This is a genomic window from Stenotrophomonas sp. WED208, assembly GCF_040984485.1.
Classification (GTDB): domain Bacteria; phylum Pseudomonadota; class Gammaproteobacteria; order Xanthomonadales; family Xanthomonadaceae; genus Stenotrophomonas; species Stenotrophomonas riyadhensis.
In genome coordinates this window covers 2,541,172-2,598,842 of the sequence record NZ_JAZARB010000001.1, presented here as the reverse complement: position 1 = coordinate 2,598,842, position 57,671 = coordinate 2,541,172, and the positions used below count along the sequence as shown (strand labels likewise).

48 protein-coding genes (2 of these 48 only partly in view) are annotated in these 57,671 nt (G+C 66.5%); 31 read left to right on the top strand and 17 right to left on the bottom strand.

Translation table 11 applies throughout. From position 1 onward, the window contains the following. The 14 genes from hisC to cueR all read left to right on the top strand — a co-directional run. Positions 1–88: the 3' end of a histidinol-phosphate transaminase gene (gene hisC, locus VPH47_RS11555; protein ID WP_368850840.1), read on the top strand. 1,007 nt of this gene lie to the left of the window's left edge; the window shows 88 of its 1,095 coding nt (coding positions 1,008–1,095); its start codon lies off the left edge, out of view; the stop codon is at positions 86–88. Continuing rightward, positions 85–1,158 (top strand): bifunctional histidinol-phosphatase/imidazoleglycerol-phosphate dehydratase HisB, encoded by a 1,074-nt coding sequence (gene hisB, locus VPH47_RS11550; protein WP_119006173.1) that lies wholly within the window; start codon positions 85–87, stop codon positions 1,156–1,158. Before hisC ends, hisB begins: the two co-directional genes overlap by 4 nt. Continuing rightward, positions 1,155–1,757: an imidazole glycerol phosphate synthase subunit HisH gene (gene hisH / locus VPH47_RS11545; protein ID WP_368850838.1), complete on the top strand. Its 603-nt coding sequence runs from the start codon at positions 1,155–1,157 to the stop codon at positions 1,755–1,757. The genes hisB and hisH overlap by 4 nt, the downstream gene beginning before the upstream one ends. Further along, positions 1,754–2,488, top strand: a complete 735-nt coding sequence (gene hisA / locus VPH47_RS11540; RefSeq protein ID WP_368850837.1) for a 1-(5-phosphoribosyl)-5-[(5-phosphoribosylamino)methylideneamino]imidazole-4-carboxamide isomerase — start codon at positions 1,754–1,756, stop codon at positions 2,486–2,488. The genes hisH and hisA overlap by 4 nt, the downstream gene beginning before the upstream one ends. Beyond that, a complete protein-coding gene (hisF, locus tag VPH47_RS11535) occupies positions 2,482–3,258 on the top strand; it encodes an imidazole glycerol phosphate synthase subunit HisF (protein ID WP_180847200.1) in 777 nt (258 codons plus the stop codon). The genes hisA and hisF overlap by 7 nt, the downstream gene beginning before the upstream one ends. Next, a complete protein-coding gene (hisIE, locus tag VPH47_RS11530) occupies positions 3,248–3,868 on the top strand; it encodes a bifunctional phosphoribosyl-AMP cyclohydrolase/phosphoribosyl-ATP diphosphatase HisIE (RefSeq protein WP_110712132.1) in 621 nt (206 codons plus the stop codon). The genes hisF and hisIE overlap by 11 nt, the downstream gene beginning before the upstream one ends. 154 nt (positions 3,869–4,022) lie before the next feature. Further along, the gene (locus VPH47_RS11525) at positions 4,023–5,612 is read left to right on the top strand and encodes a calcineurin-like phosphoesterase C-terminal domain-containing protein (RefSeq protein WP_368850836.1); all 1,590 of its coding nucleotides are present in this window, start codon (positions 4,023–4,025) and stop codon (positions 5,610–5,612) included. A 34-nt stretch (positions 5,613–5,646) separates the two neighbouring features. Continuing rightward, entirely contained in the window at positions 5,647–5,931 is a 285-nt protein-coding gene (locus VPH47_RS11520) for a hypothetical protein (protein ID WP_153854920.1), read from the top strand. Between the two features lie 84 nt (positions 5,932–6,015). Next, the gene (locus VPH47_RS11515) at positions 6,016–7,038 is read left to right on the top strand and encodes a glucokinase (RefSeq protein ID WP_368850835.1); all 1,023 of its coding nucleotides are present in this window, start codon (positions 6,016–6,018) and stop codon (positions 7,036–7,038) included. Positions 7,039–7,089: 51 nt separating this feature from the next. After that, complete coding sequence (locus tag VPH47_RS11510) at positions 7,090–8,088, top strand: N(4)-(beta-N-acetylglucosaminyl)-L-asparaginase (RefSeq protein ID WP_368850834.1); 999 nt, start codon at positions 7,090–7,092, stop codon at positions 8,086–8,088. After that, entirely contained in the window at positions 8,085–8,816 is a 732-nt protein-coding gene (locus VPH47_RS11505; protein WP_368850833.1) for a copper homeostasis protein CutC, read from the top strand. The genes VPH47_RS11510 and VPH47_RS11505 overlap by 4 nt, the downstream gene beginning before the upstream one ends. 417 nt (positions 8,817–9,233) lie before the next feature. Next, positions 9,234–12,191, top strand: coding sequence for a TonB-dependent receptor plug domain-containing protein (locus tag VPH47_RS11500; protein ID WP_368850832.1), 2,958 nt, complete (start codon positions 9,234–9,236; stop codon positions 12,189–12,191). Between the two features lie 172 nt (positions 12,192–12,363). Then, positions 12,364–14,865, top strand: coding sequence for a heavy metal translocating P-type ATPase (locus tag VPH47_RS11495; protein WP_368850831.1), 2,502 nt, complete (start codon positions 12,364–12,366; stop codon positions 14,863–14,865). A gap of 11 nt (positions 14,866–14,876) precedes the next feature. Next, complete coding sequence (gene cueR, locus VPH47_RS11490; RefSeq protein WP_368850830.1) at positions 14,877–15,332, top strand: Cu(I)-responsive transcriptional regulator; 456 nt, start codon at positions 14,877–14,879, stop codon at positions 15,330–15,332. Between the two features lie 130 nt (positions 15,333–15,462). On the opposite strand, the gene VPH47_RS11485 is transcribed toward cueR, so the two are convergent. From VPH47_RS11485 to VPH47_RS11475, 3 genes are all read right to left on the bottom strand, one after another. Continuing rightward, positions 15,463–17,040: an RNA-directed DNA polymerase gene (locus tag VPH47_RS11485; RefSeq protein WP_368850829.1), complete on the bottom strand. Its 1,578-nt coding sequence runs from the start codon at positions 17,038–17,040 to the stop codon at positions 15,463–15,465. 766 nt (positions 17,041–17,806) lie between these two features. Further along, positions 17,807–18,001 (bottom strand): heavy-metal-associated domain-containing protein, encoded by a 195-nt coding sequence (locus VPH47_RS11480; protein WP_008267227.1) that lies wholly within the window; start codon positions 17,999–18,001, stop codon positions 17,807–17,809. A gap of 225 nt (positions 18,002–18,226) precedes the next feature. Further along, positions 18,227–21,304: a TonB-dependent receptor gene (locus VPH47_RS11475; RefSeq protein WP_368850828.1), complete on the bottom strand. Its 3,078-nt coding sequence runs from the start codon at positions 21,302–21,304 to the stop codon at positions 18,227–18,229. A gap of 1,044 nt (positions 21,305–22,348) precedes the next feature. On the opposite strand from VPH47_RS11475, the gene VPH47_RS11470 reads away from it, so the two are divergent. The 6 genes from VPH47_RS11470 to VPH47_RS11445 all read left to right on the top strand — a co-directional run bounded on the left by VPH47_RS11470 (position 22,349) and on the right by VPH47_RS11445 (position 32,259). Further along, a complete protein-coding gene (locus VPH47_RS11470; protein WP_368850827.1) occupies positions 22,349–24,814 on the top strand; it encodes a GH92 family glycosyl hydrolase in 2,466 nt (821 codons plus the stop codon). 96 nt (positions 24,815–24,910) lie between these two features. Beyond that, positions 24,911–25,960 (top strand): LacI family DNA-binding transcriptional regulator, encoded by a 1,050-nt coding sequence (locus VPH47_RS11465; RefSeq protein WP_014037023.1) that lies wholly within the window; start codon positions 24,911–24,913, stop codon positions 25,958–25,960. A gap of 60 nt (positions 25,961–26,020) precedes the next feature. Further along, on the top strand, positions 26,021–27,334 hold the full coding sequence (gene fucP / locus VPH47_RS11460; RefSeq protein WP_008265126.1) for an L-fucose:H+ symporter permease: 1,314 nt from the start codon (positions 26,021–26,023) through the stop codon (positions 27,332–27,334). A gap of 7 nt (positions 27,335–27,341) precedes the next feature. Beyond that, a complete protein-coding gene (locus tag VPH47_RS11455) occupies positions 27,342–28,337 on the top strand; it encodes a carbohydrate kinase (RefSeq protein ID WP_180855115.1) in 996 nt (331 codons plus the stop codon). Continuing rightward, positions 28,334–29,560: an AGE family epimerase/isomerase gene (locus VPH47_RS11450; RefSeq protein ID WP_153854913.1), complete on the top strand. Its 1,227-nt coding sequence runs from the start codon at positions 28,334–28,336 to the stop codon at positions 29,558–29,560. The genes VPH47_RS11455 and VPH47_RS11450 overlap by 4 nt, the downstream gene beginning before the upstream one ends. A gap of 77 nt (positions 29,561–29,637) precedes the next feature. After that, on the top strand, positions 29,638–32,259 hold the full coding sequence (locus tag VPH47_RS11445) for a glycoside hydrolase family 2 protein (RefSeq protein WP_368850826.1): 2,622 nt from the start codon (positions 29,638–29,640) through the stop codon (positions 32,257–32,259). A 129-nt stretch (positions 32,260–32,388) separates the two neighbouring features. Here VPH47_RS11445 and mtnC read toward each other — a convergent pair whose 3' ends face one another. The 5 genes from mtnC to VPH47_RS11420 all read right to left on the bottom strand — a co-directional run bounded on the left by mtnC (position 32,389) and on the right by VPH47_RS11420 (position 38,013). Further along, positions 32,389–33,084 (bottom strand): acireductone synthase, encoded by a 696-nt coding sequence (mtnC, locus tag VPH47_RS11440; protein WP_019336325.1) that lies wholly within the window; start codon positions 33,082–33,084, stop codon positions 32,389–32,391. A gap of 3 nt (positions 33,085–33,087) precedes the next feature. Beyond that, positions 33,088–33,645: an acireductone dioxygenase gene (locus VPH47_RS11435; RefSeq protein ID WP_014037028.1), complete on the bottom strand. Its 558-nt coding sequence runs from the start codon at positions 33,643–33,645 to the stop codon at positions 33,088–33,090. Positions 33,646–33,737: 92 nt separating this feature from the next. Continuing rightward, on the bottom strand, positions 33,738–34,379 hold the full coding sequence (locus VPH47_RS11430; protein WP_368850825.1) for a methylthioribulose 1-phosphate dehydratase: 642 nt from the start codon (positions 34,377–34,379) through the stop codon (positions 33,738–33,740). Positions 34,380–35,027: 648 nt separating this feature from the next. After that, positions 35,028–36,455 (bottom strand): amino acid permease, encoded by a 1,428-nt coding sequence (locus tag VPH47_RS11425; RefSeq protein WP_164162660.1) that lies wholly within the window; start codon positions 36,453–36,455, stop codon positions 35,028–35,030. 82 nt (positions 36,456–36,537) lie between these two features. Beyond that, positions 36,538–38,013, bottom strand: coding sequence for an amino acid permease (locus VPH47_RS11420; protein WP_110712147.1), 1,476 nt, complete (start codon positions 38,011–38,013; stop codon positions 36,538–36,540). Positions 38,014–38,146: 133 nt separating this feature from the next. Between VPH47_RS11420 and VPH47_RS11415 the strand changes: the two genes are divergently transcribed. Continuing rightward, a complete protein-coding gene (locus VPH47_RS11415; protein ID WP_164162659.1) occupies positions 38,147–38,761 on the top strand; it encodes an NUDIX hydrolase in 615 nt (204 codons plus the stop codon). Between the two features lie 82 nt (positions 38,762–38,843). Here the strand turns inward: VPH47_RS11415 and serA are convergent, their stop codons facing one another. Continuing rightward, positions 38,844–40,085 carry a phosphoglycerate dehydrogenase gene (gene serA / locus VPH47_RS11410; protein WP_368850824.1) on the bottom strand — a complete coding sequence of 414 codons (1,242 nt, stop codon included), beginning with the start codon at positions 40,083–40,085 and terminating at the stop codon, positions 38,844–38,846. A gap of 169 nt (positions 40,086–40,254) precedes the next feature. Here serA and VPH47_RS11405 point away from each other — a divergent pair, with 169 nt between their 5' ends. The 3 genes from VPH47_RS11405 (at position 40,255) to VPH47_RS11395 (ending at position 43,842) form a co-directional block, all read left to right on the top strand. Beyond that, a complete protein-coding gene (locus tag VPH47_RS11405) occupies positions 40,255–41,643 on the top strand; it encodes an FAD-binding oxidoreductase (protein WP_368850823.1) in 1,389 nt (462 codons plus the stop codon). A gap of 62 nt (positions 41,644–41,705) precedes the next feature. After that, a complete protein-coding gene (locus VPH47_RS11400) occupies positions 41,706–42,005 on the top strand; it encodes a DUF2388 domain-containing protein (protein ID WP_014037036.1) in 300 nt (99 codons plus the stop codon). 40 nt (positions 42,006–42,045) lie between these two features. After that, positions 42,046–43,842: a DUF4105 domain-containing protein gene (locus tag VPH47_RS11395; protein WP_368850822.1), complete on the top strand. Its 1,797-nt coding sequence runs from the start codon at positions 42,046–42,048 to the stop codon at positions 43,840–43,842. Here VPH47_RS11395 and VPH47_RS11390 read toward each other — a convergent pair. Both VPH47_RS11390 and VPH47_RS11385 read right to left on the bottom strand, forming a co-directional pair. After that, positions 43,820–44,896 carry an ATP-binding protein gene (locus VPH47_RS11390; RefSeq protein WP_110712152.1) on the bottom strand — a complete coding sequence of 359 codons (1,077 nt, stop codon included), beginning with the start codon at positions 44,894–44,896 and terminating at the stop codon, positions 43,820–43,822. The two genes, VPH47_RS11395 and VPH47_RS11390, sit on opposite strands and share 23 nt — an antisense overlap. Further along, positions 44,896–45,612: a response regulator gene (locus VPH47_RS11385; RefSeq protein WP_180847781.1), complete on the bottom strand. Its 717-nt coding sequence runs from the start codon at positions 45,610–45,612 to the stop codon at positions 44,896–44,898. Before VPH47_RS11385 ends, VPH47_RS11390 begins: the two co-directional genes overlap by 1 nt. Before the next feature lie 129 nt (positions 45,613–45,741). On the opposite strand from VPH47_RS11385, the gene VPH47_RS11380 reads away from it, so the two are divergent. The 4 genes from VPH47_RS11380 to VPH47_RS11365 all read left to right on the top strand — a co-directional run bounded on the left by VPH47_RS11380 (position 45,742) and on the right by VPH47_RS11365 (position 51,234). Further along, positions 45,742–46,890: an efflux RND transporter periplasmic adaptor subunit gene (locus VPH47_RS11380; RefSeq protein WP_368850821.1), complete on the top strand. Its 1,149-nt coding sequence runs from the start codon at positions 45,742–45,744 to the stop codon at positions 46,888–46,890. A gap of 36 nt (positions 46,891–46,926) precedes the next feature. Continuing rightward, complete coding sequence (locus VPH47_RS11375) at positions 46,927–50,076, top strand: multidrug efflux RND transporter permease subunit (protein ID WP_153854904.1); 3,150 nt, start codon at positions 46,927–46,929, stop codon at positions 50,074–50,076. Beyond that, complete coding sequence (locus tag VPH47_RS11370) at positions 50,057–50,449, top strand: nuclear transport factor 2 family protein (protein ID WP_368850820.1); 393 nt, start codon at positions 50,057–50,059, stop codon at positions 50,447–50,449. The genes VPH47_RS11375 and VPH47_RS11370 overlap by 20 nt, the downstream gene beginning before the upstream one ends. An 83-nt stretch (positions 50,450–50,532) precedes the next feature. After that, on the top strand, positions 50,533–51,234 hold the full coding sequence (locus VPH47_RS11365) for a COG3650 family protein (RefSeq protein ID WP_368850819.1): 702 nt from the start codon (positions 50,533–50,535) through the stop codon (positions 51,232–51,234). 164 nt (positions 51,235–51,398) lie between these two features. Here the strand turns inward: VPH47_RS11365 and yeiP are convergent, their stop codons facing one another. The 5 genes from yeiP to VPH47_RS11340 form a co-directional block, all read right to left on the bottom strand. After that, positions 51,399–51,965 (bottom strand): elongation factor P-like protein YeiP, encoded by a 567-nt coding sequence (gene yeiP / locus VPH47_RS11360; RefSeq protein WP_005409468.1) that lies wholly within the window; start codon positions 51,963–51,965, stop codon positions 51,399–51,401. 48 nt (positions 51,966–52,013) lie between these two features. Beyond that, positions 52,014–52,784 carry an SDR family NAD(P)-dependent oxidoreductase gene (locus VPH47_RS11355; protein ID WP_049400131.1) on the bottom strand — a complete coding sequence of 257 codons (771 nt, stop codon included), beginning with the start codon at positions 52,782–52,784 and terminating at the stop codon, positions 52,014–52,016. Between the two features lie 100 nt (positions 52,785–52,884). After that, positions 52,885–53,781: a hydroxymethylglutaryl-CoA lyase gene (locus VPH47_RS11350; RefSeq protein ID WP_057501497.1), complete on the bottom strand. Its 897-nt coding sequence runs from the start codon at positions 53,779–53,781 to the stop codon at positions 52,885–52,887. After that, positions 53,778–54,179: a VOC family protein gene (locus VPH47_RS11345; RefSeq protein ID WP_197610693.1), complete on the bottom strand. Its 402-nt coding sequence runs from the start codon at positions 54,177–54,179 to the stop codon at positions 53,778–53,780. Before VPH47_RS11345 ends, VPH47_RS11350 begins: the two co-directional genes overlap by 4 nt. Positions 54,180–54,181: 2 nt before the next feature. Next, positions 54,182–54,970, bottom strand: a complete 789-nt coding sequence (locus VPH47_RS11340) for an enoyl-CoA hydratase/isomerase family protein (RefSeq protein ID WP_368850818.1) — start codon at positions 54,968–54,970, stop codon at positions 54,182–54,184. Between the two features lie 119 nt (positions 54,971–55,089). Between VPH47_RS11340 and VPH47_RS11335 the strand changes: the two genes are divergently transcribed. The 3 genes from VPH47_RS11335 to VPH47_RS11325 are packed head-to-tail and all read left to right on the top strand — an operon-like array spanning position 55,090 to position 57,451. After that, positions 55,090–55,344, top strand: a complete 255-nt coding sequence (locus VPH47_RS11335; RefSeq protein ID WP_368850817.1) for a ferrous iron transport protein A — start codon at positions 55,090–55,092, stop codon at positions 55,342–55,344. Continuing rightward, a complete protein-coding gene (gene feoB / locus VPH47_RS11330) occupies positions 55,341–57,206 on the top strand; it encodes a ferrous iron transport protein B (RefSeq protein ID WP_110712160.1) in 1,866 nt (621 codons plus the stop codon). Before VPH47_RS11335 ends, feoB begins: the two co-directional genes overlap by 4 nt. Further along, positions 57,206–57,451, top strand: coding sequence for a DUF6587 family protein (locus VPH47_RS11325; RefSeq protein ID WP_368850816.1), 246 nt, complete (start codon positions 57,206–57,208; stop codon positions 57,449–57,451). The genes feoB and VPH47_RS11325 overlap by 1 nt, the downstream gene beginning before the upstream one ends. A 107-nt stretch (positions 57,452–57,558) precedes the next feature. On the opposite strand, the gene VPH47_RS11320 is transcribed toward VPH47_RS11325, so the two are convergent. Then, a protein-coding gene (locus tag VPH47_RS11320; protein WP_097048035.1) for a DUF4304 domain-containing protein crosses the window boundary here: on the bottom strand, positions 57,559–57,671 show its end. Its footprint extends 349 nt past the window's final position; only the last 113 of its 462 coding nucleotides appear in the window; its start codon lies off the right edge, out of view; the stop codon is at positions 57,559–57,561.

Sequence of the window (57,671 nt, the reverse complement as noted above, 5' to 3'; positions counted from 1 at the left end):
GGGTGATGCGCTGCGTATCAGCATCGGCAACCCCGAAGAGAATGACCGCGTGCTTGCGGCCCTGTCGGCGCGGAGGGCCGCAGCATGACCCCGATCCTGTTCATCGACCGCGACGGCACCCTCATCGAGGAGCCGTCCGATTTCCAGATTGACGCCTACGAGAAGCTGCGCTTCGTGCCGCAGGTGATCCCGGCGCTGTTGAAGCTGCGGGATGCCGGCTACCAGTTCGTGATCGTCACCAATCAGGATGGCCTCGGCAGCGACCGCTACCCGCGCGCCAGCTTCGATGGCCCCAACGATCTGATGCTGCAGATCTTCGAGAGCCAGGGGATCACCTTCCGTGACGTGCTGATCGATTGCAGCTGGCCGCAGGACAATGCGCCAACCCGCAAGCCGGGCATCGGCCTGATGACCGCCTACCTGCAGGACCGCAGCATCGACTGGGCGCGCTCGGGCATGGTTGGTGACCGCATCACCGACCTGCAGTTCGCCGACAACCTCAACATCCGTGGCTTCCAGCTGCGCACCGAACAGTTCGGTGGCGAGTGGGACTGGCCGGGCATCGCCCATGCGCTGGCCGATGCGCCGCGTACCGCCGTGGTCCAACGCAACACCAAGGAGACGAAGATCCGCGTTGAACTGGATCTGGACCGTGCCGGTGATGCGCGCATCGCCACCGGACTGCCGTTCTTCGACCACATGCTGGAACAGATCGGCAAGCACGGCGGGTTCGCGCTGGACATCCAGGCTGAGGGCGACCTGCACATCGACGAGCACCACACCATCGAGGACACCGGGCTGGCGCTGGGTCAGGCCCTGCGCGAGGCGCTGGGCGACAAGCGCGGCATCGGCCGCTACGGCTTCACCCTGCCGATGGACGAGACCCTGGCCAGCGCTGCGCTGGACTTCAGCGGCCGCCCCTATTTCGTGTTCGAGGGCGAGTTCAAGCGCGAGCGGGTGGGTGACATGCCGACCGAGCTGGTGCCGCACTTCTTCCGTTCGCTGTGCGATGCCAGCGGCCTGAACCTCAACCTGCAGGTGCGCGGCGACAACGACCACCACAAGGTCGAGGCCTGCTTCAAGGCACTGGCGCGCGCACTGCGCCCGGCATTGGCCCGCCAGGGCACGGCACTGCCGAGTACCAAGGGGGCACTGTGAGCGACGTTGCGCTGATCGATGCCGGCGGTGCCAACCTGGGCTCGGTGCGCTACGCATTGGAGCGCCTGGGCGCGACGGTGCGGCTGGTGCGCGATGTCGACGGTCTGGTCGGTGCGCAGCGGGTGATCCTGCCCGGCGTCGGCGCCGCCGGTCCCGGCATGCAGCGCCTGCACGCGCAGGGCCTGGTGGAACCGCTGCAGCGACTGGAGGTGCCGCTGATGGGCATCTGCCTGGGCATGCAGCTGCTGTTCGAACGCTCCGAAGAGGCCGGCGTAGAAGCGCTGGGACTGATTCCCGGCGTGGTGCGCAAGCTGGTGCCGGCCTGCGGCATACGCGTGCCGCACATGGGCTGGAACCGCCTGCTCCCGCTGCGCGAATCGCTGCTGCTTCGCGGTGTGCCGGAGCGCGCCAGCGCCTACTTCGTGCACAGCTATGCGGCGCCGCTCAATACCCACACCGTCGCTGCCTGCGACCACGGGGGTCTGTTCACTGCGGTGGTGGAGCAGGGGCGCTACTACGGCGCACAGTTCCATCCCGAGCGCTCCGGCGAGACCGGCTCGCTGATGCTGCGCAACTTCCTCGAGGGCACTGCTGCATGAGTTTCATCGTCTATCCCGCGCTGGATATCCGCGACGGCCGCGTGGTGCGGCTGCGCCAGGGCGACTACGCGCAGGAAACCTCGTATGGCGATGATCCGCTGCCGCGCGCACAGGCATGCGCCGCACAGGGCGCGCAATGGATGCATCTGGTCGACCTGGACGCTGCGCGTGCCGGTGGCTACACCCTTGCGCCGCTGCTGGCGTCGATCCGTGCGCAGACGCCGCTGCAGGTGCAGACCGGCGGTGGCGTGCGCGGACGCGACGACGTGGCGCGCATCCTCGATGCCGGCGCCGGCCGCGTGGTGGTGGGTTCGCTGGCAGTACGCCGCCCCGACGAAGTGGTCGGCTGGCTGGAGGAGTTCGGCGCCGAGCGCATCACCATCGCGCTGGATGCCCGCCAGGATGCCCAGGGCCAATGGCAGTTGCCGGTGCACGGCTGGACCGAGAACGCCGGCGTGACCCTGGATGACCTGGCCCTGCGTTATGCGCGTGCCGGCATGCGCCACCTGCTGTGCACCGACATCGCCCGCGATGGCATGCTGGCCGGGCCCAACATCAGCCTCTACCAGCACCTGTCGGCGCTGCTGCCGGGCGTGGCGGTGCAGGCCTCCGGTGGCATCCGTGACGTGGCCGATGTGGCCGAGGCGCGTGCTGCCGGCTGCGGCGGTGCCATCCTCGGCAAGGCCCTGCTGGAGCAGCGCATGGACCTCGCGGAGGCGCTGGCATGTTGAGCCGCCGCATCATTCCGTGCCTGGACGTGCGCGATGGCCGCGTGGTCAAGGGCGTGCGCTTCCGCGATCACGTCGACATGGGCGACATCGCCGAGCTGGCGCAGCGCTACCGCGACCAGGGTGCCGACGAGCTGGTGTTCTATGACATCGGCGCCAGTCCCGAAGCACGGTCGGTCGACGTCGCCTGGATCGAGCGCATCGCACGCCTGATCGACATTCCGTTCTGCGTGGCCGGTGGCATCGACAGCGTGGAAACCGCGCGTCGCGTGCTGTTCGCCGGTGCCGACAAGGTGTCGATCAACTCGCCTGCGCTGGGCCGCCCGGAGCTGATCACCGAGCTGGCAGATGAGTTCGGCGTGCAGTGCGTGGTGGTGGGTGTGGACTCGGTACGCGAAGCGGACGGCCAGTGGCGGGTACGCCGTTTCAGTGGCGACCCGGAAAGGACCCAGGCGGTACCGCTGCGGACCCTGGACTGGATCGTCGAAGCGCAACGGCGTGGCGCTGGCGAAATCGTGTTGAACTGCATGGACAGCGATGGCGTGCGCCGTGGCTACGATGTCGTGCAGCTGCAGCAGGCGCGGGCCCTGTGCCAGGTGCCGCTGATCGCCTCGGGTGGTGCCGGTGCGATGGAGCACTTCGCCGAAGCCTTCGACCAGGCCGACGTCGACGGCGCGTTGGCGGCCAGCGTGTTCCACAGCGGCGCCATCGCCATTCCGGAATTGAAGCGCTACCTGCGCGGACAGCAGATCGAGGTGCGGGATGTCTATTGAAGTGAGGCCATCGCTGGATGCGCTGCAGGCGCTGGACTGGGGCAAGGGCGACGGCCTGCTGCCGGCGGTGGTGCAGGATGCCGATACCCTGCAGGTGCTGATGCTCGGCTATGTCAGCGCCGAGTCGCTGGCGGCCACGCTGGCCATCGGCCACATGACCTTCTTCAGCCGCAGCAAGCAGCGGTTGTGGACCAAGGGCGAGCAGTCCGGCAACGTGCTGGTGGTGCAGTCAATCAGCATCGACTGCGATGCCGACACGCTGCTGGTGATGGCACGCCCGGCCGGGCCAACCTGCCATACCGGTGCCGAGAGTTGTTTCGACCAGGCACCGAAGGACTTCCTGGGCGGGCTGGGCCAGCTGGTGGCGATGCGCGAGGCGCAGCGCCCGCCGGGCAGCTACACCACCAGCCTGTTCGAGGGCGGCATCCGCCGCATCGCGCAGAAGGTGGGCGAGGAGGGCGTGGAGACCGCATTGGCCGCCGTGGCGCAGGATGATGAGGCGCTGCTCGGCGAGGCTTCGGACCTGCTGTACCACCTGCTGGTGCTGCTGCGCGCGCGCGGGCTGTCGCTGGATGATGCGCGGGCGGTACTGGAAAAACGCCATCGTTGAAGAGCGGTAGTGCCGGCCGCTGGCCGGCAACCTCATGATCGTCGGGCATCGGCTGGTTGCCGGCCAGCGGCCGGCACTACCGGCAATGCGCCATCACGTGCGCGATGTCATCAACGGAATCTACAATAGGCGGTCTTTCTTTCCCGGACCGCCCATGAAACTGCCTGCCACCTGGCTGTGCTGCCTGTTGCTGACCTCGCCGGCCTGGGCCGCGGATACCGTGGTCAGCGGCAAGGTCTATCTGGAGCGTGACGGCCGGCCGGGGCGCGGCGCGACTGATCCGGGCCTGGCCGGGGTGCAGGTCTCCAATGGCGAGGCCATCGTCAAGACCGCCGCCGACGGCAGCTACAGCCTGCCGGTGCGCGACGGCCAGACCGTGTTCGTGATCAAGCCCGATGCCTACGCCTTCCCGAAGGCGACCGACGGCCTGCCGTCGTTCTGGCGCCACTACCGCCCGAGCGGCTCGCCGGCGCTGAAGTACGGTGGCATCGCCGCCACCAGCGATATCACCCGCAACTGGGATTTCGCGCTGCAGGCGGATCGCCATGACAGCCGCCGTGGTTTCCAGATGCTGGTGTTCACCGATTCGCAGACCGCCAGCCTGAAGGACATCGGCTACTACCAGCAGTCGATCGTGGCGCCGCTGGTCGGCCAGACCAAGGCGCGCATGGGCACCACCCTGGGCGACATCGTCAACGATGACCTGGCCCTGTACCCGGCGATCAACAAGGTCACCACCGAGCTCGGTGTGCCGTGGTTCCACGTGCCGGGCAACCACGATCTCGATTTCGATGCGGCCAGCGACGAGCACTCACTGGACAGCTGGCGCAACATCTACGGCCCGGACACCTACGCGGTGGAAGAGGGCGGCGCCAGCTTCGTGTTCCTGGACGACGTGGTGTACGACCCCAAGGCGAGGCCGAAGTACATCGGCGGCCTGCGCGAAGACCAGTTCGCCTTCCTTGCCGGCTACCTGAAGGGCCTGCACAAGGATCGCCTGCTGGTGCTGGGCATGCACATCCCGCTGTTCGACGCCGCGCCGGGGCGCGAGACCTTCCGCCATGCAGACCGCCAGCGCCTGTTCGACCTGCTGAAGGACTTCCGCAACGTGCTGGTGCTCAGCGGCCACAGCCACACCCAGCAGCACGTCTACCACGGCAAGGCCGAGGGTTGGAATGGCGAAAAGCCGCTGCACGAGTACAACGTGGGCGCCAACTGCGGTGCGTTCTGGTCGGGGGTGAAGGACGCCGTTGGCGTGCCGGACAGCACCATGAGCGATGGCACACCGAAGGGCTATGCGTTGCTCGACGTGGCCGGCAATGGCAGCTACAAACTGCAGTACCGCGTGGCCGGCCAGCCGGCCAGCGAGCAGATCGGCCTGCATGCACCCAAGGTGCTGCGCCAGGGCGCCTACCCGGCGTGGGGCATCTATGCCAACGTCTACATGGGTGAGGACGCCAGCGTGGTCGAGTACCGCGTCGATGGCGGCGCCTGGCAGCCGATGAAACAGGTCAGCCAGCCCGATCCGCGCCTGATGGTGGAGAACGTGGCCGACGATCTTGCCAACAACCTGCGCGGTTACGACCGCTCGCCGGAGGCTACCGCGTCGCCGCACCTGTGGCGTGGTGCGCTGCCGACCGATCTGGCGGTGGGCAGCCACAAGGTCGAGGTACGCTCCACCCAGCCCGATGGCGCGGTGTTCACCGCCAACACCAGCTACAGCCTGCAGACTGCCCAGCCCTGACCTCCGAACCATCGCTCCAGCGAAAGGACCCCGCATGGATATCCGCTTCATGGTCGGCACCACGCCGGTGACCCTCAGCCGCCACTGGTTCACCGGCGCGATGCTGCTGCAGAGCGCCACCGAGAAGGTCTGGGTGCAGCACCCGCTGCATCCGGGCACCCACTTCTCGTTCTCGCTGGTACAGTCGTGGCTGCGTCACATCGCCGGCCACGAGGTGCTGGTCGAACGCACCCGGCCGCTGTTGTTCGCCGGCTTCCGTCCGCAGCGCCTGCGCGTGCTGGTGGACGGCGTGCAGGTGGCCGAACAGGAAGGCATGTAGGCCAACCTGAACCATCGGCGCGCTAGGCAAAGCCGCCCCGATGCCTGAGAATCGGGGCGATTCAATCGATCCAAGCAGGCCAGCGTGACCATCGCAGCAGCGTCCCCGGTTTCCTCCGACTCCGCCCGCGGCGGTCTTCCGCGCCATCTGGTCGTTGCCGATGTCGGCGGCACCTTCGCCCGCCTGGCCTTGGCTGAGACCCAACCCGGGCACGCGCCGCTGCTGGGCAGCCATCGCACCTATGCCTGTGCCGAGCATTCCAGCCTGGCCGCGATCCTGGCCGATTTCACTGCCGGCCTCGGCCAGCCGGTGCAGACCGCGGTGGTCGCCATCGCCGGCCTGCTCGATGGCGATGTGCTGATCAATTCCAACCTGCCGTGGACGGTGTCGCTGTCGGCCACCCGCGCGCAGTCCGGGCTGCTCGAACTGCAGCTGATCAATGATTTCGAAGCGGTGGCGCTGGCCATCCCGTACCTGCAGCCGGAAACCCTGGTGCCACTGAATGGCGACGCCGATCCGGCGCAGGCCTTCCCGGCGCTGGTGCTGGGTGCAGGTACCGGCCTGGGTGCCGCGCTGCGTTTCGCCGATGGCGAGCGCCCGGTGCTGGCCAGCGAGATCGGCCATGCCGCGCTCGGCGCCGGCAACGGGCTGGAACTGCAGGTGCTGGGCAAACTGCTGCAGCGCTGGGCGCACGTGGACAACGAACGGGTGCTGTCCGGCAGCGGCCTGATGAACCTGTATCCGTGCCTGTGCGAGCTGCGCGGAGCCACCCCGGTGTGGACCAGTACCGAGGCGCTGATCGGCGCGGCGCGCAGCGGCGAGGATGCACTGGCGGTGGAAACGCTGCAGGTCTTCTGTGCCTGGCTGGGCAGCCTGGCCGGCGACGCGGCGATCGCCGTCGGCGCGCGTTCGGTGTACCTGGCCGGGGGCATTTCCGCGCATGTGCAGGATTTCCTGGCCGATGGCCGCTTCCGTGAGCGCTTCCTCAACAAGGGCGTGCTGACCGAGGTGCTGCGCCAGGTGCCGGTGTGGCGCGCGGAGCATGGCCAGCTGGGCGTACTCGGTGCTGCGGTCTGGCACGCCGCACGACAGCCCACGCACGACTGATCGGCAGGGCCGGCATCGGGCCGGCCGTGCATTGCAGACTGGGAGGGGAAGATGGTGGATCGCAGGCAGTTCCTGCAGGCCGGTGCACTGGCCGCAGGCATGGCGGCTTTGCCAGGCGTGCAGGCGCGCACGCAGGGTGGGGCCAGGGTGGTCTCCACCTGGGACTTCGGCGTACCGGCCAACCAGGCCGCATGGAAAGTACTGGCGCAGGGTGGCAGCGCACTGGATGCAGTCGAAGCCGGTGCACGCTGGGCCGAGAGCGAGCTGTGCAACCCCACCGTCGGCCATTGCGGCAACCCGGATCGCGACGGCGTGCTGAGCCTGGACGCGAGCATCATGGACGGCGATGGCCGTTGTGGTGCAGTGGCCGCGCTGGTCGACATCCTGCATCCGGTGTCGGTGGCCCGCAAAGTGATGGAGAACAGCCCGCACGTGCTGCTGGTGGGCGAGGGCGCGCAGCAGTTCGCGGTGCAGCAGGGTTTTGAGCGCAAGCACCTGCTGACGCCGCAGGCCGAAGCCGCCTGGCGCGAGTGGTTGAAGACCGAGAAGTACCAGCCGCAGATCAATGCCGAGCGCCGTGGTATTCCCGGCAACAGCGACAACCACGACACCATCGGCATGCTGGCACTGGATGCCAAGGGCCATCTGGCCGGTGCCTGCACCACCAGCGGCATGGCCTGGAAACTGCACGGCCGCGTCGGCGACAGCCCTATCATCGGTGCCGGCCTGTACGTCGACAACGACGTGGGTGCGGCCACTGCTTCGGGCGTGGGTGAAGAGATGATCCGCAACGCGGCCTCGTTCCTGGTGGTCGAGCTGATGCGCCAGGGGCGCTCGCCGGCGCAGGCCTGCCGCGAAGCGATCGACCGCGTGGTGCGCAAGCGCCCCGAAGCGAGCAAGACACTGCAGGTGTGCTTCCTGGCCATGAACAAGCAGGGCGAGGTGGGCGCCTACGCGCTGCATCGCGGCTTCGTCTACGCGGTGTGCGATGCACAGCGCCAGGATGACCTGCGTGATTCGCCGTCGATCTACACGAGCACTCAGACGTGAGCACGCGGCTCACACTGGAGATCGCCAGCAACTCGCTGGCTTCGGCGCTGGCGGCACAGGCCGGCGGCGCCGACCGCATCGAGCTGTTCGACAACCTGGCCGAGGGCGGCACCACGCCGTCGTTTGCCAGCATCGCGATCGCCCGCGAACGCCTGTCGATTCCGCTGTTCGTGCTGGTGCGGCCGCGCCCGGGCGACTTCCACTACGACGCGCTGGAAACCGAACTGATGCTGCGTGACATCGCGCAGTGCCGCGCGCTGGGCTGCGATGGCGTGGTGATCGGCGCGCTGGATGTGCAGGGCGGCATCGACGTGGCGCTGTGCTGCGAGCTGGTTCAGGCTGCCGGGCCGTTGCAGGTGACCTTCCATCGCGCCTTCGACGCTGCCCGCGATCTGCCGGCGGCGCTGGAGCAGGTGATCGGGCTGGGTTGCCAGCGCGTGCTGACCTCGGGCGGCGAGGTCAGCGCCGAGGCCGGTGCCGATGTGCTGGCAGGCCTCGTTACCCAGGCAGCGAGCCGCATTACGGTGATGGCCGGCGCCGGATTGGCCCCGGGCAACATCGCAACCGTCGCACGGCAGACCGGCTGTACCGAACTGCACGCCTCGGCCAAGGGCCTGCGGCGCTCGGCCATGCAGTTCCAGAACCCGGCTTTGCGAGGGCTGGACCCGGACTGGAGCCAGACCGCCACTGCCACTGTGGCCGCGCTGCGGCAGGCGCTGGACGCCTGATCGCAAGCCCGGGGTCGGATTCCTTCGCAGAAGGGCTCTGACCCCATCTGGATGCGCACGCGTCGACGCAATCGGGTCAGAGCCCCTCTGCGAGGGGATCCGACCCCGGATGCAGACACTCGACGGACAAAACCGTTCCGCGCGCGTCTGTCGCAATCGTGTCATCACTTCGTGCACCGTTCTCTCAGCGATGTTTCGCAACCCTTTGATTGTTCTGGATACCTGCAGCCGATAACGGCATTACGCCACGTGTTGCTGCGTCGCCGCATGCCCGGCGTGGTTCAGCTGTGCTTTAGTTTGGATCGATCCACAGGGGAGGGCGTCGGGACGGTCTTGAACCGATCCAGGTGCCCGGATCAGCCGTAGTGCCGCGCCACCACCCGTCCGTGCGTCCACACTTTCGAAGAGCAACCACCCATGGCTCAGATCGTTCGCAAGCGTCGTCACCTGCTGTCCCAGGCCCTGGTCCTGGCCCTGTTGCCCCTGGCGGCCAGTGCGCAGGAGGCCGTCAACTCGTCCACCAAGGATCTCGATGCGGTCACCGTCACCGGTTCGCGCATCAAGCGCGCCAGCGTTGAAGGCCCGGCGCCGGTCAACGTGATCACCGCCGCGCAGATCCAGAAGGAAGGCTTCGTCAGCGTGTACGACGCGCTGAAGACGCTCACTGAAGCCACCGGCACCGTTGAAGCCGCCTCGCAGTGGGGATCGCATACGCCCAATGCCAGCGGCCTGAACCTGCGCGGGATGGGCCCGAACCGCTCGCTGCTGCTGGTCAACGGTCGCCGTGTAGCCGACTATCCGCTGCCCTACGGCGGCGAAACCAACTTCTCCAACTACGGCAACATTCCCGCTGCCGCAGTCGAGCGCATCGAAGTACTGACCGGTGGCGCCTCGGCCATCTATGGTTCCGATGCGATCGCGGGCGTGGTCAACGTCATCCTGAAGACCAACTATGACGGCGACGAAGTACGCGTGCGCGGTGGTACCTCCACCGAAGGCGGCCGCGATACCTGGGATCTGTCCTGGGCCGGCGGCAAGACCGGCGACAACTGGAGCGTGACCTACGCGCTGCAGTACACAAAGCGCGATCCGCTGTTCGGCCGTGACCGCCCGCAGATGGACGATGCCGATGATGCGCCGTACCCGTCCTGGAACATGGAACAACGCAAGGTCGGCTTCCGTCCCACTGCCGGCCTGGCGCTGATCGATCCGACCACCGGCCAGCGCCTGACGCCGCCCACCGGCACCTGCGAGAAGTTCGACGGGGAGTACTACACCGCCGATCGCCCGGTCTACAACTACGCCGCCAACACCATCACCAACACCGGTCGCCTGTGCGGCATGAGCGCCGACTACGCCAACTGGCTGCTCACCGGTGGTGCCGAGAACGTGTCCGGCAACTTGTATGCCACCTTCGATTTCAGCAACGACCTGCAGGCCTGGACCAACCTGGCGGTGTACCGCTCCGAGGCGATCTGGGGCACCAATCCGCCCAGCGTGTCGCTGATCGACGATGACAACGGCTACTACTGGGATGCCAACCGCAACCGCCCGATCCTCGGCGTGCGCCAGTTCACCCCGAACGAGGTCGGGGGCCTGGATACGCTGCGCAACACCAACCGTGAACTGTCCTGGGACTGGAGCGCGGGCCTGCGTGGACGCCTGGCCGATCGCTTCGACTGGAGCGCCACGGTGGGGCGTTCCTATTACCGCGTGGAAGAACGGCAGAACGTGGTCGACAAGCAGAAGTCGTACGACTACTTCCTTGGCCCGCGCCTGGGCACCACCGCCGATGGCGAGGCGATCTACGCACTGAACGAATCGCGCTGGTGGAACCCGCTGACGCCGGACCAGTACTGGCAGATGGGCACGGTGGCGAAGAACCGTGCGTCCTCATGGGTCAACCAGGCGTCGGCGGATATCACCGGCGAGCTGTTCCAGGGCTGGGCCGGGCCGATCTCGTTCGCGGCGGTGGCCGAAGTCGCGCAGCAGGGCTACCACCTCAGTCCCGATCCACGCGCCGGCATCGACTTCGACCTGCAGAACGTCGATCGCGGTGGCGGCGAGCGCACCCGCTATTCGGCCGGTGTCGAGTTCAAGATTCCGCTGCTGGACAGCGTGACCGCCACTGCGGCCGCGCGCTATGACCGCTATGGCAGCTACAAGGCTGACAACAGCGGCGAAGCGCTGGACATCGGCAGCCAGAAGGAGACCACCTGGAACGTCGGCCTGGAATGGCGCCCGGTGGAGTCGCTGCTGGTGCGTGGCTCCTATGCCACAAGCTTCCATGCGCCGGACATGCACTATCTGCTCGGTCAACCGAGCAGCTCCGAAGTGCAGACCTATGACCGCCTGAGCTGCATCCAGAGCGGTGCCTACCTGGTCAACAACTGTGGCGTGGGCAACACCGATGTCTGGTACACCTTCGACGTGAACCGGCGTGGCACGCCGTTGCTGCGTTCGGAAACCGGCGATTCGTGGACGGTCGGTTTCGTCTGGGACGTGATGCCGAACTTGTCGGTCAGTGCTGACTACTGGGCGATCAAACTGGAAGACATGATCGTCGACGTTGGCGCCGACGAGGTGCTGGCCAGCGAAGCGGGCTGCCTGACCGGCAAGAACATGGACGGTACGCCATGGGCCAATCCGGCCGGTGGCGAGTATTGCGCCGGCATCCTGGCCCGCGTGAACCGTGACAGCAACGGTCGCCTGGTATCGATCGAGCGCGGCCCCTTCAACCTGGCCAGCCGCGAAGTGCGCGGCATCGACCTGACCGCGCGCTATCGCCTGGAAACCGCGCAGTGGGGCAACTTCCAGCTCGGCCTGAACTACACCAACCAGATCTCGACCAAGGAACAGCGTTACGCCAACGATCCGAACCCGGAGCGTCGTGACCGCGACCTGCGCAGCAAGCTGCGCGCGAGCCTGGCCTGGCAGCGTGGCAACTGGAATGCCAACGTCTATGCCGATCGCATCGGTTCGGTGCCGGGCGTGCGCTACCACTGGGGCACCGATCGCCTGAACAATCCTGGCGGCTGCCTGCCGTTCGCCGATGGTTACGTGCCCAGCGACAGCCCGTCGCTCAACTGCCTGGAGCCGGCCACGCGTCCGGACGGCTCGCCGAATCCGAATCCCAACGCCGGCCAGCAGACGGCGCGCTACTACGGGCGGGTGGGGCCGTTCATCACCTGGAACTTCAACGTGGGCTACCAGGTGACCGAGCACGCCAAGGTCAACGTCTACGTCAACAACGCGTTCAACTCGGCCAGCTGGAACCACAAGGACCCGTACAAGCTGGACTACGATTTCGCCCCGACCCGCCTGCTCGGCGCGGTTGGCCGCGAGTTCGCGCTGGAGTACGTGTTCACCTTCTGAGCAGACCTGCGGGGGCGCCGGGCTTGATCCGCCTGGCGCCTCCGTCCGCTCGGCAGATCCACGCCATGCGTGGATGAACCCCTTCATGAACCCCGGGGTGGCTGGATTTGACCTTCCCACGATGGCAAGGTTTAGCCTGTCCGCATCCAGAAGGAACCCCGGGAATCCGATCATGAGCACGCCCCGCGCCACCGCAATCCCCGCCAGTCCCTCCACCATCAGCCTGCCCATTGAAGGCATGACCTGCGCCAGCTGCGTCGGCCGTGTCGAGGCGGCGCTGTCCAAGGTCGAAGGTGTGGGCAGTGTTTCGGTCAATCTGGCCACCGAGCGCGCGGATATCCGCCCGTCCGGTCCGGTCGATCGCGCCGCGCTGATCCAGGCGGTGGAGCGGGTGGGCTATGACGTGCCGGCCGGCACCATCGAGCTGGCAGTGGAAGGCATGACCTGTGCCTCCTGCGTCGGCCGCGTCGAACGCGCGCTGCTGGCGGTACCGGGCGTCAGCCAGGCCAGCGTCAACCTGGCCACCGAACGCGCCACGGTGCGCGGCGTGGCCGCTGTGGATGCGCTGGTAGCGGCCATCGACAAGGTCGGTTATGCCGCCCGTGCCATCGAAGCAGGCGTTCAGTCCGATGACGAAGCGGCGGAAAAGAAGGATGCCGAGCGCGCCGAACTGAAACGTGACCTGATCGTGGCCACCGCACTTGCACTGCCGGTGTTCGTGCTGGAAATGGGTTCGCACCTGATTCCCGGCATGCACGAATGGGTGATGGCCACCCTCGGCATGCAGACCAGCTGGTACCTGCAGTTCGTACTGACCCTGCTGGTGCTGGCCATTCCCGGCCGCCGTTTCTACCAGAAGGGTTTCCCGGCACTGCTGCGGCTGGCACCGGACATGAACTCGCTGGTGGCGGTGGGTACCGCCGCAGCGTTCGGTTACTCGGTAGTGGCGACCTTTGCACCGCGGTTGTTGCCACCGGGCACGGTGAACGTCTACTACGAAGCAGCGGCGGTGATCGTCGCGCTGATCCTGCTCGGCCGCTTCCTCGAAGCGCGCGCCAAGGGCCGCACCTCCGAGGCGATCAAGCGCCTGGTCAACCTGCAGGCCAAGGTCGCGCACGTGATCCGTGACGGCCGTACCGTCGACATCCCGGTCAATGAAGTGCAGAGCGGCGATGTGGTGGAAGTGCGACCGGGCGAGCGCGTGCCGGTCGATGGCGAGGTGATCGAGGGCCGCAGCTACATCGACGAGTCGATGATCAGTGGCGAACCGATTCCGGTCGAGAAGCAGCCGGGCAGCAGCGTGGTCGGCGGCACGGTCAACCAGAAAGGTGCACTGACCGTGCGTGCCACGGCGGTGGGCGCGCAGACCATGCTGGCGCAGATCATCCGCATGGTCGAACAGGCACAGGGCTCGAAGCTGCCGATCCAGGCGGTGGTCGACAAGGTCACCCTGTGGTTCGTGCCGGCGGTGATGCTGGCCGCGCTGGCGACCTTCGCGGTCTGGTTGATCTTCGGCCCATCGCCGGCGCTGAGCTTCGCGCTGGTCAATGCGGTGGCGGTGCTGATCATTGCCTGCCCCTGCGCGATGGGCCTGGCCACGCCGACCTCGATCATGGTCGGTACCGGCCGTGGCGCCGAAATGGGCGTGCTGTTCCGCAAAGGGGAAGCACTGCAGCTGCTGAAGGACGCGCAGGTGGTGGCGGTGGACAAGACCGGCACGCTCACCGAAGGTCGTCCGCGCCTGACCGACCTGGAGATCGCCGACGGTTTTGATCGCGCCAGGGTGCTGGCCGCGGTTGCTGCAGTGGAATCGCGCTCGGAGCATCCGATCGCCCGCGCCATCGTCGATGCAGCCACCGAGCATGGCATCGCACTGCCGGCCATGGCCGACTTCGAATCGGTCACCGGCATGGGTGTACGCGCCAGCGTGGAGGGTGCGCGTGTGGAGGTCGGTGCCGATCGCTTCATGCGCGATCTGGGCGTGGACATCACTGTGTTTGCGACGCTGGCGGCAGAGCTGGGCACCCAGGGGAAATCGCCGCTGTATGCCGCCGTCGATGGTCGACTGGCCGCGATCATCGCAGTGTCCGATCCGATCAAGCCGAGCACGCCGGCGGCGATCGCCGCACTGCATCAGCTGGGCCTGAAGGTGGCGATGATCACCGGTGACAATGCCGGCACCGCGCAGGCGATCGCACGCCAGCTCGGCATCGATGAAGTCGTGGCCGAGGTGCTGCCGGAAGGCAAGGTCGAAGCGGTGCGCCGGCTGAAGGCCACGCATGGCCACGTTGCCTTCGTCGGCGATGGCATCAACGATGCGCCGGCACTGGCCGAGGCCGATGTCGGCCTGGCCATCGGTACCGGCACCGATATCGCGGTGGAGTCGGCCGATGTGGTGCTGATGTCGGGCAACCTGCAGGGCGTGCCGAATGCCATCGCGCTGTCGAAGGCAACGCTGGGCAACATCCGGCAGAACCTGTTCTGGGCCTTCGCCTACAACACCGCGTTGATTCCGGTGGCGGCCGGCGTGCTGTACCCGGTCTGGGGCGTGCTGTTGTCGCCGGTATTTGCTGCCGGTGCGATGGCGCTGTCCAGCGTGTTCGTGCTGGGCAACGCACTGCGCCTGCGCCGCTTCCAGCCGCCGATGGCGGAAGCCCCTGCTGCGACCCATTGAAGGAGAACCGCATGAACATCGGTGAAGCTGCCAAGGCCTCCAGCGTGTCGGCGAAGATGATCCGCTACTACGAACAGATCGGCTTGATTCCTGCGGCTGATCGCACCGAGTCGGGCTACCGGGCGTACTCGCAGGCGGACATCCACCGTCTGCGCTTCATCCGTCGCGCGCGCGATCTCGGCTTCCAGGTGGCCGAGATCACCGATCTGCTGGGCCTGTGGAACGACACCTCGCGCCACAGTGCCGACGTCAAGCACCTGGCCGAACAGCACATCGCCGATCTGGAACAGCGCATCGAGCAGATGCGGCAGATGGCCGACACGTTGAAGTCACTGATCAGCTGCTGCGCGGGCGATGAGCGCCCGGAATGCCCGATCCTGGAGCGGTTGGGCGAAGACGATGAGGCTCCGGTGCCGGTCGTTGCCGCGAAGACCGGCGCGGTGCGGCGGCGCAGCCACGCCGCCTGAGTAGCAGCGAGAAGCCGTTGTGCCCCATCGATCTGGAGTGTGGACTGTCTGCTGACATTGGCGTGAAGCTCTGAATACGCCGGGACGCTTGCCGAATTTCTGTCAATAACTAGGAAATCATCTTTCGATCTCACTTCTTCTTTGGTTCAAATGACTCAATGGCGAAGTGATCATCGGCAGTGTGAATTCTCACGTTCTTCAGCCATGGGCGCGTCTCTTCCTCAGGTAGTTTACTCTTGACGAGGCGAATGATCGCTCGCCGTTCCCAGGCATCTGCACGATTGAAGTACTGTCGCACTTCCAGTGCATCATTCCGGGTCGCCGGTTCATGTATGGCATCAATAATGCATCGACCGATGTACGAGCCCGCGTTTCGTTTCTGGTTCCGGAAGATATCGAGCAGTGCATCTTTTCGCTGGTATCCCTCGGCGCCAAGAAGGCGGACCACTGCGATCAATATGTATTCCGGAACTTTCTCCGAGATGTTCGTCTTGCCTATGAAGTACTTTGTCAGGTTGTCACGAACCTCCGAGGGCACATTGCCTGACTTCTTTATCAGGAGGTCAACCGCTAGGGGTGTGAATTGAGGGAACCGGTTCAGGATCTCGGGCAGCGAGCTTAGCTTGTTGAAAGCACTCTGGGCCACAAGTATGCGCAGGAGGCGGCGAATATCGTCGGGAAGTACGACCACTTTCTCTTTCAGTTGTTTCAGTATTGAGTCGAGGTCTTCATGCATAAGTTCAGCAGACTCTCTCTCCGAGAGTTCGCGAAATTTGGTTGGGATGATTCCTGTATATCCGACGATCAGGCGGGCCGGGCCTAGATCGCGCTTCGGATTGTGTGGCAGGGTGGGGGGCGCAACGACAGCAATGCTCGTGCGCCGCGATGCAACGTCTTCGATCGAGGTCTTTGCTGGATTGATCGAAAGGCCTTCCAGAAAGAGCCGCTCAACAAAGAGAGTCAGCCAAGCATGCGCGGATTCTATATCCGGGGCGAAGAAGCGATAGTCATCAACGAATCTGCAGAAGTTGACTCCATTCGACAATAGATAGTCGTCGACTGATATCAATGCTGCTTCTGCAAGGATCCGACTGGCATTCCCGCCAATGGGGAGGCTGTAAGAATCGCGGTTTGCCCAGAAAAGAAGAAGTTCATTTATGAGCTTGACCGGCCCCTTGTCCAGGGGGAGGCCCAGTAGCGTGGATTCCAGTCTGTGAAGGTTGAGGCGATCATAGAAGCTCGAGATATCGCACTTGACCAGAACCTTCGTTTTCGGCCGTCTTACGCTGTTTGAGACATGCTGTTCAAATGATGTGAAATTATACGCCGGGTTGAATAGAAATCCGTCCTTCGGCTTGAATCGATACGAGAAGACGCGATGCTTGGCGGGCTGAGGGCGATGGGTTTCCAGTTCGTCAGCAATTGTGAGTGCAAGGGCTAGATACGTAATCGTATCCATTGGCTGCATTAGCGCGGCTCGGCGAAAATCAAATGGATCCTTCTTCGGAAACAACACGTGCTGGATGGGGTGTGTTTTAAGCCCGCTCAGTGATCCTGATTTGAGCCGGGATTCGACATTCTTCATGACCTCCTTTGCGAAGTTTTCATTCTTAAGAAGGTCGATCTCGAACGGGCGAGAAAATATGTCGGTCGGTCCTTCTTTGAGTACGTTGTGTACTGCTAGTTGGGCGGCCTTGGCTATCTGCATGGTTATTGTTCTATGTTTTTCCGCGGTCAAGGGTCGCCGGGCGTTGGGTGGGCTTGCGTTGCCAATCTCGGATCACCACGTGCGCACGTCATTGTGTCTGAGGTCCAAGTCTTCCATCGACAGGGTCTCGCTGCTCGCATCGAGCATAAGATAGTCCATGAATGGACAAAAGCCCATTAGTGAGGTTATTGAAACCGGCGTGTGCTGACAGTGTCATTGAGGAATGGCCATTGTTGATGTTGCTCTGGTCCCCATCATGCGAGCAGGCGTAATCGATTGTGCTTGCCGTTGATGTGGTGCATCCCCATCGTTACGGGTCGTTGCACGCTGGACTGCATACATTCGTTGAGCGAGGCTGGCACTAGCAGAGTCGATTGCTGGGCGCTCACTGTTGTCATATGGCCCGGCCCCCGAAGCAGCTGGCGTGCTGCGGGAAATGAATGGCTCCACGCTTGCGCAAATAGCGTTTCCGGAACTCGATTATTCCGGTCGCGGACTGCATCCATCAACGGCGTAGTCGATGGAAACGTTACATGATGATTCTACCCAGCGACGTAATGGCTGGTGGGTGCATTGGCAGTCTTTAGCAAGGAATCCAGGCCAGATGCCGGAACGTGACTGCATTTCTTGAGCGTGCAAGGTCATGTGGCGGTGATGCCGTGCTTCGGTGTACTCCGCTCAAATCCGGTGCCCGGGAGTGAAGACCAGGAAGCCTGCGTCGTGCCAAAGCACGAGGCAGGCTTCGTTGTGCAGGCAGGGCAGGGAATCAGGCCGTGCGCGGCGGGAAACCGGCATCGTTCACCGCGGCGAACACCTGTTCCTGCGAGGCGGTGGTCTGCACCTTGACCAGACCGGTTGGCGGATCGGCCACCACGCTGGCGTTCGGATCGATCTGCTGGATCGCACGGGTCACGCTGCGTGCGCAGCCGCCGCAGGTCATGCCGTCGACATGGAATTCCATCTGTAGCTCCTTCGATGCTCTTGGGATGGGGCCAGTGTGCACCTTCCAACGATGGCAGGGTCAAGCGCTGGACTGAATGACAACGCACCAATGACAACGCACCAATGAGCGCGCACCAATGAAAACGGCAGCCACCTGTACCAGCGCGGCTGCCGTGGAGGAACGTCCCCGCCGGGGCGGGGCGTGGGTTGCGCCGGGGGCGGGCCCGGGCAACCCGGTGCGGGCTTAGAACTTCCAGGTCGCGCCGAAGTACAGCTGGCGGCCCGCGTAGGTGTTGGAAACGAGACGCGCCTTGGTGTCATTGCCCAGGTGCACGCGCTGCTCGGACTTGGTGGCATTGATCACCGAGGCGGTCAGCGTCCAGTCCGGGGTCAGGTTGTAGGCCACGTTCAGGTCCAGCTGGTCATACGGCTCGGTGTAGACGGTGAGGCCATTGTTGAGCCCACCGACCACCTGGCCGCGACGGTTGAACGAGGCGCGCGCGAGGAACTTGTCGTTCTCGTAGAACACCGTGACGTTGGCCTGGTTCTTGGCGCTGCCGACCAGCGGCGAGGAGCCGATCTCCTGGCCGTCCAGAACAATGGAAGCCAGGTTGGTGTCGTTGTAGGTGTAGTTGGCCTGCACACCGAAGCCGAAACCGAAGGTGTACTGGCCATACAGCTCGACGCCCTGAGACACGCCATCGCGGCCGTTGGCCTGGGTTTCGTAGCGCTGCACGTTCACGGCTTCACCACCGATGACCATCGGCGTGTCGCGCACCACCGGCAGGGTGAAGTTGTCCACGTTCTTGCGGAACAGGCCGACGCCGGCGACCGCGCCCGGCTGGAAGTACCACTCCAGGCCCAGGTCGAACTGGGTAGCCTTGAACGGTTCCAGCTGCTTGTTGCTGCCCTGGCCGACCCAGCCTGCGGTCGATGCGCCACCGGCAACGCGGCGATCATTGACGTATTCCTCGCTGTAGTAGCTCAGTGCGCCCGGTGCTGCAATGTCGGTGTAGCCAGGGCGGGCGATCACCTTCGATGCGGCACCGCGCAGCACCAGCGTGTCGGTGATGTCCCAGGCGATATTGAAACTCGGCAGTACGTCGGTGTAGGTACGATCCACGCCGATCAGGCTGTAGGTCTTGCTCTGCGCCAGATCATGCGGCAGGCGCACGAAGCCGCTCTCACAGCTGTAGGTCGGGTAGGCCGCAGCGGCCGGATCGGTGCACGCCATCGGTGCGCCGGATGCGTTGTCCAGGAAGTAGTCGTTGAACTTCTCGATCGAGTCGGAAGACTGTGCGAACTGCTTGGTGCGCACCACGCGCACGCCGACATTGCCGCGCAGGCGTTCAGTACGGAAGTTGGCCTGGAAGTAGCCCGAGTAGATCTTCTCGTTGACGTTGTAGACGAAGTCTTCCTCGGTGCGGTTGTGCGAACCGCCGTAGGTCTTGTTCAGGTAGTCGATGTAGGCCGGGTAGTTGATGCCCGGGAACACATTCGCGTTGAAGCCGCCGGCGATGTTGCTGATCGGGTTGGACAGGAAGAAGCCGGGCTGCGCGTCGCCGGCAGTCGGGTCGCAGCCACTCTGGTAACGGCTGTTGTCATAGTCGGCCGGATCTCGGCCGGGGCACACCCAGTAGGTGTTGCCGGTGTTGCGGTGGACCTTGCCGTCACGGTACTTGGCGCCGAACTGGATCGAGTCCAGCCAGCCGGACTCGAACAGCTTGGTCACGTCAGCCTGGAAGTAGTTCTGCTTGACCTCGGTGCGCTTCCACGACGAATCGGTCGAGCCGGTATCGACTTCGGCGATGCCGTTCATCAGCTGCTGCTGCAGGTCGGGCGAGAAGGTGGCCGAGGGCGTGCCGGTCAGGTCCCAGGCGCTGTACAGGTTGCCCGGCAGGTAGTCGTTGCCGACCTTGCGGCGCGGCTTGGCCGACATGCGGAAGTTCATCGACGGACCACCTTCGGACCAGGTGCGACCACCGGTGAACGAGGCCTTCCACAGCGGGCTGATGTCCCAGTCGATGGTCAGGTCGGCAGTCTGCGAGAGCGCCTTTTCCTTGCTGTAGCCACCGGTCAGCTGCGGCGTCGGAACCGTGCAGTCGTCCGGGCCCCAACCGCCGGGCTTGAGGCCGGCGGCCTTGGCCTGGTCTTCGCTGCAGTAGTAGGTCTTTCCGGCCAGCTTTTCGAACTGGGCGCCGGTAACGGTGTTGCCGCTGGGGTCGAAGTCCAGGCCGTTGAGCAGGCGGCCGCCGGCCCAGTTCCCATCGCCGTTGAAGCGGGCCATGCTCCATTCCGGAATCTTCAGCATGTTCTGGGTGTAGTCACCCTGCAGCTCGAAGCGGAAGTAGTTGGCCGTCATCGTGACGTTGTCGACGGGCTTGAACTGGAAGGTCAGCTGGCCGCCCTTGCGCTCGCGCTTTTCTTCCTTCACCGCGAAGTTGACCGACGTCGGCATGAAGAAATCGCTGTAGTTGCCGCCGGTCTGGTTGTTGAAGCCGGACCTGCCCCACCAGTAGTGGATGCCATCCTGCGCCTGCACGTTGCCATAGGCATCACGCGCCTTGCCGGCGCCATACCACTGGTAGTCCTCGGTGCTGGCTTCCATGGTACGGGTGGTGCGCTTCTGCTGGGTCACGCCGACCAGCACGCCGAAACGCTCGTCCTTGCTGTGCCACGAATACAGCGCGGAGGCCTGCGGGTCGATATCGTGGTGGGTATCGGAGGAGGTGCCCTCAAGCGTGACGAAGCCCGAGTTGGATTCCATGTCCAGCGGACGGCGGGTATGAAGGATGACCGTGCCGCCGATGCCACCTTCATCGATGCGGGCTTCCGGCGACTTGAACAGTTCCGCGCTGGACAGCATGTTCGACGGCAGCAGGGTGTAGTTGAACGAACGGGTGGCTTCGTCGTTGGTTTCCGACGTGGCCACGTAGTTGCCGTTCAACTGGGTCAGGGTCAGGTCGGGTGCCAGGCCACGCACGCTGACGCTCTTGCCTTCGCCGCCGCTGCGGGTGATGACCACGCCGGGCACGCGCTGCAGTGCGTCGGCCACGTTCTTGTCGGGGAACTTGCCGACGTCCTCGGCGGTGATCACTTCGACCACGGCGTTGGCGTCGCGCTTCTGCTCAAGGCTCTTTTCAATGGCGTAGCGGTAGCCGGTGACCTGGACACTGTCCAGGTTGGTGGCGTCCTGCGAGCCGGTGGAAGCGGCCTGCTGCGCGGCGGCGCCGGCCGGAATGACGGCGGCGACCAGGGCCAGCGCGATGGCCAGTGACAAGGCGTCCTGGCCGTGCGTACGTGTTGAATGCTTCATTCCCATCTCTCCCTCTCTCCTGGATTGATCCGGTGACGTGGCACGGACAACTTGAATCGATCTAATTTGAAGTGACATTGTCGCTATTGCCATGCAGTGGCAGTAGCACCGTGCGCGTGGCCTGGTACGTCCTGTTGCTGCTCCCCCAACTCCCGGCCATCGCAACGTCGTCTTGGATCGATCTAAGCGATGGGCGGGCGATTTTTAGCATGGGTCGCCCGCGGGCGCATGCTGCTCCGCAATATGGTACTGGCGTGGCGAAGGGATGACGGTTTGCTGAAATCAGTGAAATCGTTTTCGTGCGCAGGGGAGGGTGGGGCGGCAGGGCTGCGCCCTGCACCTGCCGAAGCCAGGGCAACGGCCAAAGCCAAAGCCAAAGCGGCTCTGGGTTGTCTGTGTGTTGGGCGGGGCGGTGTCGGATTGCGGGGACGCCGTAAACCCGTCCATGGGGGCTTGGCCGCGGCATCCATGCCGCGGACACCCCGCAATCCGACACCGCCCCGCCTTTGACAGTTTCCCGGTGACGGTTGGATAGGTCCTGGAATCACGCGGGGTCATGGGGTCAGATCCGTTTTCCAAAGGAAAACGGATCTGACCCCAATTGATTTCGTTATCTGACAGAGATTCATCCACGCATGGCGTGGATCTACAGATCGCGGAAATCTGTCGAAGGCGGGGTGGGTCCGGTTGCGGGGGTGTCCGCGGCATGGATGCCGCGGCCAAGCCCCCATGGACGGGTTTACGGCGTCCCCCGCAACCGGACCCACCCCGGCTACCCACGGATAGCCAGCTGTTGCTATTGCTCCGGCTGTTGCCCTGGCTTGGAGCAGGTGCAGGGCGCAGCCCTGCCGAACACCCCCTCTCATGCTGCGCCGCAGAATGCATTCGGCTGAACCTGCATGCTCTACTTGAATCGATCTAAATCCACGGTCTGGTGGGTCGGGCATCATTCCAGGGGGAGCTCTCTGCCAGTCGAGGCAGGGGCTCAGCGGAACGGTGCCGGATGGCCCCGGCCGCCTGCCTCCGCGTCATCGACTACAGGAACCCGACATGCGTCCAGTGCCGTCCGCTCCCGCCGTCCCATTGTCTCCGCGCCAGCTGGCGCGCCTGGCTTGCCTGCTCGCGCTGTCGGCGATGCCGATGCTGCTGCAGGCGGCGCCGGCTGCGCTGGAGCGTGAGGTCAATACCTTCATCGGCAGCAAGGACGATGGCAATACGTTCCCGGGCGCGTCGGCACCGTTCGGACTGATCCAGGTCAGCCCGATCGGCAGCCACTATTCGGGCTGGCGCTACGACGACGACAAGATCCGCGGCTTCGGCCACTCCTTCATCTCCGGCGCCGGCTGCTGGGAGCAGGGCGGCCAGGTGTCGGTGCTGCCGGTCACGGGCTCGATCGGCCCGGGCGGCGATTTCGATACCGGCAACGCCAAGCAGTTCGACCACAAGGCCTACGCCGCGGCTTACACCCACGATGGCGAGGTCGGCCAGGCCGGCTACTACAAGGTGCGGCTGACCAGCTACGGCGGCATCGATGCCGAGGCCACCGCGCGTACGCGTGCCGCGGCCGAGCGCTACACCTTCAGCCAGCGCCAGGGCGAGGGCCACGTGCTGGTCAATGTCGGCCAGGCCAACGAACGCCACTCGGTGATCGGCAGCGTGGTCGACGTGGTCGGCGACCGCGTGGTCGAAGGCAAGCTGGTCACCAAGAGTTTCTGTGGCGGCCATCAGTACACCACCTGGTTCCGCATCGAGTTCGACCGTCCGTTCAAGGCGCATGGCACCTGGGGCGAGGGCGGTGGCCTGCCGGGTGCGCGCCACAGCATGGAAGGCGAGCAGAAGCCGAACGGTGCCTGGCTCAGCTTCGACCTGGCCAAGGGCCAGTCGGTGACGGCGGTCAGTGCGATCTCGCACGTGGATGCCGAAGGTGCGCGCACCAACCTGCGTGCCGAGGGCATGCAGGGTGGGGCGCTGCTCGGTTTCGACCGCATGCGCGCGTTGTCGCAGCAGTCCTGGCGCGAGCAGCTGGGCCGGGTGCGTGTGCAGGGTGGTACGTCCGATGACCGCACCGTGTTCTACAGCGCGGCCTACCACGCGCTGCTGCAGCCGATGACCGGCAACGATGCCGACGGCCGCTACCGCGGCTATGACGATGGCATCCACCGTGCCGATGGCTGGACGTATTACGAGTACTTCTCGCTGTGGGATACCTATCGTGCGCAGAACCAGTGGCTGGCGCTGACCCGCCCGGACGTGGCGCGTGACATCGGGCGCACGCTGCTGGCGATCGACGAGCAGGGCGGCTGGCTGCCGCGCTGGGGCTATGCCAACTTCGAGACCAACATCATGACCGGTGATCCGGTCACGCCGTTCATGGTCGACCTGTGGCGCTTCGGTGCGCTCAAGGGCCGTGAATCGCAGGCGTGGGATGCGCTGCGCCGCAATGCGTTCGGCACGCCGCCGCTGAACTCGCGGATGGCCGGCCGTTCAGGCAACCCGACCTACCTGGACAAGGGCTATGTGGTCTACGACCGAGCGTTCCCGTCCAAGGGCATGGACGTCGATCCGCATCACGGTGGTTCGGCCACGCTGGAGTATGCGCTGGCCGACTGTGCGCTCTCGCAGATGGCCGATGGCTTGGGCCACGCGCAGGACGCGGCGACGCTGCGTGAGCGCGGCCGCAACTGGCGCAAGGTGTGGGACCCGCAGGTGCGCGACGCCGAAACCGGCTTCACCGGGTTCCCGCGCCCGCGTACCGAGGACGGCCAGTGGTACACGCCGGCCGATGGCCATTACAGCCCGCGCTCGCACCATGGTTTCCATGAGGGTACGGCGTGGCAGTACCAGTGGCTGGCGCAGCAGGACGTGCCGGGCCTGGTCGAAGCGATGGATGGCCGCGAACAGGCCGGCCGCCGCCTCGATGCGTTCTTCGCGATGGACGCGCTGCAGGCCGACCCGCTCAATGCCGCCCGCAAGGAGTGGGTGGTCGGGCCGTACAGCTACTACAACCAGTTCCGCTACAACCCGAACAACGAGCCGGACCTGCACTCGCCGTGGCTGTACACGCTGATCGGCCAGCCGTGGAAGACCGCCGCCGTGGTGCGTGCCGCGCAGCAGTTGTTCACCAATGCCCCGAATGGCGTGACCGGCAATGACGACCTCGGCACGATGTCGGCCTGGTACCTGTTCAGTGCCATCGGCGTGTATCCGGCGGTGCCGGGCAGCGGCCAGTTCCTGCTGCACACCCCGCGTTTCAGCAAGGTGGAAGTGGACATGGGCAATGGCCGCACCCTGCGCATCGACGCACCGGGCGCTGATGGCCGTCGCCTGCAGTACGTGCAGGGCGTGAAGGTCGATGGCCAGGCGCATGCGCCGGTGTGGCTGGACTGGAACCAGCTGCAGCAGGGCCCGCGCCTGCAGTTCGCGCTCGACGCGAAGGCGCCGGAGCAGGGTTGGGGTACAGCGGTGAAGGACCTGCCGGTGTCCTGGTGCGCGGCACCGGGCAGCCAGCTGCGCTGAGCCGGACTGTGCCGTTCGCGGTGGCCCAGCGAACGGCACGGCACGACACGGCCCTGATCCATTAGGCTTGAGCCTCCAGCGGAGTCCGGGAAGACGATGAACGACAACGGCAGCAGTCCCAGCAAGCGCGCCGGCAAGGCGGTGACGGTGACCGACATCGCGCGTGCCATCGGCGTGTCACGGGCAACCGTGTCGCTGGTGCTGCGCGGCAGCCCGCTGGTCAACGTCGATACCCGGGCCAAGGTGGAGGCCGAGTTGCGTCGCCAGCGCTATGTCTACAACCGCGCGGCGGCCAACCTGCGCCGGCGGACCTCGTCGAGCATCGCGCTGGTGATCAACGATCTGTCCAACCCGTTCTTCGCCGAATTCGCGTCCGGCGTGGACGAGGCGCTGGGCGGACGCGGTTACGTGACCCTGCTCGGCAGCACCGGCGAATCGCCGGAGCGGCAGCAGGCGGTGCTGTCCACGTTGATGGAGCACACGCCCGCCGGCCTGATCCTGTCGCCGGCCGAGGGCAGTGACACTGCGCTGCTGCGGCAGGCGCTGGGCGCCAATGCCAACGTGCTGCTGTTCAACCGTGAACTGGAAGGGGCCGACTGGGACTTCCTGACCCTGGACAACCAGCACGGTGCCTATCTGGCCACGCGCCACCTGATCGAACGCGGCCATCGCCAGATCGCCTTCTTCGGTGGCCATGCAGCATCGAGTTCGTGCCATCAGCGCCGTGCAGGCTTCCAGCAGGCGCTGGCCGAGGCCGGCCTGTCGCTGCCGCCGGGCTGGATGATCGAGTCGGCACCGAACCGCCTGGAAGCCGCGGCGCGCACCGATGAGCTGTTTGCCGATGGCCATCGTCCGAGTGCGGCGGTCTGCTACAACGATACCGTCGCGCTGGGCCTGATGCTGGGCTTGAACTCGCGTGGCATCCGCCCGGGTGGTGACTTCGCCGTTACCGGTTTCGATGATATTTCCGAGGCGTCGGTCGCGGTGCCGCCGTTGACCACGCTCACCGCTGACCCGCGCGAGCGGGGCCGGCAAGCTGCCGCGCTGCTGCTGCAACGACTGGACGAACCGGATGCGCCGCCACGGCGCACGGTCGCGCCGGTGCAGCTGCGCATCCGCGAAAGCAGTGCCGCACGACCGAACTGATTCCTTCCATATACCCCTTCCACGCAACAACGACCTTCCGCGCATCGAGGCGCGTACCGCATGCCGATCTCCGCAACGCCCCGTCCATCGGGTTCTTCGGGCAACGCACCCGCCGTTACCAACGGCAAGGCGCTGGCTGTCGTCACCACGATCTTCTTCATGTGGGGCTTCCTGACCTGCCTCAATGACATTCTGATCCCGCACCTGAAGGCGGTGTTCGAGCTGAACTACGCCAAGGCGATGCTGGTGCAGTTCACCTTCTTCGGCACCTATTTCCTGATGTCGCTGCCGGCGGGTCGGCTGGTGGCGGCGCTGGGCTACAAGAAGGGCATCGTGGCCGGCCTGGTGATCGCCGGCATCGGCGCGCTGGGCTTCTGGCCGGCGGCCGAGCTGCGCGTGTATGGCGCCTTCCTCGGTGCGCTGTTCGTGCTGGCCAGCGGCATCACCGTGCTGCAGGTTGCTGCCAACCCCTACGTCGCGCTGCTGGGTCCGGAGCAGACCAGCTCCAGCCGCCTGACCCTGGCGCAGGCGCTGAACTCGCTGGGCACGGCCATTGCGCCGATCTTCGGCGGCATGCTGATCCTGTCCAACACGGTCAAGAGTGCCGATGACATCGCGGCGCTGCCGGCCGCCGAGCAGCTGGCCTACCGTGCCGCCGAGGCGCAGGCCGTGCAGGGCCCCTACGTGGGCCTGGCGGTGGCGCTGGTGCTGCTGGCGCTGTTCGTGTTCCTGTTCCGCCTGCCGGCGCTGAGTGATGCCACCGAGCAGGCCGACCAGGGCCACCACCACAGCTACCTGGATGCGCTGCGCAAGCGCCACCTGCTGCTGGGCGTGCTGGGCATCTTCTTCTACGTCGGCGCCGAAGTGTCGATCGGCAGCTTCCTGGTCAACTACCTGTCGATGCCGAACATCGGCGGCTTCAGCGAGCAGCAGGCCACGCATTACGTGTCGGCCTACTGGACGATGGCGATGATCGGCCGCTTCGCCGGTTCGGCGCTGCTGGCGCGCTTCTCGCCCAGCCGTCTGCTGGCGATCTTCGCGCTGGTCAATGTGGGGCTGCTGGTCACGACCATGCTGAGCTCCGGCAACGTCGCGCTGTATTCGGTGGTGGCGATCGGCCTGTTCAACTCGATCATGTTCCCGACCATCTTCGCGCTGAGCATCGAGCGCCTCGGCCCGCTGACCAACAAGGGCTCCAGCCTGCTGATCATGGCCATCGTCGGCGGTGCCGTGGTGCCGTACCTGCAGGGCGTGCTGGCCGACCACATCGGTGTGCAGGCCAGCTTCATCCTGCCGTTGCTGTGCTACGGCTACATCATTTTCTACGGACTGGTCGGCGCGCGTACGCCGGCCTCCGCAACGCAGGGAGGCTGAGTCCGGAATGGGTGCCATCGTTTGCTTCGGTGAAATTTTGATCGATCTACTAGCGCAGCCGCCGGCCTCGGCCGACACGCCGCGCGCGTTCCTGCAGTATGCCGGCGGTGCGCCGGCGAACGTCGCCGTAGCGGCAGCGCGGCTGGGTGCGAAGACCCAGTTCGTCGGCATGCTGGGCCGGGACATGTTCGGTGACTTCCTCGCCGACAGCCTGGTCGAGCACGGCGTGGGCACGGATTACATCGTGCGCACCGACGCGGCCAAGACCGCGCTGGCCTTCGTCGCGCTGGATGCCAGCGGCGAGCGCAGTTTCAGTTTCTACCGCCCGCCGGCGGCCGATCTGCTGTTCCGTGACAGCGACTTCCAGGCTGCGTGCCTCGACAGTGCGCAGTGCTTCCACGTGTGCTCCAACAGCCTGACCGAGCCGGCCATCGCCGAGGCGACCTTTGCCGGCATGGATCGCGCCCGCGCGGCCGGTGCGGTGGTCAGCCTCGACCTCAACCTGCGTCCTGCCCTGTGGCCGGCGAACGAGGACCCGACGCCGCGCCTGTGGCAGGCGCTGGAACGCGCCGATCTGGTCAAGCTGTCGCGCGAGGAACTGGACTACCTGGCAGCACCGCTGGGCGCCGATGGCGAGGCGGCGGTGCTGCGGCGCCTGCTGGCCGCGCAGGCGCGCTGGGTGATCGTCACCGATGGCGCGGCCACACTGCATTGGTACACCCGCGACAACCACGGCACGGTCACCAGCTTCCGCGTGGCCACGGTCGATACCACGGCCGCCGGCGATGCCTTCGTCGGTGGCGTGCTGGTGGGCCTGCTGGAGCGGGGTGGGGCGGGTGCTGGTTTCGCCGCGTTCTGCCAGGACCCGGAGGCGATCACCGCCACGCTGCGCTTCGGCGCCGCAGTGGGTGCGCTGGCTGTTACCCGCAAGGGCGCGTTCGCCGCGATGCCCTCGCTCGATGAAGTGCAGCAGCTGCTGCAGGCCCAGGACATTACCGCATGAGCACCTCGCCCGATTTCCGTTCGCCCGCGTTCCTGCGCGCGCATATCGCCGATACGATGGCGTTCTACCACCCGCGCTGCATCGATCCGGACGGCGGCTTCTTCCATTACTTCCGCGATGACGGCAGCATCTACGATGCCAGCCACCGCCACCTGGTGAGCAGCACCCGCTTCGTCTTCAACTATGCGATGGCCTATCGCGAGTTCGGCAATGCCGAATACCGGGAGGCTGTCGAGCACGGCGTGCGTTACCTGCGCGAGGTGCACCGCAATCCGGCCACCGGCGGCTATGCCTGGACCCTGCGCGACGGCAAGGTCGAGGACGACATGAACCACTGCTACGGCGTGGCGTTCGTGCTGTTGGCCTACAGCTGCGCACTGAAGGCCGGCATCGAGCAGGCCCGCGACTGGATGGACGAGACCTGGCAGCTGCTGGAAGCACGCTTCTGGGAGCCGCAGCATGGCTTGTATAAAGACGAAGCCGATGGCCAGTGGAACTTCACCGGCTACCGCGGCCAGAATGCCAACATGCACATGTGCGAAGCGATGCTGGCCGCGTTCGAGGCCAGTGGCGAGCAGCGCTATGTCGAGCGCGCGCTGCAGCTGGCCGACAACATGACCCGCCGCCAGGCCGCCAAGGCCGGTGGCCTGGTCTGGGAACACTACGATGTGAACTGGGAGATCGACTGGGACTACAACCTGGACGACCCCAAGCACCTGTTCCGCCCGTGGGGCTTCCAGCCCGGCCATCAGACCGAGTGGGCCAAACTGTTGCTGATCCTGGATCGCCACGTGCAGGCCGACTGGCTGGTGCCGACCGCCCAGCACCTGTTCGACGTGGCCGTGGCGCGCAGCTGGGACGACGCCCGGGGCGGCCTGTATTACGGCTTCGCACCGGAATCGCGTCGGCAGCCCGGCATGGACGGCGCCCCGATCGGCGGCGACAGTTTCGTCTGCGACGACGACAAGTATTTCTGGGTGCAGGCCGAAACGCTGGCGACCGCCGCACTGATGGCCAAGCGCACCGGCGATGACCGCTACTGGCAGTGGTACGAACGCATCTGGGCCTACTCGTGGGAGCACTTCGTCGACCACCAGTACGGTGCATGGTTCCGCATTCTCGATGCCGACAATCGCAAGTACAGCGACGAGAAGAGCCCGGCCGGCAAGGTGGATTACCACACCATGGGCGCGTGCTACGAAGTGTTGAACGTGGTGCGTTGAGGCGCGTGTCGCCGTACGCATGATGAATCGGAATCGGTAGCGCCGGGCTTCGCCCGGCGGAGAATCAGGAGTATCACGTGCATCGCCTTTCCCTCGTTGTCCGTCTGCTCCTGCTGCTGATCGCAGCCTCCGCCTTCCCGGCAACTGCGACTCCACTGCAGGCACAGTGGCAGTTCCGCATGCTGCCCGGTGACGCGCAGGGTGCTGCGCATCCGGGTCTTCAGCAATGGCGTGCGGCGAAGGTGCCGGGCAGCGTGCACACCGACCTGCTCGCTCACGGATTGATCCGTGATCCCTATGTCGGTGCACCCGAGGCCGAGCTGCAATGGATCGGCCTGGCTGCCTGGGAGTACCGCGCCCGCTTTGACGTGGATGCGACGACGCTGGCCAAGCCCAATGCCGAGCTGCGCTTCGATGGGCTGGACACCTACGCTGAGGTCAGCCTCAACGGCAAGCCACTGCTGCGCGCGGACAACGCGCACCGTACCTGGCGCGCGCGCGTGGAAGGGCGCCTGCGCGCGAACGGCAATGAGCTGCAGATCGTGTTCCGCTCGCCGATCCGCACGCTGCTGCCGGGCGTGCAGGCAATGCCGCACAAGATCGCTGGCAATTACCCGTCGCCCTATGGCGATGAGCCGAAGGAGGCGATGGTCGGCAACTTCGCGCGCAAGCCGGCCTACCACTTCGGCTGGGACTGGGGCCCGCGCTATGTCACTGCCGGCGTGTGGCGCGGCGTCGATCTGCAGGCCTGGGATACGCACCGCCTGACCGATCTTGCCGTGCGCACCGATGCATTGGACGCCCGGCAGGCGAAGCTGGCGGTGCTGCTGCAGGTGGAGCAGGGCAGCGCCGCCGGTTCTGCGGTCGTCAATGTGGATGTGCGCGATCCGCAGGGTCGCAGCGTGGCCCAGGTGCAGCGCACGGTGCTGCTGAAGCCCGGCCAGAACAGTGTTGAACTACCGATTGAACTGGCGGAACCGAAGCGCTGGTGGCCGGTCGGCCATGGCGCGCAGGATCGCTATACCGTGCAGGCGCGCCTGGATGGTGGTGGCGCCGATGCAACGCTGGTGCGCGAGCAGCGCATCGGCCTGCGCACGGTTGAGCTGCGCCGCGAGGAGGACGGCAAGGGCGGGCAGGGCTTCGCCTTCGTCATCAACGGCGTGCCGATCTTCGCCAAGGGCGCCAACGTGATTCCGTTCGACGCCTTCCCCGCCCGTGTCGATGCCGCGCGCCTGCGCCAGGTGCTGACCGCCGCGCGCGATGCCAACATGAACATGCTGCGCAACTGGGGTGGTGGCTACTACGAGGACGATGCGTTCTTCGACATCGCCGACGAGCTGGGCCTGCTGGTCTGGCAGGACTTCATGTTCGGCGGCGGCATGCAGCCGGGCTACGATCCGGCCTTCCGTACCAGCGTGGTGGCCGAGGCGCGCGACAACGTGCGCCGGCTGCGCCATCACCCCAGCATCGTGCTGTGGTGTGGCAACAACGAGGAAGAAACCGCCTGGAAGGACTGGGGTCACGGCCGCGATCTGAAGGCGGCCGACCCGGCATTTGCGGCGAAGGTCTGGCAGGGCTATGTCGACCTGTTCGGCAGCGACCTGCGCCAGGTGGTGGGCGAGGAGGGGTTGGGCGTGCCGTACTGGTCCAGCTCGCCCAGCAACGATCTGGATGAGAAGGCCAACGATTCCACCCGCGGCGACAAGCACTACTGGCAGGTCTGGGGCAATCCGGCGTTGCCGGTGCAGGCCTACCTGCACGAGACCCCACGCTTCATGTCCGAGTACGGACTGCAGGCGTGGCCGTCGGTGGCGACGGTGGACCAGATCGCCACCCGCGCCGAGCAGCGCATCGACAGCCCGGTGATCCGCGCGCACCAGAAATTCATGGCGGGCGAGGGCAACAGCCGCCTGCTGCACTACATCGAACTGGGCTACGGCACACCGAAGGACTTCGAGGACTTCGTCTACCTCAGCCAGGTGATGCAGGCCGATGGCATCGCGCTGGCGGCGCTGCATCATCGCGCCTCGCGGCCGTACACGATGGGTTCGCTGTACTGGCAGCTCAACGACGTCTGGCCAGGTGCTTCATGGTCCAGCGTGGACTACTTCGGTCGCTGGAAGGCGCTGCACTTCGCCGCGCGGCGCTTCTTCGCGCCGGTCACGCTGGCGGCATTGCGTGATGAGGGCAGTACGCGGGTGCGCCTGATCAATGATGGCGCTGCTACAGTTGCACGTTGGCGGTTGCGGGTGATGGATGTGGACGGCAAGGTGCTGCGTCGTCGCGAGAACGCGGTGACGTTGACGGCGGCGGGTGTCACCTCGATCGGTGATTTCCGCGATGCCGAACTCCTGGCCGGTGCCGATCCGAGGCGCACGGTGGCGGTGTTCGAGCTGCTGCAGAACGGGGCGGTGAGTGCCCGCCAAGTGGTCGGATTCGTCGAAGCCAAGGACCAGGTGTTGCCGCGGCAGAAGCTCAAGGCCACCTTGTCCATCGAAGGCGACCACTATCGACTGCGGCTGGAAAGCGCGGCTTACGTGCGCGCGACGTGGATCGATTTCGGTGCGCTGGACGTGCAGGTCGAAGACAACCTGCTGGACCTGCTGCCGGGTGAAACCCGCGACATCGCAGTGCGTGGCCCGGTGGATCTGGCCGCCCTGCGCGAAGCACTGAAGGTGAAGACCCTCAACGATCGTTGAGGGCAGGTGAACCATGCTCTGGTAGGTGTCAACCTTGGTTGACACATCGGTCGTATGCCAACCAAGGTTGGCGTCTACCAAGAGCGGTACCCGGTAGCCGATGCCGCAGAGCCCATCGGCAGGCGGCGTTTACAACTGGATCTGCTGGAAATTCTCGACCCGTTCGTGGCCGTTGGCGGCCTGGCCGGTGCGGGGCAGCGGGTAGTCATCCAGTCGATCAATCAGCCGGGTCTGCAGGCCGGCTTCGCGGGCAGCATCCAGTTCTTCCACCACATCCGACAGGAACAGGATCTCGCCGGCCGGCACGCCGATCGCCTGCACGATGCGGCGGTAGCTGTCGGCCTCGCGCTTGCCGCCAATCTCGGTGTCGAACCAGCCCGACACCAGCGGGCTGAGGTCACCGGCATCGCTGAAGCCGAAGAACAGCTTCTGCGCCGGCACCGAGCCGGAGGAGTACACGTACAGCGGCAGGCCGGAGGCGTGCCAGCCCTTCAGCACCGGCGCCACTTCCGGGTAGAAGTGCGCGGTGTAGTCGCCGCGGCGGTAGCCTTCGTCCCAGATCAGGCCCTGCAGCGCCTTCAGTGCGGTGTGCTTGCGGTCCTGGTCGATCCAGCCCTGCAGCGTCTCGGCTACCAGGCTGTCCTGGCAGGCGCCGCCGATCTCGGTGGCCACCGCATCCAGCCAACGGCGGACTTCCGGCTGCTGGCCGTGCTCGGCGACGAACGCGGGCAGCGCCTTGCGGGCATAGGGGAACAGCACGTTCTTGACGAACGAGATGCTGCTGGTGGTGCCTTCGATATCGGTCAGGATGACGCGGGGCTGCATGGATCAGGACGCCTGGGTAGGTACGTAACGGGGGAATTTCTGCGCGATGTCGGTGCCGGTGAAGTGACCGACCCAGCCGTCCGGCTCGGTGAAGAAGCGGATCGCCACGAAGCTGGGCTCATCGCCCATGTCGAACCAGTGGGTGGTGCCGTCGGGCACGGCGATCAGGTCGTCCTTCACGCACTCGATCTCATAGACCTTGTCACCCACGTGCAGGGTGAACAGGCCGGAGCCTGCGACGAAGAAGCGCACCTCGTCTTCCTTGTGGAAGTGTTCGTCGAGGAACTTCCTGCGCAGCTCGGCGCGGTTCGGGTTGTCCGGGGCGATCGAGGCCACGTCCACACTCTTGAAGCCGCGTTCGGCTACCAGGCGGTCGATGTCCGCGCGGTAGGCGGCGAATACTTCATCCTGGCTGGCGCCGGGCGCAACCGGCGCGGTGGCCTGCCAGCGTTCGAAGGTGACGCCGATCTTCTGCAGTTCGGCAGCGATGACCGCGCCGTCCTGGGTATCCAGCAGCGGCGATTCGGGGCGGGTGTCGTCGTAGATGCGCAGTCGGCTCATGGCGGCGGCTTGAACGTCTCGGGGGGAAGACAGGGTAGCAGGGTGGGCGCGAGGTGCAGATTCCGGATCGGCATCTGCACCTGCGTGCCGGTTCAGCCGCGCAGCCTTCGCAGTTCCAGCTCGCAGTGGAACAGGAACTCGAACGCTTCCAGGTGGCGGCGCGCCTCGGCCATGTCGCGGCCCCAGGCATACAGGCCGTGGCCGTCGATCAGGTAGCCCCACAGGTTCTGCCGGTCGAGCAGGTCATCGACCTGCTTCGAAAGCACGTTCATGTCCTGGGTGTTGGCGAACACCGGCACGTCGATGGCCATCTCGTGGGTGCTGTTGCCGGCGAAGGCCTTCAGCAGCTCGTAGCCTTCCAGGCGGATGTGGCTCTGCGGCGCGTACAGGCGCGAGGCGACGGTCTGCACCGGCGAGTGGGTGTGCAGCACGCAGCCGATTTCCGGGGAACGGCGGTACAGCTGGGTGTGCAGCAGGGTCTCGGCAGACGGGCGCAGCGGGCGGCCGACGGCCAGGCCGTCGAAGTCCACCACCATGATGTCGTCCTCGATCAGGCGGCCCTTGTCCTTGCCGGAGACGGTGATCGCGGCGTGGCGGTCGTCCAGGCGGTGGGAGAAGTTGCTGCTGGTGGCCGGGGTCCAGCCGGCGTGGGCCAGTTCGCGGACGTTGTCGATCAGCAGCTGGGCCAGTTCGCTCAGGCGCGCGGTGTCGTACGGGAAGGTGGGGGCGTTCATGCCGTCGATTTTACTGGATTCGGCCAACGGCTGAGCCCCTCGTGGCTGGGAGGTGGTTGGTTGGTCACGGAAAGCGGTTCATGGGGGGGGGGCGGGGCGGGTGGGCCGTGCAGGGGACGCTGCAAGTACGTCCCTGTAAGCTCGATGGCGCCATCCATGGCGCCAACGCCCCTGCACGGCCCACCCGCCCCGCCTCTGGCAGGTTCCGGCGTACGGCCAGCCACGGAGTGAGGAAGGAAAAGCGAAAAGCGGGTTGCTTCGCTGTGCTTGCTCGGAGCGGAGCATGGCTCCGCTCTACAGAAACATTCATTCCGGAACATTCGTTCATGAGAACGTTTCATCCACGCATGGCGTGGATCTACTGGACGTGCCAGGAGACTGTCGGAGGTGGGGCGGGTTGGGTTCGCGGGGGTGTCCGCGGCATGGGCCCGAGGCATGCCTCGGGCGGGTTGGGCAGGAGGCCCAACCCCGGTCTTGCCGTGTGCGCAGGACAGCGCACGCGAGCAAGCCGCGGCCAAGCCCCCAGGGACGGGTTCACGGCGTCCCCCGTGAACCCAACCCGCCCCGCCAAACCCTCAACCCAGCTGCTGCCGTTGCCGTTGCTCCGGCTTCAAAGGCGGGTGCAGGGCCGCAGGCCCTGCAATCCCTTTACTTCACCCGCAGCCGGCTGTGTCTGAAGCCGTAGCAGAAATAGATCACGAAACCGACGAACGTCCACACGCCCATCAGCATCCAGTTGTGCATCGTCATCGCCGACAGCAGGGCAAGGCAACTCAGCACGCCCAGGCTGCAGATCAGCCACGCCATCGGCATGCGGAACGGACGCGGCAGGTCCGGCTGGGTGCGGCGCAGGATCAGCACGCCCGCGCACACCGCCGCGAACGCGATCAGCGTGCCCATCGAGGTCAGCTCGCCGAGGATATCCAGAGGGAACAGCGCCGCCAGTAGTGCGATGCCGATGCCGGTGATCACGGTATTGATGTGCGGGGTGCGGTACTTCGGGTGGATCTTGGTGAACACTGGCGGCAGCAGGCCGTCGCGGCCCATGATCATGAAGATGCGCGGCTGGCCGATGATCATCACCAGCACCACCGAAGACAGGCCGACCAGCGCGCCGACCTCGACCACCCAGCGCAGCCAGCCCAGCTGCGGATGCGCGGCCACCGCGGTCACCACCGGCTCGTCGGTACCCAACAGCTGGTAAGGCACCAGGCCGGTCATCACCGCGGCCATCGCGATGTACAGCACGGTGCAGATCACCAGCGACAGCATCATGCCGAACGGCATGTCGCGCTGCGGGTTCTTCGATTCCTGCGCCGCCACCGATACCGCCTCGAAGCCGATGTAGGCGAAGAACACCATCGCCGCGCCACGCAGCACGCCTTCCATGCCGTACTTGCCAGGGCCTTCATTGGCGGGAATGAACGGGGTCCAGTTGCTGGTGTCCACGTACTTCCAGCCGACCACGATGACCAGCAGGATCAGGCCGGTCTTCAGCACGACCATCGCCATGTTCATCGCCGAGGACTTGCTGATGCCGACGTAGCACAGCCAGGTCAGCAGCAGTACCAGCGCGGCGGCCGGCAGGTTGGCGATCGCGCCGGTGGGGCGCAGCTGTGCATCGAGTGGGGCACTGACCAGCGCCGCCGGTAGATGGATGTCGAACTGGCTGAGCAGGCTGAGGAAATAGCCGGTCCAGCTGACCGCGACCGCCGAGGCGGAGACGCCGTATTCGAGCACCAGCATCCAGCCGATGAACCAGGCCGAGAGCTCGCCGAAGGTGGCGTAGGTGTAGGTGTAGGCGCTGCCGGAGACCGGCACCATCGAGGCGAACTCGGCATAGGCCAGTGCGCAGAAGGCGCAACAGATGGCGGCCAGTACGAAGGACAGCATGATGGCCGGGCCGGCGTGGTTGGCGGCGGCCTGGCCGGTGATGACGAAGATGCCGCCGCCGATCACCGCGCCGATGCCGAGGGCGGTCAGGCCCCAGGGGCCGAGGTGGCGGCGCAGGCTCAGGCCGTTGGCGTCTTCATGGGCGGCATGCGGGTGCTTGGTGGCCCACAGTTGCTTGAACATGTGTGGTGGTCTTGTCGAAGCGCGCCACGGGCGGCGCGCGGGGAAAACGGACGGGCCGGCGCGAGGCCGGCCCGTAGGCGGATCAGGGCGACTTGGCCAGCTTGCTGTTGCGGATGCCGTAGCCCAGGTAGATCAGCAGGCCGAGCAGCGTCCAGCCAACGAACAGGTGCCAGTGCACCACGAACGCCTGCCAGAACAGGAACAGGCAGGTGGCTGCGCCGAGCGGGCAGATGATCCACACCGCCGGCACGCGGAACGGGCGGTGGATCTCCGGCTTGGTATAGCGCAGCACCAGCACGCCGATGCAGACCGTGGCGAAGGCCAGCAAGGTGCCCATCGAGACCAGTTCGCCCAGCACGTTCAGCGGCACCAGGCCGGCCAGTGCGGCGGCGATCACGCCGACCACGATGGTGGCGACGTACGGGGTGCGGAAGCGGGCGTGGACCCTGCCGAAGAATTTCGGCAGCAGGCCGTCGCGGGAGATGGTGTAGGCGATGCGGGTCTGGCCCATCATCATCACCAGCACCACCGAGGACAGGCCGGCGATGGCGCCGATCTCGACCAGGGTCTTCAGCCACGACAGGGTCGGGTAGGGTTCCAGCGCGGTGGCCACCGGCTTGTCGGTGCCCAGCAGGTGGTACGGCATCATGCCGGTCAGCACCGCGCAGACGATGATGTAGACGATGGTGCACACCGCCAGCGAGCCGAGCAGGCCGATCGGCATGTTGCGCTGCGGGTCCTTGGTTTCGCCGGCGGCGGTGGAGACCGCATCGAAGCCGATGTAGGCGAAGAACACGATGGTGGCCGCACGGAACACGCCGCTCCAGCCGAACTCACCCGGCACACCGGTGTTTTCCGGGATGAACGGCTGCCAGTTGGCCGGGTCGATGTGGGCTGCGCCGATGCCGATGAACAGGCAAATGACGGTGACCTTGATCGCCACGATGATCGCGTTGACGAAGGCCGACTGGGTCACGCCCACGTACAGCAGGCCGGACACCGCCGCGACGATCAGCACCGCCGGCAGGTTGAACAGCTTGCCCGAGGCGATGAACTCGCTGCCGGTCCAGGCGATCGGGGCTGCGCTGAGCGCATCCGGGAACGGCATGTGCAGCGTGGTGGTGATGAAGCTGATCAGGTATGCCGACCAGCCCACCGCGACCGAGGCCGAGGCGAACAGGTATTCCAGCACCAGGCACCAGCCGATGAACCAGGCCATGCCTTCGCCGAGGGTGGCGTAGGAGTAGGAGTAGGCGCTGCCGGAGACCGGCATCATCGCCGCGAATTCGGCGTAGCACAGGCCCGCCAGGGCGCAGGCGAAACCGGCGATGACGAACGACAGCATCACTGCCGGGCCAGCGTGGTTGGCCGCAGCCTGGCCGGTCAGCACGAAGATGCCTGCGCCGATCACCGCACCCACGCCAAGCAGGATGAGGTGTTTAGCCGTGAGGGTCCGTTTCAACGTGGCTTCGCCGTCCAGGCTGCCTTCGATGGGTTCGCCAGCATCGACGTGCCCGGCCGGTTCAACCGGCTTGACCCTCAACAGAGCTTTCAGCATGCAGTACTTCCTAGTGATCGGATTGGATGGGCCGCCGATACGTTGCCGGCAACCCTGGAATGGTGAAGGCCGCGCGAACGGCCCGCTGTACCTTAGCCAAAGCTGAAGCCAACGCACAAGCGCAATCGCAACAATGAACGGCGATAATGAGCAGTATTTTTCCAAGCGCCGCCCATTCATGAGCCAGACCGCCGAAACCCTTGCCGTGCTTGACGATCGCCTGCGTGGCCTGCTGCGGGACTATGCCCGCCGCGAGCCCGCCCACGACGCACTGGCTGCCGAATTCGGCACATTGTTGGACGATCCGGAAGATCCGTTCCGGCGCGAGCGGCTGGCCGGCCACTTCACCGCCAGCTGCTGGCTGGTCAGTGCCGACGGCCAGCGCCTGCTGCTGACCCATCACCGCAAGCTGCAGCGCTGGCTGCAGCTGGGCGGCCACGCCGACGGCGACCGCGACCTGGCCCAGGTGGCACTGAAGGAAGCCGAAGAAGAATCGGGACTGAGCGGCCTGGTGTTGGAAGACCCGGCCATCTTCGATATCGACAAGCACTGGATTCCGGAGCGCAAGGAGGTGCCGGGCCACTGGCACTACGACGTACGTTTCGTGATCCGCGCGCTGGGTGGCGAGGCCTTCGTGCTCAGCGAGGAGTCGCTGGAACTGGCCTGGCGGCCGGTGACTGAAGTCGCGGCCGACCCGGAATCGGACGAATCGATGCAGCGCATGGCCCGTCGCTGGCTGGCACGTTGAGGAAAAAGGGGACGGAGGGGATTAAGTCGTTTATGCCGCATGTGCCGCAAACGACTTAATCCCCTCCGTCCCCTTTTTTGGCTCAGTACAGAATGCGCGTGCGCAGCGTGCCCGGGATCGCGGCCAGCTCGTCGCGCACGGCGGCGGCCTGTTCCTCGCTGGCGGTGATGTCGATCACCACGTAGCCCACCTTCGGGTCGGTGCGCAGGAACTGGCCGTCGATGTTGACGTTGTGGCGCGAGAAGATCTCGTTGACCTTGGACAGCACGCCCGGCACGTTCTGGTGGATGTGCAGCAGGCGCAGGCTGTCGGCGTGCTCGGGCAGGGTCACTTCCGGGAAGTTGACCGCCGACAGGGTGCTGCCGTTGTCGCTGTAGCGCACCAGCTTGGCGGCCACTTCAACGCCGATGTTGTCCTGCGCCTCCAGCGTGCTGCCGCCCACGTGCGGGGTCAGGATCACGTTGTCGTGGCGGGTCAGCGGTGATTCGAAGATATCGCCGTTGCCCTTAGGCTCGACCGGGAACACGTCCAGCGCGGCGCCACCGACGTGGCCGCTGGCCAGGGCCGCGTCCAGTGCATCGATGTCGACCACGGTGCCGCGCGCGGCGTTGATCAGGTGCGCGCCCTTGCGCATCTTCGCCAGCTCGGTGCTGCCGATCATCCACTGCGTGGACGGGGTCTCCGGCACGTGCAGGGTGACGATGTCGGCGCGCGCCAGCAGGTCGTCCAGACTGGCCGCGGCGCGGGCATTGCCCAGTGCCAGCTTGGTTTCCACGTCGTGGAAGATCACCTGCATGCCCAGCGATTCGGCCAGTACGCCCACCTGGGTGCCGATGTGGCCGTAGCCGATGATGCCCAGCGTCTTGCCGCGGACTTCATGGCTGCCGCTGGCCGACTTCGACCAGCCGCCGCGATGGCATTCGGCATTCTTCTGAGGGATGCCACGGGTCAGCATGATCGCCTCGGCGATGACCAGCTCGGCCACGCTGCGGGTGTTGGAATAGGGCGCGTTGAACACCGGGATGCCGGCCAGTTCGGCCGCATCCAGGTCGACCTGGTTGGTGCCGATGCAGAAGCAGCCCACCGCGATCAGGCGCTTGGCCTCGGCCAGCACCTCGGCGCTGAGCTGGGTGCGCGAACGAATGCCGACGATGTGCGCCTCGGCGATGCGCGCCTTCAGTTCGTCTTCGGGCAGCGCCTTGGTGTGCGCCTCGATCTGGCTGTAGCCGGCGGCGGTGAACACCTCCACGGCGGTCTGGCTGACCCCCTCCAGCAACAGTACGCGGATATCCTGCTTCGGGAACGAGGTCTTCTTCGGCGACATGGGGCAACACGGCCAGTGGGACAGGGGCTGACCACTATGCCAGATCGAAGCGCCCATGGTGCAGTGCGCAATTGGTTGCATCCGTAGCTATCTGCAATGCGGTGGGGCTGGACGCTGACGCGTGCCGCTGGCACGCTTGCCCGTTCTTCACGCACCGCGCTGGACCGTCATGACCGATTCCCGCATTGCCTCGCTGCTGCAGGCCTGTCCCGGCCTGAAGCTGAAGACCGACCCGGCCGACCTGGAGCATTACGGGCGCGACTGGACCCGGCGCTGGACGCCGGCGCCGCTGGCGATCGCACTGCCGGCAACGGTCGAGGAAGTACAAGCGGTGATGCGCTGGAGCGCAGGCGAGGGCGTGGCCGTGGTGCCGTCCGGTGGCCGCACCGGCCTCTCGGGTGGTGCGGTGGCCGCCAACGGCGAGCTGGTGCTCAGCCTGGAACGGATGAACAAGGCGCTGGCCTACGACGCGGTCGATCGCACCCTGGTGGTGCAGGCCGGCATGCCGCTGGAAGCCGTGCACAATGCCGCGCTGGACCATGGCTTGATCTACCCGGTGGATTTCGCCGCGCGCGGGTCCTGCTCGATCGGCGGCAACATCGCCACCAATGCCGGTGGCATCCGCGTGATCCGTTACGGCAACACCCGCGAGTGGATCGCAGGGCTGAAGGTGGTCACGGCTGATGGCGAGTTGTTGGAGCTCAACAAGGGCCTGATCAAGAATTCCAGCGGCTACGACTTCCGCCAGCTGCTGATCGGCTCGGAGGGCACGCTAGGCGTGATCGTCGAAGCCACGGTGAAGCTGACCGATCCGCCGCCGGCCAGCAACGTGATGCTGCTGGCCGTACCCAGCTTCGAGGTGCTGATGCAGGTATTCGCCGCGTTCCGCGCGCGCCTGCAGCTGCAGGCCTTCGAATTCTTCACTGACCGGGCGCTGGAGCACGTGCTGGCGCATGGCGCGCAGGCACCGTTCGACGAGGTGCATCCGTACTACGTGGTCACCGAGTTCGCCGCCGGCGACGAGGCCCAGGAAGCGGCGGCGATGGCCGCGTTCGAGGACTGCATGGGCAATGGCTGGGTCAGTGACGGCGTGATCAGTGCCAGCGATGCCCAGGCCGCCCAGCTGTGGCGCCTGCGCGAAGGCATCACCGAATCGCTGGCGCGCTACACGCCCTACAAGAATGACGTCTCGGTGCGGATCTCGGCGATGCCGGCGTTCCTGGCCGAGACCCAGGCGCTGATCGGGCAGGCCTACCCGCACTTCGATGTGGTCTGGTTCGGCCATATCGGCGACGGCAACCTGCACATCAACGTGCTCAAGCCGGACGACACCAGCGACGCCGATTTCGTGGCGCAGTGCGAGCAGGTGACCAAGCTGCTGGCGCAGGTGCTAGCGCGCTTCGATGGCAGCATCTCGGCCGAGCACGGCATCGGCCTGGTCAAGAAGGGCTACCTGGACAGCACCCGCGGCCCGGCCGAGATCGCGCTGATGAAGGCGGTCAAACGCGTGTTCGATCCCCAAGCGCGGCTGAATCCCGGCAAGCTGTTCGACGCCTGAGCCGGGCAAATCCTTCACGTACCCGTTACGCTCCACGCACCTTCACAACCGGCTTCGAACCGATGACCCGTCCGCTCCTGCTGCTTGCCCTGCTGTCCCTGCCGCTGGCCGGCTTCGCTTCCAGCTTCGCTGGCACCTCGGCCGGCTCGGCCACCGGTGCGTCCTCCGGGTCGTCGGGCAGCAGCTCGGGCGATGACAAGGTGGTACTGGCTGCGCGCGACGATGCCGCCGCGTTCGTCGCCAGCGACGGCCAGATCCGTGGCGCCCGCCTGCAGGCCGCGCTGGTCCACCTGCGTGAGCAGAGCACCGCCGCACAGCAGCAGAGCGACCTGGAACTGGCCCGCGCGCTGCTGGCGCGTTGATCCCGCCTTCAGGTAGTGCCGGCCGCTGGCCGGCAACGCCATGACATCTGCACGGAACGCAGCCACGCATGGCGTGGCTCTACTGCTGATCGCCCACGTCGCGCATGCAGCTGATCGCCTGCAGCTCGACCCGTCTGGTCTTGATCCTGCACAGCAGCAGCTCGCCAGCCAGACCCTGGCCGACGTGCAGTCACTGCTGCCGGAGGGCCTGCTGCGCGCTTTGCCGGCTCAGGTGCAGGTGCGCTGGAGTGATGACCTTCCTGCCAAGGTGCACGGCCGCACGTTCGGTGGCCGCATCACGTTGCGCCGCGATCTGCTGGATGACGGCATGCCCGGCGCCCGCCGTGCGCGACGCAGCGCGCTGGTGCATGAACTGACCCATGTTGCAGACCGTGGTGGTGCTGACTGGTCGCAGAGCATGCGTTGGCGTGACCTCGCGGGCTGGCAGCGCAAGCCCTGGCATCTCGGCCGTGGCGACAACGACTTCCATGACCGCAGTCCGGATGCCTATGAGCTGAAGGACCCGGCCGAGTACCTGGCAGTGAACGCCGAGCATTTCGTGCTCGATGGCGAGTTCGCCTGCCGGCGCCCCGCGTTGGCGCAGTGGTACCAGGCTCACTTCGGAACACCGCCGTCGCTGCCACAGCCGCAGTGCGCTACGACGCTGCCCTTGCTCCAGGCCGAATCGGAAGAAGGCGCTGCATCGCTGCTGCACCTCGACCCGGCGCGCGTCTACGCGGTGGATTACCTGTTCGCCGAAGGCAGTGCGCAGCCGATGAGTCGCTGGGGCCACAGCATGCTGCGGCTGGTGATCTGCAAGCGGGGGCGCGCACCTGGGCCGGATTGTCGCCTGGACCTGGAGTACCACCGCGTGCTGTCGTTCCGCGCCTTTGTTGGTGACGTGCAGATATCCAACTGGCGCGGGCTGACCGGTGGCTATCCGTCGCGCTTGTTCGTGCTGCCGTTGCAGCAGGTGGTGGACGAGTACACCAAGGTCGAGCTGCGCGGATTGCAGTCGCTGCCGTTGCAGCTGGAACGCAGCGAGATCGCCAGCCTGCTCGAGCGTACCGCACAGGTGCACTGGAGTTATGACGGGCGCTATTACTTCGTCAGCAACAACTGCGCGGTGGAAACCGCAAAGCTGCTGCAGGCGGGTGTGCCGCGGCTGGGCGAGGCCGGGCTGGCCCAGCTGAGTCCGCGCGGCCTGAAGCGGCGACTGGTGCGGCTGGGCGTGCTCGACGAGGGGGTACTGACGGACCGCGATGCAGCGCAGGCGCAGGGTTACTACTTCGCTTCGGCGCGCGACCACTACCAGCAGTTGTTCGGCGTGGCCGCAGCCCAGCTGCCATTGCCCGCACGCGATGTGCGCGGCTGGTTGAAGCTGCCTGCACGGCAACGGGCGCCGTGGCTGCTGAAGGGGGACCTGCGTGCCAGTGCCGGCCTGTTGCTGCTGGAACAGGCCGCGCAGCGGCGCGCCGAGCTGCGCGCACGCGATGTGCTCAAGCGGCAGCTGCTGGCCGCACCGGACAGCGCTGAAACGCGCAGCCTGCGGGGGTTGCTGGAGCAGAGCGGGCAGTGGCTGCGCCCGGGGACGCTGCTGCACGACGGCGGCTATGGATTGCCGCTCGGCGACGAGCAGGCGCTGCTGTCCGAGGCCGTGGCCACCGCCAGTGCGCAGGCGGTCCCGGCGTGGCAGGCGCTGCGCGTACAGCTGCGTCAGCAGCTGCCGGTGAAGCAGCGCGACGAAATGGATGCGATCGACGCCAATCTGGCCGCACTCGGTGCACATCTGCGCACGCAGGCAGCCGGTCCGGTTATTGACGCGGCAGTTCGATGACGAAGCGGCTTCCGCCGGTACTGCCCGGGATGCAGTAGACGCGGCCACCGTGCGCATCGGCAATGGCCTTGACCACCGCTAGGCCGAGCCCGCTACCGCCGCCCTGGCGCGAACGCGAACCGTCGGCACGCATGAACGGGGTGAAGATGTCCGCGTGCAGTTCCGGGTCGATGCCCGGGCCCTCGTCTTCGATTGCCACCTGCACGTGGCCGGGCGTGTCATGCACCGCAATCCGCACCTTGCCCGGACTGGCATAGCGTCGCGCGTTCTCCAGCAGCGCCAGCAATGCCTGCCGCAGGCGGGTCGGGTCGCAGTGCGCGTTGTGCTCCTCGCGGCTGGTTTCCAGCTCCAGCACGAAGCCTGCAGCGCGGAACTGCGGGTCGACCAGGGTCATCACCGAATGCACCTCGGCCACCACGTCGGTGCGTGCGCGGCGCACGTCCAGTCGCGCATTGTCGGACAGGCTCAGCACGCGCAGGTCCTCGATCAGGCGGGACAGCCCTTCGACCTGGGCCAGCAGGCTGCGGAACTGGGATTCGTCGGGCTGGAACACGCCCTCGGCCAGTCCCTGCAGGCGGCCGCGCAGGATGGTCACCGGCGTGCGCAGCTCATGGGCGATGGCCGCATGCCACATCGAACGCTCGCTCTCCATGTGCTGCAGGCGGCGCGCCATCGCATTGAAGTCTTCGACCAGGGTGGCCACTTCGCCCGGTGAGTTCTCTTCGACGCTGGCGCGCGCACCCAGGTCGCCGCCGGCAAGCGCGCGTACGCTGTCGACCAGCGAATTCAGCGGCGACAGGATGCGGTGTGCCAGGCGGAACGAGGCGGCGATGGCCAGCGCCAGCCCGGTCAGGATCACCCCGACCATCCACGCCAGTTCCGGCCCGGTCGGCAGCCAGCTCTCCGGTTCTTCGGCGCTGCCGGGGAAGAACTCGACCAGCACCGCGTACAGCAGCCATGACGACAGGATCATCATCACGATGACGCCGATCACCATCAGCGACATCGAAACGATGATGTGCCGGCTGAGCCCGGAGCGGCGCAGAGGGGCCATCAGCGGTCCGCCATCAACCGGTAGCCGACACCGCGTACGCTGGCGGGCACATTGAGCATGCCCACTTCATCCAGCTTGCGGCGCAGCTTGCTGACATGGCTGTCAACGGTGCGTTCCAGTGCTTCACTTTCCGGCAGGCATTCGTGCATCAGCTCACTGCGGCTGAAGATGCGCGTCGGCGCCAGCGCCATGCAGTGCAGCAGCTTGAATTCGGTGAGGGTGAGCAGGACTTCGTGGCTGTAGCCTTCACCCTCCACGTGCACGGCGTGGGTGGCCGAGTCGATCAGCAGCGGGCCGACGCGCAGCGCGCTGGGTGCATCCACGCGCGAGGCGCGCAGCGTGCGCCGCAGCACCGCGCGCACGCGCGCCGCCACTTCGGCCGGATTGAACGGCTTGACCACGTAGTCGTCGGCGCCCATGCGCAGTGCGGTCAGCTTGTCCAGATCCTGGTCCAGCGCGGTCAGCATGATCACCGGCGTTTCGCCGCGCTGGCGCAGCTGGGTCAGCACGCTCCAGCCATCCAGGCGCGGCAGCTGCACGTCGAGCAGGACCAGGTCGGGGCGGGCGCTGCGGTGCAGGTCCAGGGCGCTGTGGCCGTCGGCGGCGCGCAGCGTGCGCAGTCCTTCGCGTTCCAGATAGGCGGTGAGAATATCGGCGATCTCGGCCTCATCCTCGACGATCAGGACGAGGGCGGCGAGGGCAGGGGAGGCATGCATGCAGGGGCGGGGCCTTAAGGTGCTTGCCTCCATCGTATCTCCACAGTTCCTCCATCGAAACCCCATCATCGCCACGCACACTGGGTTCTTCAGAACCTTTCAGCCGCCTGCGCGGCATTGTGCACAGCAATGAGAACCTTCAGGACTCCGGTCGCGTTGATCGCGGCCCTCGCCTTGGCCATGACGGCCTGCTCCACCCCCGAAGCCACGCTGGAAGCCGCACCCCGCGTCAGCGTGGTCGCCGTCGGCCCGCAGGTGGTGCAGCGTGACGACGAACTGCCTGGCCGCGTGGCCGCCGTGCGCACCGCGCAGATCCGAGCGCAGGTGGGGGGCATCGTGCAGCGCCGCCTGTTCGAACAGGGCGCCGAAGTGGCCGCCGGCCAGCCTCTTTTCCAGATCGATCCGGCGGCATTCCGCGCCGATGTCGATTCGGCGTTGGCCGCGCTGCATCGCAGTGAAGCGGCGCTGGGCCGCAGTCGCGTGCAGTCGCAGCGCCTGCACGCCCTGGCTGCCGCGCAGGCGGTCAGCCAGCAGCATCGCGACGACGCCAGTGCCGAGTACGAGCAGGCGCGCGCGGCGGTGAATGAAGCGCGCGCGATCCTGTCCCGTCGCCAGCTCGACCTGCGCTATGCGACGGTCAGCGCACCGATTGCCGGCCGTATCGATCAGGCATTGGTCACCGAAGGTGCGCTGGTGGGCGTGGCCGATGCCGAGCCGATGGCGGTGGTGCAGCAGATCGACCAGGTCTACGTGGACGTGCGCCAGCCGGCGGCGCAGCTGGAGTCGCTGCAGCGCAGTGCCGCCGGTGGTGGCGAGCTGCCGGTGACGATCATCGGTGCCGCCGGCAAGCCGCTGCCCGAGCGCGGCCAGCTGCTGTTCTCCGGCATCAATGTCGATGCACGCACCGGCGATGTGATCCTGCGCATCCTGGTCGACAACCCGCAGCGCCAGCTGTTGCCCGGCATGTACGTGCGCGCGAAGGTGCCACGCGGTGCCCCGGCCAGTGCACTGACCGTGCCGCAGCAGGCCGTGCTGCGCAGTGCTGGCGGCCAGGCCTACGCCTGGGTGATCGGCGCCGACGGCAAGGCGGTGATCCGCACGCTGGAGGTGGACGGCAGCGTTGATCGCCAGTGGCTGGTGCGTACCGGCCTGAAGGCGGGCGAGAAGGTGGTGGTCGAGGGCCAGGAGCGCCTGCAGGAAGGCGTGGTGGTCGATGCGCGCGACTGGCAGAGGCCGGTCGCCAGCGCCGGTGCGATGCAGGCCGGCAGCAAGGGCTGAGCCTTTCCCGGGCCGGTCCCTCCAGGGAAATCCAACATGGCACGTTTCTTCATCGATCGCCCGGTGTTCGCCTGGGTGCTGGCGATCTTCATCATCCTGGCCGGCGTGTTGGCGATTCCGCGGCTCGCCGTGGAGCGCTATCCGGCGGTTGCGCCGCCGAGCGTCAGCATCTATGCCAGCTACCCGGGTGCCAGCCCGCAGACGCTGAACGATGCGGTGGTCGGCCTGATCGAGCGCGAGCTGTCCAGCGTCAAGCACCTGTTGTACTTCGAATCGTCGGTGGACACCTCCGGTGAAGCCTCGATCACCGCCACATTCAAGCCCGGTACCAACCCCGAGCTGGCGCAGGTGGACGTGCAGAACCGGATCAAGGCGATCGAGCCGCGCCTGCCGCGCAGCGTGCGCCAGAACGGCCTGTTCGTGGAGGCCGCCGATTCCGGCTTCCTGATGCTGGTCGGCCTGCGTTCGCCGGACGCCAGCGTCAGCGAGGCCGCGCTGGGCGATTTCATGGCGCGCAACATCATCGAAGAGCTGCGCCGCATCGATGGCGTCGGCCGCGTGCAGCTGTTCGGTGCCGAGCAGGCGATGCGCGTGTGGCTGGACCCGACCCGGTTGACCGGCTACGGCCTGACCATGGGGGATGTGGCCACCGCCATCGAGCAGCAGAACCTGGAGATCTCGCCGGGACGCATTGGTGATTCGCCGGGTGTTCCAGGCCAGCGCATCACCGTGCCGCTCAGCGCCGAGGGCCAGTTGTCCACGCCGGAACAGTTCGCCGCCATCGTGCTGCGTGCCGGGGCCGACGGTTCACGGGTGGTGCTGGGCGATGTCGCCCGCGTTGAACTGGGCGCGCAGAGCTATGCCTGGGGTACCCGCGAGGACGGCCATCCGGCCACCGCCGCCGGCGTGCAGCTGCGTCCCGGCGCGAATGCGGTGCGCACCGCGTCGGCGGTGCGTGAGCGCATGGCCGAACTGGCGCCACTGTTGCCGCGCGGCGTGGAATCGAGCATTCCGTTCGACACCGCACCGTTCGTCAAGATCTCGATCCAGAAGGTGGTACAGACGCTGCTTGAGGCGATGCTGCTGGTGTTCGCGGTGATGTACCTGTTCCTGCAGAACTGGCGCTACACGCTGATTCCGGCGCTGGTCGCACCGATCGCGCTGCTCGGCACCTTCGCGGTGATGCTGGCGCTGGGTTTCTCGATCAACGTGCTGACCATGTTCGGCATGGTGCTGGCGATCGGCATCATCGTCGACGACGCGATCGTGGTGGTCGAGGGCGTGGAACGGATCATGGCCGAGGAGGGCCTGCCGCCGCGCGAGGCGACCATCAAGGCGATGCGCGAGCTGACCGGTGCGGTGATCGGCATCACCCTGGTGCTGACCGCTGTGTTCATTCCGATGGCCTTGGCCAGCGGCTCGGTGGGCGCGATCTACCGCCAGTTCACCGTGGCGATGGCAGTGTCGATCCTGTTCTCGGCGCTGCTGGCATTGAGTCTGACGCCGGCGCTGTGCGCGACCCTGCTGCGCCCGAACACCCATGGCCACCATGGTCGGGGCGGTCTGTTCGGCGCCTTCAATCGTGGCTTCGAGGCGATGACCGGGCGCTACCAGCGTGGCGTGGCCTCGGTGCTGCAGCGAAGCGGGCGGGTGATGGGCGTGTTCGCCGCACTGGTAGTGGCGCTGCTGCTGGGCCTGCACTGGCTGCCGGGCGCATTCCTGCCCGAAGAGGACCAGGGCTATTTCATGACCTCGATCCAGCTGCCGGCCGAAGCCACCGCCGAGCGCACGCTGGCCGTGGTCGAAGCCTACGAACGGCATGTGGCCTCGCGCCCAGGCATCGGCTCCAATCAGTCGATCCTTGGCTACAGCTTCTCTGGCTCCGGCCCGAGCGCGGCGCTGACCTACACCATGCTCAAGGATTGGGGCGAGCGCGCAGGCGCCACCGCGGCCGGCGAGGTGGAGGCCGCGCAGAAGGCGATGTCCACGATTGCCGAGGGCGAGGTGATGAGCGTGATGCCGCCGGCGATCGACAGCCTGGGCCGTTCGTCCGGGTTCTCGCTCGCCCTGCAGGCGCGCACCGGGCAGAGCCAGGCCGAGCTGCGCGCGGCCCTGCAGCAGCTGCTGAAGCTGGCCGAGGCCAGCCCGCTGCTGTCCGAGGTGCATGCCGATGGCCTGCCTGCAGGCACCAGCGTGCGGCTGGACATCGACCGGGCCAAGGCCGAGGCGATGGGCGTGGGCTTCGAACACATCAGCAGCACGCTGTCGGCGGCGATGGGCTCGCAGTACGTCAATGACTTCCCCAACAAGGGCCGGTTGCAGCAGGTGATCCTGCAGGCCGACGCGCCGCACCGCATGGAACTGGAGGACGTGCTGAAGCTGTACGTGCGCAACAGCGAGGGCGGCATGGTGGCGCTGTCCGAACTGGTGACCCCGCACTGGACCGAGGCGCCGCTGCAGCTGCAGCGCTACCTCGGCTTCCCGGCGCTGAACCTGTCCGGCGCCCCGGCCTCCGGCGTGTCGACCGGCCAGGCCATGGCGGAGATGGAGCGGCTGGCCGAAAAACTGCCGTCCGGCTTCGCCCTGCAGTGGACCAGCCAGTCGCTGCAGGAGCGTGAGTCGGGCGCGCAGGCGCCGTGGCTGCTGCTGTTGTCGATGCTGGTGGTGTTCCTGGTGCTGGCGGCGCTGTACGAGAGCTGGTCGATTCCGCTGGCGGTGATGCTGGTGGTGCCGTTGGGCCTGCTCGGCGCGGTCGCCGCCGTGTTGTTGCGCGGCATGCCCAACGACGTGTTCTTCAAGGTCGGCATGATCACCGTGATCGGGCTGTCGGCGAAGAACGCGATCCTCATCGTCGAGTTCGCGCGGCAGCTGCAGCAGCAGGGGCGCGGCCTGGTTGAAGCAGCGCTGGAGGCGGCGCGACTGCGCCTGCGGCCGATCGTGATGACCTCGCTGGCGTTCGCGCTGGGCGTGGTGCCGCTGATGCTGGCGCAGGGCGCGTCGAAGGAAACCCAGCAGGCGATCGGAACCGGCGTGTTCGGCGGCATGGTCAGTGCGACCGTGCTGGCGGTGTTCTTCGTGCCGGTCTTCTATGTAGTGGTGCAGGGCGCGCGGCAGTGGATCGCGCAACGCCTGCGCAGGCGCCGGCCGATGCCGGAAGGATCCGTGGATGGAACGGGATATCGTTGAAGACCTGCATGAGCGGCAGCTGGCAGTGCTGGAACAGCGCCTGCGACAGGCATTGCTGGATGACGACCGCGATGCGCTGACCGCGCTGGTATCGCCGGCCTTGTTCATGATGGACGGGCAGGGCGGGCGCATGCTCGATCTGCCCTGGCTGGGTGACTGGCTGGCCGGGAGCCTGCAGGTGCGCAGCCTGCAGTCGTACGCGGTGGAAACGCTGCTGTGTGGCCGTCTGGCGTTGCTCTCCAGCGATGTGCGGTTGGCGATGTGCCGGCACGGCCGGGAGAGCGAATTGAAACTGCGCCTGCTGCGGGTCTGGACCTGCAGTTCCGGCGACAGCGGCGCGCAGCTGCTGTCCATGGCGGTACTGGCTGCATGAGTGCGGTCAGGCCGCTTTCAGGCCCCGCTCACCGACAGGTGGTAGGGTCGAACCTCTCTGTAGTGTCGACAAGGAGTCGAGCCATGCGTGTAGTCCCCAGTCTGTTGGCAGCCTCCCTCGGGTTGGTGCTGGCCGCGTGCCAGCCGGTCCAGCCGCCCGCCGCGGGCGGCAATGATGCCGCGCCGCCGGCCGCGCCCGAACCGGCTGCCAGCACTGGCGCCGGTATCGGCAGCGAGACCACGTACCAGTGTGGTGATCTGAGCGTGCGCGCGACCTTCAATGGCGAGGATGCGGCGACGGTAGTGATCGGCGACCGTACCTTCGCTATGACCTCCGAGCGTGCGGCGTCGGGTGCCAAGTACGGCGATGGCAAGGGCAACAGCTTCTGGACCAAGGGCAGCGATGACGGCCTGTTGAGCCTGAAGGGCGAAGCCGATCGCGAGTGCCATGCGGTCGAAGCCACCGAAGGCGATGGCAGTGCCGGCAATGCCGCGTTCCGTGCCACCGGCAACGAGCCGGGGTGGCTTGCGGTCGTTGATGGCGACACGCCGGGCCTGCAGGTGGAAGTCGACTATGGCGAGCGCCGCTTCGATGTGGCCAAGCCCACCGAAGGCGCTGACGGCTGGAGTGGCAAGGCGTCCGACGGTACCGACGTCAAGCTCAGCTTCCAGCGCACCACCTGCCAGGACAACATGAGTGGCGAGGCATTCGATGCCAAGGTGAACCTGACCATCGGCACCCGCCAGTACCACGGTTGTGGCAACTTCGGCGCGAAGCACCCGTAAGCTCTCTGCAGAGCCGAGCCCACGCTCGGCTGCCGTGTGCGTTGGACAGGCACTGCAGCCGAGCGTGGGCTCGGCTCTACACAACCGCTGTCGCCGATGATCCGTCCGCTGCCTGCGGCGAACACGCCGCAAGCAGGGACAGGCAGGCGATCAGCGCGAGGCGATTAGTCGGCACGGCCAGCGAATTCGCCGGTGGCGGTGTTCACCAGCACGCGCTCGCCGTTGACGATGTACTCCGGCACCATGATCTCGATGCCGGTGTTGAGCTTGGCCGGCTTCGGGCGCTTGGTGGCGGTGCCGCCCTTCAGTTCCGGCGGCGTCTCGATCACTTCCAGCACCACCGAGGCCGGCAGCTGGATCGCCACCGGCTGCTCGTCGATCACCTGCACGTAGATGCCGGTCAGGCCGTCGGTGATGTAGCCGGCGTCGTCGCCGATCACGTCCGCGTCCAGGGTGTACGGGGTGTAGTCCTCGTCATCGAGGAACACGAAGGCATCGCCATCCTTGTACGAATAGGTGGACTGGCGGCGCAGCAGTTCGACCTCGACCAGGTTGTCGTCGGCATCGAAGCTGGCGTCGAGCTTGTTGCCGCCCGGCACGCTGTACATGATGAAGCGGAAGCGAACGTTGCCGCCGCGACCCTGCGGCGAGCTGCGCTCGATGTCGCGGATCTGGTACACGCCGTTGTTGTACTCGACGACGTTGCCCTTCTTGATGTCGTTGGCTTTCATGGTGATCTAGGTCGTTGGGGGAGGGCGCCGTCCCGGCGCCCGGGGGAATCACTTCGGAGCGAGGCGGGTAGCGCCGTCCAGGCGGATGGTCTCGCCATTGAGGTAGGTGTTGCCGAGGATGAAGCCGACCAGGCTGGCGAAGTCTTCCGGCTTGCCCAGGCGCGACGGGAACGGGATCGAGGCGGCCAGCGACTGCTGCACGGCCTCGGGCATGCCGTCCACCATCGGCGTCCAGAACACGCCTGGAGCAATCGTATTGACGCGGATGCCGAAGCGCGACAGTTCGCGCGCCATCGGCAGCGTCATCGACACCACGCCGCCCTTGCTGGCGGCATACGCGGCCTGGCCGATCTGGCCTTCATAGGCGGCGATGCTGGCGGTGTTGATGATCACGCCGCGCTCGCCGTCGGTGCCGGCCTCGTTGTGCTGCATGCGGTTGGCCGCGGCCTTTGCAACGTTGAAGCTGCCGACCAGGTTGACCATCACCGTGCCCTGGAAGCCGGCCAGCGGCATCGGGCCTTCCTTGCCCAGCACGCGGCCGGCGCCGAGGATGCCGGCGCAGTTCATCGCCACGTTCAGGCCGCCGAGGAAATCGTGGGCCTGGTCGATGGCTGCCGAGACGGCGGCTTCATCACTGACGTTGACGTTGAAATAGCGGGCCTTGTCGGCACCCAGATCGGCAACGGCGGAGGCGCCCTTGTCGTCGTTGAGGTCGAACAGGGCCACCTTGCCGCCCTGGGCGACGAGGTGCTGGGCCACGGCCAGGCCGAGGCCGGAGACGCCGCCAGTGATCACGGCACGTACGGAAGACAGCTGCATTGCACGGTCCTGCAGGTTCGAGAACCGCCGATTCTAACGGAAGCCGCGACCGCCGCTGTTGTGCACTGCGCCGCCGCTGCAGGGCGGCGCAGCGCAGCGGTCAGCCGGCGGCGGCCAGTGCCTGGCCGGTGCGGCTGGCGGTGGCGCGGCCGAGCAGGCCGGCCAGCCAGCGGCCGGTCTCGGCCAATGCCGGCAGGTCCACGCCGCTGTCCAGGCCCAGGCCCTGCAGCAGGTAGACCACGTCCTCGCTGGCGACGTTGCCGCTGGCGCCCTTGGCATACGGGCAGCCACCGGCGCCAGACACCGCGCTGTCGACCACGCGCACGCCTTCTTCCAGGCAGGTGGCGATGTTGGCGATGGCCTGGCCATAGGTGTCGTGGAAGTGCACGGCCAGTGCCGCCATCGGAATCTCGGCGGCAACCGCGTGCAGCATCGCCCGTGCCTTGCGCGGGGTGCCGACGCCGATGGTGTCGCCCAGCGAGATTTCGTAACAGCCCATCTGGTGCAGGGCACGCGCCACCCGCACCACGTCGGCCAGTGGCACCTCGCCCTGGTAGGGGCAGCCGAGCACGGTGGAGACATAGCCGCGCACGCGCACGCCATCGGCGGCGGCGCGGCGCAGGATCGGCTCGAACCGGGCCAGCGATTCGTCGATGCCGGCATTGGTGTTGGTGCGGTTGAACGCCTCCGAGGCGGCGGTGAACACCGCCACTTCCTCCACGCCCACCGCACGGGCGCGGTCGTAGCCCTGTTCGTTCGGCACCAGCACCGGGTAGTGGATGCCGGGCCGGCGCTGGATGCCGGCGTAGACCTCGGCGGCATCGGCCAGCTGCGGGATCCACTTCGGGCTGACGAAGCTGGTCGCCTCGATGCTGCGCAGGCCGGTGGCCGACAGGCGGTTGATCAGTTCGATCTTGTCGGCGGTGGACACCGACTGCTTTTCGTTCTGCAGGCCGTCACGCGGGCCGACCTCGACGATGCGGACGTAGTCGCTCATGCGGCCACCTCGTCGGCGGGGCGGTGGCAGACCGCCTCGATGTTGTTGCCGTCCGGGTCGAGCACGAAGGCGCCGTAGTAGTCCGGGTGGTACCACGGGCGCAGGCCCGGCGCGCCGTTGTCGCGACCACCGGCGGCGAGGGCGGCGGCATGGAAGGCGTCCACCTGGGCGCGGCTGGCGCAGGCGAAGGCCACGTGCACGCCCTGGCTGGCGGTGCCGCCATTGCCGAGCCAGAAGAACGGCTTGCCGTCGCTGCCGAAGCCGATGTGGTCGTGCGCGCCGGTCTGTTCGGCGGTCACTTCCATCACCACGCCGATCTGCAGCGGCGCCAGTGCCTGCAGGAAGAAGGTCTTGCTGCGCGCCAGGTCGGCGCTGGTCAAACCAAGATGATCGAGCATGTTCAGGCTTCCGTGACCCAGTGGGGCGCGCGCTTGTCGAGGAAGGCGCCCAGGCCTTCCTGGCCCTCGGCGGACACCCGCAGGCGCGCGATCAGGGCGGCATTATCGCGATCCAGGGCGTCGCGGTCATGGCTGTCGCGGACCTGCCGTACCAGCTGCTTGGCGGTGGACGAGGCGATCGGGCCGGCCTTGTCGAGCAGGGCCAGTTGGCGCTCCAGTGCTTCATCCAGGCGTTCCGGCTCGACCAGCTGATGGACCAGGCCGATGCGCAGCGCTGTCTCGGCGTCGAAATGCTCGCCGGTAGCGAACCAGCGCCGGGCCTGGCGCGGGCCGATGGCCTCGATCACGTAGGGCGAGATCACCGCCGGCAGCAGGCCCAGGCGACTTTCGGTCAGGCCGAAGCGGGCCGAGGTGCTGGCGATGGCGATGTCGCAGCAGGCGACCAGGCCGACGCCGCCGCCGAAGGCCGCGCCGTGGACCCGGGCCAGGGTCGGCTTGGGCAGCTCGTCCAGGGTGCGCATCAGCCGCGCCAGGGCCAGCGAGTCCTCGCGGTTGTCGGCCTCGCTGGCGGCGGCCATGCCGCGCATCCACTGCATGTCGGCGCCGGCCGAGAAGGAGGCGCCGTGGCCGGCGACCACCACGGCGCGGACCGAATCATCGCGGCCGGCGGCTTCCAGTGCGGCGGTCAGCCGGGCGATCAGGCTGGCGTCAAAGGCGTTGTGCAGCTCCGGCCGGTTCAGCCAGAGGGTGAGGACGGCGCCACGGCGCTCGATCTGCAAAGCATCGTTCATGGGATTCCAGGGTCACTCCATACCTGTATGGATCATAGCGGGCCATTGGTCATGGGCCATGACGCGACGCGGGAATGTTAGAATCGAGAACCATTTACATCCAGCAGAGAACACGCTAGATGACGCTGTCCGAACTGCCGCTGCACACCTCGGCCGTGGTCGAGTCCGTGCAGGACCTGCATGCCAACGATGCCATTGCCCGTCGCCTGCGCGAGCTGGGTTTCGTGAAGGGCGAGGAAGTGCGCCTGGTGGCCAAGGGCCCGGTGGGCGGCGAGCCGCTGCTGGTGCAGGTCGGGTTCACCCGGTTCGCGCTGCGGATCAGTGAAGCCCAGCGCGTCGTGGTCGACGCCGCCAGCCAGGAACGACGCGCATGACCGCTACCACCGCCACCGCCCCCCTGCGCATCGCGCTGGTCGGTAACCCCAACAGTGGCAAGACCGCGCTGTTCAACCAGCTGACCGGCAGCCGCCAGAAGGTCGCCAACTACACCGGCGTCACCGTCGAGCGCAAGGAAGGCCGCCTGCGCGCGCCGTCCGGCCGTGAATTCGCCGTGCTTGACCTGCCGGGCGCCTACAGCCTGCAGCCGGCCAGCCTGGACGAGGCGATCACCCGTGACCTGTGCCGGGGCTTCTACCCGGGCGAGGCCGCACCGGACGTGCTGCTGTGCGTGATCGACGCCACCAACCTGCGCCTGCACCTGCGTTTCGCGCTGGAACTGCGCGAACTGGGCAAGCCGATGGTGGTGGCCCTGAACATGGTCGATGCGGCCCAGCGCCGCGGCATCCAGGTGGACGTGGCCGCGCTGGAGCGCGAACTGGGCGTGCCGGTGGTGGAAACCGTGGCGGTGCGCAAGCAGGGTGCCAAGGCCCTGGTCGAGCGCCTCGATGCGATGGTGCCGCACCTGGATGCGCCGGTGCCGGGCCCGGAAGGTGGCATCGACTATCACGCCAAGGTGCGCGAGATCCTGTCGGTGGCCGTGCGCATGCCGGCGCGGACCGCGAAGATCGACGACGCGCTGGACCGCTGGCTGCTGCACCCGGTGTTCGGCCTGATCAGCCTGGCGGTGGTGATGTTCCTGATCTTCCAGGCGGTGTATGCCTGGGCGACACCGTTGATGGACGCCATCGAGGCTGGTTTCGCCTGGCTCGGCGCCTTCGTCGGCAGCGTGCTGCCGGAAGGCCCGCTGGCCAGCCTGCTGACCGACGGCATCATCGCCGGTGTGGGTGGCGTGGTGGTGTTCCTGCCGCAGATCCTGATCCTGTTCTTCTTCATCCTGGTGCTGGAAGAGTCCGGCTACCTGCCGCGAGCAGCATTCCTGCTCGACCGCATGATGGCGGCCGCCGGCCTGTCCGGTCGTTCGTTCATCCCCCTGCTGTCCAGCTTCGCCTGCGCGGTGCCGGGTATCATGTCCACCCGCAGCATCCAGGACCCGCGTGACCGCCTGGCCACGATCCTGGTCGCGCCGTTGATGACCTGCTCGGCGCGGCTGCCGGTGTACGCGCTGCTGATCGGTGCGTTCATTCCGCAGAAGACGGTGTGGGGCGTGTTCAACCAGCAGGGCCTGGTGCTGTTCGGCCTGTACGCGGCGGGCATCCTCAGTGCGCTGGCGATGTCATGGATCATGAAGAAGTGGCGCCGCGACAAGAGCGAGCACCCGCTGATGCTGGAGCTGCCGTCGTACCGCCTGCCGCATGTGCGCGACCTGGCAGTCGGCCTGTACGAGCGCGGCATGATCTTCCTCAAGCGCGTCGGCGGCATCATCCTGGCGCTGACCATCCTGCTGTGGGTGCTGCTGTCGTTCCCGGCGGCGCCGGCTGGTGCCACGATGCCGGCCATCGACTACAGCTACGCCGGCCAGATCGGCCATGCGATGGCGGTGTTCTTTGCGCCGCTGGGCTTCAACTGGCAGATCTGCATCGCGCTGATTCCGGGCCTGGCCGCGCGCGAAGTGGCAGTGTCCTCGCTGGCCACCGTGTACGCGCTGTCGGCGGCCGATGACGATGCCGCCAGCCAGGCGCTTACCCCGCTGATCAGCGACGGCTGGTCGCTGGCCACCGCGCTGTCGCTGCTGGTCTGGTACATCTACGCCCCGATGTGCATCTCGACGCTGGCCACCATCAAGCGCGAGACCAATTCGTGGAAGACGATGGCCTTCTCGGCGTTCTACCTGTTTGCTGCGGCCTACGTGGCGGCGCTGATCACCTACCAGGTGACCAAGGCGCTGGGAGGCGGCTGATGGATACCGGCCTGCTGATCCAGTACCTGATCATCGCGGTGGCCGTACTGGTCAGTGCCTGGGTGGTGTTGAAGAAGCAGTTCCCGGGCACCGTGCGCACGCTGCGCGGGGCGCTGGCGCTGGCCCTGCTGAAGCCGGGCCGCGCTGCCTGGCTGCAGGCGCTGGGTAGGAACATCGCGCCGCCGGCCACGGGCGGTGGTGGTGCCTGTGGCGGTTGCGACAGCTGCGGGCCGACCAAGAAGTAGCGTCGAGCCATGCTCGACTGCGGCCGTCCGGCGGGTGCGGGCCTTTGCCCGGTGGGGGCGAACTCTCGCCCTGTGGGTGCGAACCTTGGTTCGCACGCTCCCCGGGCTCAGACCTCTCTGCGGATGAGCGCGCGGAAGTTCCCGTCCTGATTCAGTCGCCGCACCGACTCCCGGTTTCCATGGGCTGCCGCGAAGCCCGCCACATCGGCCAGGGCATCGA

Coding starts and splice junctions, on each gene's coding strand:
- VPH47_RS11400 (WP_014037036.1), top strand. CDS start 41,706: ATGACCCGTCCGCTCCTGCTGCTTGCCCTGCTGTCCCTGCCGCTGGCC.
- VPH47_RS11510 (WP_368850834.1), top strand. CDS start 7,090: ATGGTGGATCGCAGGCAGTTCCTGCAGGCCGGTGCACTGGCCGCAGGC.
- VPH47_RS11435 (WP_014037028.1), bottom strand. CDS start 33,645: ATGAGCCGACTGCGCATCTACGACGACACCCGCCCCGAATCGCCGCTG.
- feoB (WP_110712160.1), top strand. CDS start 55,341: ATGACCGCTACCACCGCCACCGCCCCCCTGCGCATCGCGCTGGTCGGT.
- VPH47_RS11365 (WP_368850819.1), top strand. CDS start 50,533: ATGCGTGTAGTCCCCAGTCTGTTGGCAGCCTCCCTCGGGTTGGTGCTG.
- VPH47_RS11465 (WP_014037023.1), top strand. CDS start 24,911: ATGAACGACAACGGCAGCAGTCCCAGCAAGCGCGCCGGCAAGGCGGTG.
- VPH47_RS11395 (WP_368850822.1), top strand. CDS start 42,046: ATGACATCTGCACGGAACGCAGCCACGCATGGCGTGGCTCTACTGCTG.
- VPH47_RS11390 (WP_110712152.1), bottom strand. CDS start 44,896: ATGGCCCCTCTGCGCCGCTCCGGGCTCAGCCGGCACATCATCGTTTCG.
- hisIE (WP_110712132.1), top strand. CDS start 3,248: ATGTCTATTGAAGTGAGGCCATCGCTGGATGCGCTGCAGGCGCTGGAC.
- VPH47_RS11370 (WP_368850820.1), top strand. CDS start 50,057: ATGGAACGGGATATCGTTGAAGACCTGCATGAGCGGCAGCTGGCAGTG.
- mtnC (WP_019336325.1), bottom strand. CDS start 33,084: ATGCAGCCCCGCGTCATCCTGACCGATATCGAAGGCACCACCAGCAGC.
- VPH47_RS11335 (WP_368850817.1), top strand. CDS start 55,090: ATGACGCTGTCCGAACTGCCGCTGCACACCTCGGCCGTGGTCGAGTCC.
- fucP (WP_008265126.1), top strand. CDS start 26,021: ATGCCGATCTCCGCAACGCCCCGTCCATCGGGTTCTTCGGGCAACGCA.
- VPH47_RS11470 (WP_368850827.1), top strand. CDS start 22,349: ATGCGTCCAGTGCCGTCCGCTCCCGCCGTCCCATTGTCTCCGCGCCAG.
- VPH47_RS11430 (WP_368850825.1), bottom strand. CDS start 34,379: ATGAACGCCCCCACCTTCCCGTACGACACCGCGCGCCTGAGCGAACTG.
- VPH47_RS11480 (WP_008267227.1), bottom strand. CDS start 18,001: ATGGAATTCCATGTCGACGGCATGACCTGCGGCGGCTGCGCACGCAGC.
- yeiP (WP_005409468.1), bottom strand. CDS start 51,965: ATGAAAGCCAACGACATCAAGAAGGGCAACGTCGTCGAGTACAACAAC.
- cueR (WP_368850830.1), top strand. CDS start 14,877: ATGAACATCGGTGAAGCTGCCAAGGCCTCCAGCGTGTCGGCGAAGATG.
- serA (WP_368850824.1), bottom strand. CDS start 40,085: ATGTCGCCGAAGAAGACCTCGTTCCCGAAGCAGGATATCCGCGTACTG.
- VPH47_RS11495 (WP_368850831.1), top strand. CDS start 12,364: ATGAGCACGCCCCGCGCCACCGCAATCCCCGCCAGTCCCTCCACCATC.
- VPH47_RS11375 (WP_153854904.1), top strand. CDS start 46,927: ATGGCACGTTTCTTCATCGATCGCCCGGTGTTCGCCTGGGTGCTGGCG.
- VPH47_RS11385 (WP_180847781.1), bottom strand. CDS start 45,612: ATGCATGCCTCCCCTGCCCTCGCCGCCCTCGTCCTGATCGTCGAGGAT.
- VPH47_RS11420 (WP_110712147.1), bottom strand. CDS start 38,013: ATGCTGAAAGCTCTGTTGAGGGTCAAGCCGGTTGAACCGGCCGGGCAC.
- VPH47_RS11325 (WP_368850816.1), top strand. CDS start 57,206: ATGGATACCGGCCTGCTGATCCAGTACCTGATCATCGCGGTGGCCGTA.
- VPH47_RS11475 (WP_368850828.1), bottom strand. CDS start 21,304: ATGGGAATGAAGCATTCAACACGTACGCACGGCCAGGACGCCTTGTCA.
- hisA (WP_368850837.1), top strand. CDS start 1,754: ATGAGTTTCATCGTCTATCCCGCGCTGGATATCCGCGACGGCCGCGTG.
- VPH47_RS11405 (WP_368850823.1), top strand. CDS start 40,255: ATGACCGATTCCCGCATTGCCTCGCTGCTGCAGGCCTGTCCCGGCCTG.
- VPH47_RS11345 (WP_197610693.1), bottom strand. CDS start 54,179: ATGCTCGATCATCTTGGTTTGACCAGCGCCGACCTGGCGCGCAGCAAG.
- VPH47_RS11525 (WP_368850836.1), top strand. CDS start 4,023: ATGAAACTGCCTGCCACCTGGCTGTGCTGCCTGTTGCTGACCTCGCCG.
- VPH47_RS11425 (WP_164162660.1), bottom strand. CDS start 36,455: ATGTTCAAGCAACTGTGGGCCACCAAGCACCCGCATGCCGCCCATGAA.
- hisF (WP_180847200.1), top strand. CDS start 2,482: ATGTTGAGCCGCCGCATCATTCCGTGCCTGGACGTGCGCGATGGCCGC.
- VPH47_RS11355 (WP_049400131.1), bottom strand. CDS start 52,784: ATGCAGCTGTCTTCCGTACGTGCCGTGATCACTGGCGGCGTCTCCGGC.
- VPH47_RS11340 (WP_368850818.1), bottom strand. CDS start 54,970: ATGAACGATGCTTTGCAGATCGAGCGCCGTGGCGCCGTCCTCACCCTC.
- VPH47_RS11350 (WP_057501497.1), bottom strand. CDS start 53,781: ATGAGCGACTACGTCCGCATCGTCGAGGTCGGCCCGCGTGACGGCCTG.
- VPH47_RS11450 (WP_153854913.1), top strand. CDS start 28,334: ATGAGCACCTCGCCCGATTTCCGTTCGCCCGCGTTCCTGCGCGCGCAT.
- VPH47_RS11485 (WP_368850829.1), bottom strand. CDS start 17,040: ATGCAGATAGCCAAGGCCGCCCAACTAGCAGTACACAACGTACTCAAA.
- VPH47_RS11380 (WP_368850821.1), top strand. CDS start 45,742: ATGAGAACCTTCAGGACTCCGGTCGCGTTGATCGCGGCCCTCGCCTTG.
- VPH47_RS11455 (WP_180855115.1), top strand. CDS start 27,342: ATGGGTGCCATCGTTTGCTTCGGTGAAATTTTGATCGATCTACTAGCG.
- VPH47_RS11415 (WP_164162659.1), top strand. CDS start 38,147: ATGAACGGCGATAATGAGCAGTATTTTTCCAAGCGCCGCCCATTCATG.
- hisB (WP_119006173.1), top strand. CDS start 85: ATGACCCCGATCCTGTTCATCGACCGCGACGGCACCCTCATCGAGGAG.
- VPH47_RS11500 (WP_368850832.1), top strand. CDS start 9,234: ATGGCTCAGATCGTTCGCAAGCGTCGTCACCTGCTGTCCCAGGCCCTG.
- VPH47_RS11520 (WP_153854920.1), top strand. CDS start 5,647: ATGGATATCCGCTTCATGGTCGGCACCACGCCGGTGACCCTCAGCCGC.